We start from the raw sequence: 55,299 nt of genomic DNA on the forward strand, positions 1-55,299 counted from the left end.
TGCGCACCTGCGCGCCGAGCCGCTCGGCCGCCGTGACGTAGCCCTCGACCACCGCCGCGGGGCGCGCGAAGCCGTCCTCGGGCGAGTACGCCGCTGCCACGTAGCGCGTGGGGTCGACGTACGGGCACAGCCGCTGCACCTCGTCGGGCCCGATGATCCGGCTGGGCACGCCGAGCACGTTCTGCATCGCGACGCTCGCCGTGAAGAGCTCGACCTCGGCGTCGGTGCGCAGCAGGAACAGGTAGCCGACCTGCTCGAGCCCGATGTCGGCGCCCGGCCGCACCCCGAAGTCCTGGTAGGCCCGCAGGCTGTGCGCGCCGAGCGCGACGTTGAGCGGGTCGGAGAACTGCGCGCGGACACCGCCGAGGGGCTTGCCCGAGGAGCCCGAGGCGAGCTCGTCGCGCTCGACGAGCAGCACGTCGACACCTGCCTCGGCCAGGTGGAACGCGACGGCGGCCCCCATCACTCCCCCGCCGACCACGACGACCTCGGCTGCGCGGGGGACGGGGCCGCGGTGGTGCTCGGACAGGCTCATGCCACCTCCACCGGGGGGACGGTCACGGATCCCCTCAGTCTCGGGACCCGGATCTTTCACGTCTATCGACAGATACTCGTGCGAACCGTTTAGATCTGGTGCATGGACCTTCCCTGGACGGGCCTTCGGGCGCTGCAGGCGCTGGCCGAGCGCGGCACCATGTCGGCCGCGGCGCAGGCGCTCGGCTACAGCACCGGGGCGATCTCCCAGCAGCTCTCGACGCTCGAGGCCACCGTCGGGGTGCCGTTGCTGCGCCGGGTGGGCCGCACCGTGCGCCTGACCGACGCGGGGCAGGTGCTCGCCGAGCGCGCGACCCTGCTCCTCGCCGCGCAGGACGAGGCACGCGACGCGGTGCGCACCACCACGCGTGAGGCCGTCGGCACGGTGCGGCTCGCCATCTTCGCGACCGTCGCGGCCTCGCTGCTGGCTCCCGTCGTCGCGGCGCTGGCCGCCCGCCACCCGCTCGTGCAGCTGCGCAGCCGTGAGCTCGCGGTCGACGACGTGGCGGTCGCCGTGCGCCGCGGCGACGTCGACCTCGGGCTCGGGCTCGACTACCCGGATGCCCCCATCCCGCGTGAGGACGGCGCGACCCACCGCACCCTGCTGCGCGAGGACCTGGCCCTGATGTCGGCTCCCGGGTGGGACCTGCCGCCCACCCTGACCCTCGGGGACGCGGCCGACCTCGACTGGGTGCTCCCGCCCGCGTCGACCCACTTCGGCGTCGCGGTGCGCACCGCGTGCCGTACCGCCGGCTTCGAGCCGCGCGCTGTGCACGAGGTCAACGACACCGCCACGTCCCTGGCCCTCGCCGCGCACGGCCTGGGGGCCACGCTGGCGACGCCCTTGATGCTGCGCTTCGCCGCCCCCGGGACGCTGCGCACCAGCACGCTCACCGTCCCGGTGCACCGCCAGGTCGTGCTCGTGGGGACGCGCGCGGGCGTCGAGAGGCCCGCGGTGCAGGCCGTGGTCGAGGTGATCGAGGACGTCGTGGGGCACGCGCACGACAACCTTTCAGGAACGCTGCATGGTCGACCGCACGAATCGTGACTTGTGCGGCGCCGTGCCCCGACGCTGAGATTCCACCTCACGGCAGTGCGTACCCCGACCCGATGTGACGTCGACCAGCGAGAGGTCGTGAGGACCGTGGCCACCCTGCTCGTCCTGTCCGCCGCCGACATCCGGGCGGCGCTGCCGCTCGCCGCGTCGGTCGCCGCCCAGAAGTCCGCGTTCGCCTCCCTCGCCACGGGTGGCCACGCACTCGGCGGCAGCGTCTACCACCCGGGCCCCGCACCGGACCAGCTCGTGTTCGCGCTGACGGGCGCCGTGCCCGGGCGAACGGGGGTCGTGGTCAAGTTCGGCATGCAGGTGCCCGGGAACACAGCGCGCGGCCTGCCGACCGTCCAGGGCCTCGTGACGATCCTCGACCCGGACGACGGCACGCCGCTGGCCGTGCTCGACGGCGCGACGATCACCACGATGCGCACCGCGCACGGCCTCGCCGCGGCGGCGGACGTGCTCGCGGTGCCCGACGCCCGCGTGGTCGGCGTGCTGGGCTCCGGGGTGCAGGCACGCGAGGTCGCCCTGGCGCTGGCCTCGCTGCGCGCCCTCGCGGACGTCCGCGTCTGGAGCCCCACCCGCGCCCATGCCCAGGCGATGGCCGACGACCTGGTCGCCGCCGGGCTCCCCGCGCGGGCGGTGGGCGAAGCGCAGGACGCGGTGCGCGGGGCCGACGTCGTGGCGACCTGCACGCTCAGCCGCACGCCGATCGTGCACGCCGCCTGGATCGCCCCGGGGGCGACGGTGCTGACCCTCGGCTCGTACGCGCCCGACCGGCGCGAGCTCGCGCTCGACGTGACCGCGCGGGCCGACCTCCTGGTGCTCGACGACGCCGCGAAGGCCCTGACCCACGGCGGCTGCGTGGTCGAGGCCGACGAGGCCGGGGTGCTCGACCCGGCACGCACCACCACGCTCGGCGACGTGCTGGTCGGCACGCACCCCGGCCGCACCGACGACGCGCAGGTCCTCGTGTTCCACAGCATGGGGGTCGGGGTGCAGGACGCCGAGGCGGCGTGGGCCGCCTGGACGGCCGCCGTCGAGCAGGGCCTGGGCCGACGCGTCCCGCTGTGAGCGCCGACCACCGCACAGGGACGCCGGGCCCACCGCCGGGTACGCTCGCACTGCCTGCCTCACCGGAGTGGTCGTCTCGTGGTGAGCCGTTCGCTCAGGCCGCGGTGTCCCGCATCCCCCCTTCGACCATCGGACCTGCTATCTCCTCTTCCCCCGCCCCGCGCGACGTCTACCTCGCACCCCCCGAGACCGATCTCGAGCCCGCGCTGCCCGCCACCGCGGCCTCCCGGGCACGCCTGCGCGACCGCGCCGACGTGCTGCTGGTCAAGGGCCGCTACTGCCTGGTCAACGAGAGCCTGACCCCGCAGGACGCGATGGTCGAGGACCTGCTGTTCGTGCGGGCCGCGCTCGACGATGCGGGCGTGGGCTACCTCCTGGTGCGGGGCAACGACGAGCGCCCGGTGATCGCAGTAGACCGGGCCGAGCGCAAGGCGCTGCGCGCCGCACTCGCGCGTGCCTGTGCGGACGAGCCGTTCTACGTCAAGTCGCTCGACGCGAAGGCCCCGACCCTGCTGGTCGCCGACGGCGCGCTGTCCACCACGACCAAGGCGCGCGCGTTCCGGCTCTACCGGCCCCGCGTGTGCCCGGTCGGCGGGCTGCGGTACGGCGCGGCGACCGGCGTGCAGATCGAGCTGTGGGCGTTCAGCGAGGACGAGATCGTGCTGCCGGTCGAGAACTCGCTCACCCGCCGCGTGATCCACCGCGACGAGGCGGTGCGCGGCACGGTCGAGCGGTACGGGCGCAGCTGGCCCACGATCGAGAACATGTTCGCCGAGCACGCGGCGGACATCGCGTTCGACATCGACCTGGTGTTCTCCTGGGTCGACGGCACCGACAGCGCCTGGCAGAAGGCCCGGGCCGCGCGCATGCAGAGCTACGTGGTGGGCGAGGGCGACGACTCCGAGGCCCGGTTCCGGCAGATCGACGAGCTGCGGTACGCGCTGCGCTCGGTGCACATGTTCGCCCCGTGGGTGCGGCGGATCTTCGTGGCGAGCGACTCCCCGAAGCCGGCCTGGCTCGCCGACCACCCGTCGGTGACGTTCGTGCGCAGCGAGGAGTTCTTCACCGACCCGTCGGTGCTGCCCACGCACAACTCGCAGGCCGTCGAGTCCCAGCTGCACCACATCCCCGGGCTCGCCGAGCACTTCCTGTACTCGAACGACGACATGTTCTTCGGCCGTGCCGTCAGCCCGGCGATGTTCTTCTCCCCGGGCGGCATCACCAAGTTCATCGAGGCCAGCACCCGCATCGGGCTCGGGGAGAACAACGAGGTCCGCAGCGGCTTCGAGAACGCCGCCCGCGTCAACCGGCGGCTGCTGAACGAGCGGTTCGGCCGCGTCACGACCCGCCACCTCGAGCACGCCGCGACCCCGCTGCGCCGCAGCGTGATGGCCGAGCTCGAGGCCGAGTTCCCGGACGAGTTCGCCGCCACCGCGGCCAGCCCCTTCCGGGCGAGCTCGAACATCTCGGTGACGAACTCGCTCTACCACTACTACGCGCTGCTCTCGGGGCGTGCCGTCGCGCAGGAGAACGCGCGCGTGAAGTACGTCGACACCACCTCACGGGCCGGCCTCGCGGACATGACGTCGCTGCTGGCCTCGCGGGCGATGGACTTCTTCTGCCTCAACGACGGCAGCTTCCCCGAGATCGACGCGGACCTGCGCACGCGCGCCGTGACCGAGTTCCTCGAGCAGTACTACCCGATCCCCGCACCGTGGGAGAAGCCGACGGAGAGCGGACCGGGCGTCAGCCTCGCCTGACGGCCGCCCCTGCGCGGGGGCGGTCACCCGCTCCCGCCAGGGGCCGCTCGGTGAGCGACTCGGGGATCACCACACCGGCGGCGGCCAGACGCAGGGTCGCCTCCGCGGGCGTCACGGGCTCCCCCACCGTCAGGCCCGCGCCGAGCGGGACGACCGAGTGCACGATCGTGTCGTCGTACACGTGGACCAGGTTGAAGCCCTGCGCGCCGTCGCGCCCCCGCAGACCGCCCGCCGCGACGTTGAGGTCCTGCGTGTAGCAGGTGGCCGAGGCGACCGAGACGGGGATGCCCGCGAACATCGCGGTCGTCGAGTAGTGCAGGTGCCCCGCGAGCACCGTGCGCACGTCGGTGCCGCGCAGCACGTCGGCCAGGCGGTGCTGGTCGCGCAGCTCGACGAGCACGGCGAGGTCCAGCACGCTCGGCACCGGCGGATGGTGCAGCGCGAGGACGGTGCCGTGCGGGGCAGGCTCGGCCAGCACCCCAGCGAGCCAGCGCAGCTGCGCCTCGCTCACCTCGCCGTGGTGATGGCCCGGCACGCTGGTGTCGAGGGTGACGATGCGCAGCCCGTCCACGTCGTCCACCCGGTCGACAGGTTCGTCCGAGGCCGGCTCCCCCAGCAGCTCGCGGCGGAGACTAGCACGGTCGTCGTGGTTGCCCATGGCCCACACGACGAGGGCACCCAGCCGCTCGGCGACGGGTTCCATGACGGCCCGCAGCAGCGCGTACGCGTCGGGCTCGCCCTTGTCCGCCAGGTCACCCGTGACGACGATCGCGTCCGGGCGCGCCCCCGACGCCTCGGCCTCGGCCAGCACCTGCCGCAGCCGCGCGGTCGCGTCGACGGCGCCGTACAGCGGGCCGTCACCGACCAGGTGGGTGTCGCTCAGGTGCCAGAGCACATGGTGCGGACGAGGGTGCTCGGCTACGCGGTGGTTCATCGTTCCCCGTCCTGGGTTCGCCGTCCTGCGTCGATCTCACCACCCCCAACCCAACACCCGGCGACCTCCAGGCGTCGGTGAGGCGTCGAACCGGGAGCGTCCGGACACAGCGGTGCCCGCGCGACCGCGGGGAACGGCTCTCAGGCCTCGCCGGAGTCGGACGCCTCGGGGGCCGGCGGCTCGGGGGCCGCCTTCTTCTCGGCACCCTTGCTGCCCCGGTCGCCGTAGCGCTGCCGGAACTTCTCCACGCGCCCGGCGGTGTCGACCACACGCGACTGCCCTGTATAGAACGGGTGCGTCGCACTCGAGATCTCGATGTCGACCACCGGGTAGGTGTTGCCGTCCTCCCAGACGACGGTCTTCGACGGGGTGGCCGTGGACCGCGTGAGGAAGGCGAACTCGCCTGACACGTCGCGGAAGACGACCGGGTGGTAGTCGGGGTGGATGTCCTTCTTCATGCCTCCAGCATGTGCCGGGACGCTGAGAGGCGCAGCCGGTGCGCGCGTCACCTCTCCCGCCCCGGCCGAGGACGTGCTTCCCCTCCGCGACGGCCTGGCGCCTCCAGCCGCTGGTGGGGCGCGGGCCGGCGTCGTCGTGTCAGAGCAGAGCGGGTTCCGCCACGCGCTCGGCGCCGTGGTGCGGGCCGACCGCCGCGGTGCCGGGAGCCGCGGAGGACCGTGCCCGCCTGCGCAGCAGTCGCATGGCGTTGAGGATGACGACCAGCACCGACACCTCGTGCACGAGCATCCCCACGGACATGGTCACCCCGCCGAGCAGCACGCCGAGCAGGAGCAGCGCCACCGTGACAAGCGCGACGGCGATGTTCTGCCGCATGGTCGCGACGGTGCGGCGCGCCAGCCGGATGGCCTGGGGCAGCTTCCGCAGGTCGTCGGCCATCAGCGCGATGTCGGCCGTCTCGAGGGCGACGGCCGATCCAGCCGCGCCCATCGCCACCCCGAGGTCCGCGACGGCCAGCGCGGGGGCGTCGTTGACGCCGTCGCCCACCATGGCCACGACGTACCCCTCGCGCTGCAGCTCCCGGACGGCGTCGTGCTTGTCCTGCGGCAGCAGCCCGGCCCGCACCTCGTCGACGCCGGTCGCCTCGCCCACGGCGAGGGCGACCGGGAGGGCGTCCCCCGTGAGCATGACGACGGTGCGCACGCCCGCACGGTGCAGCTCGGCGACCATCTCCGCGGCGTCGGGCCGCACCTCGTCGGCGACGGCGAGCACGCCGAGGACGACGCCATCGACCGCCACGATCATCGGTGTGCGCCCCGCAGCAGCGAGCTCGTCAGCGACCCGATCGCTCCCCAGGGCATCGGCGATGCCGAACTGGGACAGCAGGGCGACGTTGCCGACGAGGACGCGATGCCCCCCGCTCGTCGCGGTGATGCCCTTCCCAGGAATGGACTCAGCGACCTCCGGGAGCTGACCGACGGGCAGCCCTTCGGCGCGGGCGGCGTCCAGCACCGGGCGTGCCAAGGGGTGCTCGGAGCCGGCCTCGGCCAGCGCAGCCCAGCGTAGGACGGCGGCGCGGTCCGCCCCCGTGGCGAGCACGACGACGTCGGTCAGGAGCGGGCGACCACGCGTCAGCGTGCCGGTCTTGTCGACGGCGACCGCCGTGATCTTCGCCGCCCGCTCCAGGTGCTCCCCGCCCTTGATCAAGATGCCGTCCTTGGCCGCGCGGCCGATGCCGGCCACGATCGAGACCGGGATGGAGATGACCATCGCCCCCGGGCAACCGATCACCAACAGGGTCAGCGCGAGGACGACATCGCCGGTGACCGCCCCCGCGGCGACCGCGAGGACGACGATGCCGGGCGTGTACCAACGGGAGAACCGGTCCATGAACCGCTGGGTGCGGGCCTTGGCGTCCTGCGCCTCCTCGACGCGGTGGATGATCCGGGCCAGCGTCGTGTCGGCCCCGACCCCGGTCGCCCGCACCTGCAGCACACCACCACGGGAGACGGTGCCGGCGAAGACCTGGTCCCCGACGGCCTTCTCCACCGGGATCGACTCCCCCGTGATGGAGGCCTGGTCGACAGCCCCGGCCCCGGCGACGACCTCGCCGTCGACCGGGACCTTCGCGCCGTTCTTGACCACGACCGTCTCCCCCATGGCGACGTCGGCGGCTGCCACCTCGATCTGGCCGCCCTCCCGCAGCACGACGGCGACGTCCGGGGCGACGGCGACCAGCTCGGCCAACGCCGACCGGGTCCGGTTCAGGGTCGCCTGCTCCAAGGCGTGGCCGACCGCGAACAGGAACGTCACCGCGGCGGCCTCCCAGTACTGGCCGATCACCACCGCCCCGACGGACGCGACGGTGACGAGCAGGTCGATGCCGACCACTCGCGCCGCCAGTGCGCGGACGGCGTGGACCGCGATCGGTGAGCCGGCAGCGACGGCTGCCGCGACCATGACGGCGTTGCTCGCGAACCCCGCCCCGAACACCGTGGCGATCGCGGCGGATCCCGCGATGAGCAGTCCGCTCACTGCGGGAACTCCCCAGCGACCGCGCAACTTCTGGGCGACGGTCATCAGAACGCTGCGGCAGTGGAGGCGTAGCCGGCCTTGGCGACCGCGGCGATCAGCGCCTCGACCCCGACGACCTGCGGGTCGTGGTCGATCTCGATGCGACTCGAGGCGAACTGCACAGTGACGGCGCTGACGCCGGCCAGCCGTCCGACCTGCTTCTCGATCTTCGCCACGCACGACGGGCACGAGAAGCCCTCGGCCCGCAGGATCGTGCGGGTCACAGCAGTGGAGGGGGTGGTGGAGCTCATGATCGGACCTCTTCTGGTGGAGCCTCGGCCGCCCCGTCCGAGGCGACTGACGCCGACGTTAGGAGGCGCACCGCCACGCGAACATGACGCGGATCAGTTACCCGCAGCACCGCACGGAATCGACGCCCGCGTCACCAGCGACGGGGCCTTGGGCAGGAGAGATACGCTCACGCCGAGCCCAGGAGACGATGTGAGCACCCCGCACACGCACCACCAGCACGACGGTTCGAGGCCACCATCGGATCGACGGCGGATCCCGCTACGGACGCCCTGCGCCGAACCCCACCAGTGCCCGGCACCGGTCCGGATGCGCGTGCTGAGCCACGTCCCGCTGTTCTCCGGCCTCTCGGTCCCGCAGCTCGAGGCCATCGACGCCCGGATGGTCTCGTTCGCCTGGGCGGCCGGGAGCCGTGTGTTCACCGCCGGCGCCCCCGCAGACCACCTCTACGTCCTGGCCTCCGGCCGGGTGAAGGTCTCCCGGCCGACCGGCGGCGGGCGCGAGATCGTCGTCGACCTCCTCACCCCGGGCGATCTCTTCGGGACCCTGACCACCCTCGGGGATCCGACCTACCCGGAGTCGGCGGAGGCCCTCACGACCACCTGCGCCCTGCGGATCGACCCCGCCGCGTTCCGGGCCGTGCTCACCGAGCACCCGCCGGTCGCCCTGCGCGTCCTCGACGACGTCGCGGCTCGCCTCGCCCAGGCCCGCTCCGACCTGGGCCACCACTCCACGGACACCGTGGCCCAGCGCGTCGCCGCGACCCTGCTCCGACTGGCCGACAAGCTCGGCCAGGAACGCGCCGACGACGGCGGCACCCTGCTCCAGATCCCGCTCTCCCGCACAGACCTCGCCGGGATGACCGGCTCGACGCCCGAGTCCGTGTCCCGGGTGATGAGCCAGCTGCGCAAGGACCAGGTCATCGACTCGGGACGCCGCTGGACCGCTGTCCTCGACCGGCAGCGCCTGGCCGACGTCGCTGCGGGCCCCTCGGACTGAACGCAGCGCGGAACACGCGCCTACCGCGCCCTGGTGGGCTCCGTGGCTGGCTCCACGCCGGTCACCGTCGTCAGCAGGAAGACCGAGTCCTCCTCCGCCAGCACCGCGTGCCGGAGGTGCGTGAGCAGCGCAATCTCGCCTGCGACCAACGCATCGACCTCGACGCCGGTGACTTTCACGCGACCCACGAGGACCTGCAGGCTGGCCGCGCTGGGCGAGTTGTGCTCGGCGAGCTCGGTGCCGGCCGCGAGTGCGATGACGGTCTGTCGCAGCGGGCCGTCGTGCAGCAGGAGCTCGGCGCTGCGGCCGTGGTCAGACGCGCGGGCGGCGTCGAGGTGCGACTGGGCGAGAAGGCTCAGGTTGGCCACGTTTCCTCCAGGGATCGCGCCGAGCGTACGGGGCTCGGCGCGAGGCCGACGTGGAGCTCGGCGTGTCGGGCGCGGCGCGCGCTCACACCTCGAACACGTACCCCATGCCCGGCTGGGTCAGCAGGTGGCGCGGGTTGGACGGGTCGACCTCGAGCTTGCGGCGGAGCTGCGCGGTGTAGACGCGCAGGTACCCGGTTTCGGACGTGTAGGCCGGGCCCCAGACCTCGCGCAGCAGCTGCTCGCGGGACACGAGGCGGCCGCGGTTGCGCACGAGCACCTCGACGATCGCCCACTCGGTGGGGCTGAGCCGCACCTCGGTGCCTGCACGCAGCACGCGCCGTCGGGCCAGGTCGATCTCGAGGTCGCCCGCGACGACGACAGCCTCGGTGGCGTCGCCGGGTGCGGCGCGGCGCACCGCGGCCCGCAGCCGGGCGAGCAGCTCGTTCATGGCGAACGGCTTGGTGACGTAGTCGTCGGCGCCGGCGTCGAGGGCATCGACCTTGTCCTCGCCGTGCTGCCGGGCCGAGAGCACCACGATCGGCACCCGGCTCCAGCCGCGGATGCCCGCGATGACGTCGAGCCCGGGGATGTCGGGCAGCCCGAGGTCGAGCAGCACCACGTCGGGATGCCAGGACGCCGCGAGGTCGAGGGCCTGTGCGCCGTCGGCGCCGGTCGCGACCTCCCAGCCGTGCGCACGCAGGTTGATGGCGAGCGCGCGCACCAGGCCCGGCTCGTCGTCCACCACGAGCACCCTCGACCCGCTCATGAGCCCTCCTCGGCACGCGGCACCGTCAGCACCATGGTCAGGCCACCGCCCGGGGTGTCCTCGGCCGTGAGCTCGGCGCCCACCGCCTCGGCCAGGCCCTGCGCGACGGCCAGCCCCAGACCCAGCCCGCCCGGCGAGCTGTCTCCCAGCCGCTGGAACGGTTCGAACATCTGGTCCTTGAGCTCGTCCGAGAGCCCGGCCCCGGTGTCGATCACCCGCAGCTCGACCGTGCGGCGCGTCGCCGAGCCGGCCAGCCGCACCCGGGTGCCGGGCGGCGCGTGCCGGGCCGCGTTGCCCACGACGTTCGCGACGACCCGTTCGAGCAGGCCCGGGTCGGTGCTCACGAGCGGCAGGTCCTCGGGCACGTCGAGCTCGACGTGCCCCGGGTCGAGACCTTCGAGCGCGAGCGGCACCACCTCGTCGAGGCTCGTGGGGCGCAGCGCGGGTCGCACGCTGCCCGTCTGCAGCCGCGACAGGTCGAGCAGGTTGTCGATGAGCCGTTCGAGCCGGGCCGTCGAGGTGCCCAGGGCCCCCACCAGCGCGGCCGTGTCCTCCGCGTCGAGCCGCACGTCGGGCGACGTGAGGCCGTCGACGGCGGTGCGGATCGTCGCGAGGGGGGTGCGCAGGTCGTGCGACACCGCACCCAGCAGGGCCGAGCGGGCGGCGTCGGCCTGCTGCAGCGCGTGCACCCGGTCGGCCTCCTGGCGCAGGCGCCGGTGCTCGAGCACGGCGCCTGCCTGCGAGGCGAACGCGTCGAGCACGCGCCGGTCGCTCGCGGGCAGCACCCGGCCCCGTAGCGCGAGCACGCGCGTGTCGTCGATCGCGACCACGGTCTGCGCGTCGTCGGGCGCCAGGGCCGGGGCCGGACCGTCGGTCGCGAGCGCCCGCCACTCCTTGCGGCCCCGCTCACCGCCGGGCACCCGCTCGAGCAGGGCCACGGACTCGAGCAGGAAGGTCTCCCGCAGCCGCTCGACGAGCGCCTGGGCCGAGTCCTGCCCCGAGAGCACCGACCGGGACACCGCCGCGAGCGCCGACGCCTCCGCGCGGGCCCGGAACGCCTGCCCGGTGCGCCGTGCCGCGAGGTCGACGACCGAGGCGACGGCCGCCGCGACGAGCACGAAGACGACGAGCGCGAGCGCGTTCTCGGGCGACGAGACCGTGAACCGGCCGGTGGGCGGGGTGAAGTAGAAGTTGAGCGCGAAGAACCCGATCAGGGCGCTCGACACCGCGGGCCACAGACCGCCGACGAGCGCGACCGCGACCGTCAGGGCGAGGAACAGCACGAGCTCGGTCGACAGGTCGACGCCACCACCGACCGTGTGGAGCAGCAGGGTCAGGGCGACGGGTCCGAGCGCGGCGAGCACCCAGCCGCCGATCGTGCGCCGCCGCGACAGCAGCGCGCTGCGGTGCTCGGGGCCCCGCCCGGCACGGGCCTTCTCGTGGGTCATGAGGTGCACGTCGATGTTCTCGGCGAGGCGGGCGATCTCGACGCCGTTGCTCTCCGAGAGCGCCTCACGCCAGCGGCTGCGGCGCGAGACCCCGACCACGATCATCGTGGCGTTGACGCCGCGCGCGAAGTCGACCACGGCCGTGGCCACGTCCTCGCCGACCACGGTGTGGAACGCGCCGCCGAGCTGTTCGACGAGCTCGCGCTGGGCCGCGATCGCGCCGGGTGCTGCACCGGGCAGGCCGTCGGTGGGCAGCACGTGCACAGCGAGCAGCTCGGAGCCCGCCGAGCGTTGCGTGATGCGGGCTCCGCGGCGGATGAGCGTCTCCCCCTCGGGCCCCCCCGTGACCGCCACGACGACCCGTTCACGCGCCGGCCACGGCTCCTCGATGCTGTGGTCGCGGCGGTAGGTGGTGAGCGCGTCGTCGACCCGGTCGGCGAGCCAGAGCAGCGCGACCTCGCGCAGCGCGGTGAGGTTGCCGACCCGGAAGTAGGACGACAGCGATGCGTCGATCTGCTCGGCCCGGTACACGTTGCCGTGCGCGAGCCGGCGGCGCAGCGCCTGCGGCGAGAGGTCCACGAGCTGCACCTGGTCGGCGTCGCGCACCACGTGATCGGGCACGGTCTCGCGCTGCCGGACCCCGGTGATGGCCTCGACCACGTCGTTGAGCGACTCGAGGTGCTGCACGTTCACGGTGGTGACCACGTCGATCCCCGCGTCGAGCAGGTCGTGCACGTCCTGCCAGCGCTTGGCGTGCTCGACGCCGGGCACGTTGGTGTGCGCGAGCTCGTCGACGAGCACGACCTGCGGCGCGCGCTTCAGCACGGCGTCCACGTCGAGCTCGCCGAACTCCTGGTCGCGGTAGGTGACGGTCTGCCGCGGCACGACCTCGAGCCCGTCGAGCAGCGCGGCCGTGGCCGCCCGCCCATGCGTCTCGACGAGCCCGACCACCACGTCCGTGCCGCGCGACGCACGCCGGTGCGCCTCGTCGAGCATCGCGTACGTCTTGCCGACGCCCGGGGCCGCACCGAGGTAGACAGTCAGACGTCCACCACGGCCGGGGTTGCCCGCGTGCGCGGCAGGACCGGCCGACGACGCGAGGTCGCCTGCCGGTCCTGCCGCGCCGGGCGCGAAAGTGCTCACGACCCCATTGTGGTCAGCGCGACGTTCAGCTCGAGCACGTCGACCCGCGGCTCGCCGAGAACACCCAGGTCACGGCCCTGCGTGGTGCGGTCCACGAGCGCGGCGACCTCCGCGGCGGACAGCCCGCGGGCCTGCGCGACGCGCTCGACCTGCTGGCGGGCGTAGGCCGGCGAGATGTCGGGGTCGAGCCCCGAGCCCGAGGCGGTGAGCGCGTCCGGCGGCACCGACGCGGGGTCGACGCCGTCCTGCGCGGCCACCTCGGCACGGCGCTCGCTCACCGTGGCGAGCAGGCCCGGGTCGGTGGGCCCGAGGTTCGAGCCGCCCGAGGCGAGGGTGTCGTACCCGCCGGCCGACGGGCGCGGGTGGAACCACTCGTCCCCCTCGAACGTCTGGCCGATCAGCAGCGAGCCGATCGCCTGGTCGGGTTCGTTCACGTGGGTCCCCTCGGCGTCCACGAGCGACCCGTTGGCCTGCCAGGGGAACGCGAGCTGGGCGACCCCCGTCACGGCGAGCGGGTAGGCGAAGCCGAGCACGAGCGTGAGCAGGAGCAGGACGCGCAGCCCGGCCCAGGTCTGCCGGGTCAGGGCCACGAGCGTGGCCCCGGCCGAGCGGGGGGTGTGGGGGCGGGGGTGCGGTGCGACGGGGGTCGCGGTGCGGGGCGTGGTCATGTCAGCTGATCCCGGGGATGAGGGAGACGATCAGGTCGATGAGCTTGATGCCGACGAACGGGGCGATCAGGCCGCCGACGCCGTAGACGAGCAGGTTGCGGCGCAGCATCACGGCCGCGCTCGCCGGCCGGTACCGCACGCCGCGCAGCGCGAGCGGGATGAGCGCGACGATCACGAGCGCGTTGAAGATGACGGCCGAGAGGATCGCCGACTCGGGGCTCGACAGGTGCATCACGTTGAGCACCTCGAGCTGCGGGAAGACCACCAAGAACATCGCGGGCAGGATCGCGAAGTACTTCGCGACGTCGTTGGCGATCGAGAACGTGGTCAGCGCGCCCCGGGTGATGAGCAGCTGCTTGCCGATCTGCACGATCTCGATGAGCTTGGTCGGGTTGGAGTCGAGGTCGACCATGTTCCCGGCTTCCTTCGCCGCGCTCGTGCCGGTGTTCATCGCGACCCCGACATCGGCCTGCGCGAGCGCGGGGGCGTCGTTCGTGCCGTCCCCCGCCATCGCCACCAGGCGGCCACCGGCCTGCTCGCGGCGGATGAGCGCGAGCTTGTCCTCGGGGGTGGCCTCGGCGAGCACGTCGTCGACGCCGGCCTCGAGCGCGATCGCGCGGGCCGTCACGGCGTTGTCGCCCGTGACCATCACGGTGCGGATGCCCATCGCGCGCAGCTCGTCGAACCGCTCGCGCAGGCCGTGCTTGACCACGTCCTTGAGGTGGATGACCCCGAGCACGCGGGCCGGTCCGTCACCGATCTGCTCGGCCACCACGAGCGGCGTGCCGCCCGAGGAGCTGATCGCGTCGACGAGCTGCGCGGTCTGCGCGCCCGTGCCGCCGCCGGTCGAGCGCACCCAGCCGCTCACGGCTCCGGCGGCGCCCTTGCGGATGCGACGCACTCCGTCCGGACCCGGCAGGTCGAGCCCGCTCATCCGGGTGCGGGCCGTGAACGGCACGAGCTCGGCGCCCACGAGCTCGCCGTCCTCCCGTGCCCGCATGCCCAGCTGGTCCTTGACGAGCACCAGGACGCTGCGGCCCTCGGGCGTCTCGTCGGCCATCGAGGACAGCTGCGCGGCGTCGGCCAGCTCGGCCAGGTCGACGCCGTCGACGGGCACCAGCTCGGAGGCCTGGCGGTTGCCGAGCGTGATGGTGCCCGTCTTGTCGAGCAGCAGCACGTCCACGTCACCCGCGGCCTCGACCGCGCGGCCCGACATCGCGAGCACGTTGCGCTGCACGAGCCGGTCCATGCCGGCGATGCCGATGGCCGAGAGCAGCGCGCCGATCGTGGTCGGGATCAGGCAGACGAGCAGCGCCACCAGCACGATGAGCGACTGCCGGGCCCCCGAGTACACGGCGAACGGCTGGAGCGTGGCCACGGCCAGCACGAAGATGATGGTCAGGGACGTGAGCAGCACGTTGAGGGCGACCTCGTTGGGGGTGCGCTGACGCTCGCTGCCCTCGACGAGCGCGATCATCCGGTCCACGAACGTGTGCCCGGCGGGCGCGGTGATCCGCACGACGATGCGGTCGGAGAGCACCACGGTGCCACCCGTGACGGCCGACCGGTCACCGCCCGACTCGCGGATCACCGGGGCCGACTCGCCCGTGATCGCCGACTCGTCGACGCTCGCGATGCCCTCGACCACGTCGCCGTCGCCCGGGATGGTCTCCCCCGCGACGACCACGACCACGTCCCCGACGGCCAGCGTCGAGGACGCCACCGGGGCGGTGGGCAGGTCGGACAGCACCCGGCCACCCACCGCGTCCTGCGGCGAGATCACCCGTCGGGCCGTGGTCTGCGCCTGGGTCGCCCGCAGGCTCGCCGCCTGCGCCTTGCCGCGGCTCTCCGCGACGGCCTCGGCCAGGGTCGCGAACACGACCGTGAACCACAGCCACAACGTCACCGAGACCGCGAACAGGGTCGGGTCGAGCACAGTGAGCACGGTCGACGCGACCGCCCCGATCTCGACGACGAACAGCACCGGCGAGTGGTACAGCTCGCGGGGGTCGAGCTTGCGCAGCGCCGAGGGCAGCGCCTCGAGCAGCTGGCGACCGCTCAGCGCGCGCCGGGTGCCTGCCGGGCGAGGCGCGCCGAGGGGCTTCATGGGTTCAGGGTCGACCGACGGGCCCACGGGGTCCACCAGGGTCGGGTGCATGACTGTGTCCTTCATGAGAGGGACTCGGCGATCGGGCCGAGGGCGAGGACGGGGATGAAGGTCAGGCCGACGACGACGAGCGTCACCGCGACCAGGAGACCGACGAACAGCGGCCGGTGCGTCGGGAGCGTGCCCGAGCCGGCGGGAACGGTCTGCTGGCCCGCGAACCGGCCGGCGAGGGCCAGCACGAGAGCGATCGGCACGAAGCGACCGAGGAGCATCGCCAGGCCGAGCAGCGTGTTGTAGAAGGGCGTCGAGACGGTCAGGCCCGCGAACGCGCTGCCGTTGTTGTTCCCGGCCGACGTGAACGCGTACAGCACCTCGGAGAGCCCGTGCGAACCCGCCTCCTGCATCCCGGCCTGCCCCGCGGTCGTCGCGATGGCCACCGCCGTGCCGAGCAGCACGATCGCAGGGACGGCGAGCACGTAGAGCGCGACGAGGGTGATCTCCTGGCGGCCGATCTTCTTGCCCAGGTACTCGGGAGTGCGCCCGACCATGAGCCCCGCGACGAAGACAGCGACGATCGCGAGCACGAGCATCCCGTAGAGCCCGGAGCCGACGCCGCCCGGGGCGACCTCGCCGAGCATCATGTTGAAGATCGTGACGCCGCCGCCCGGCGCGGTCAGCGAGTCGTGCATCGCGTTGACGGCGCCGGTGGACGTCCCGGTCGTGGCCGCGGCGAACAGCGCGCTGCCCGCGGCACCGAAGCGGGTCTCCTTGCCCTCCGACGCGGCACCCACGAGCTGCGGCACGGCGCCCGGCGCGGCCATCTCGGCCCACGTCAGCAGCCCCACGGCGGCGACCCACAGCGTGGCCATCGCCCCGAGGATCGCGTGGCCCTGGCGCTTGTCGCCGACCATGATCCCGAAGGTGCGCGGCAGCGCGGAAGGGATCAGCAGGATCAGGAAGATCTGGAACAGGTTGCTGATCGGGGTCGGGTTCTCGAACGGGTGGGCGGAGTTCGCGTTGAAGAACCCGCCGCCGTTGGTGCCCAGGAGCTTGATGGACTCCTGCGAGGCCACCGGCCCCCCGAGCACGCTCTGCGTGCCGCCCGCGAGCGTGGTGACCTCGGTCGGGCCCGCCAGGTTCTGGATCACGCCCGTCACGACGAGCAGCACCGCCCCGATCACGGCGATCGGCAGCAGGATGCGCACGGTCGAGCGCATCAGGTCGGACCAGAAGTTGCCGACGCGACCATCGGCGCCCGAGCGAGCGAACCCGCGGATCAGGGCGACGACCACGGCGATGCCCACCGCGGCCGAGACGAAGTTCTGCACCACGAGGCCCGCCATCTGCAGCAGGTGCCCCGCGGCCTGCTCACCCGAGTACCACTGCCAGTTCGTGTTCGTCACGAACGAGACGGCGGTGTTCCAGGCCCCGGCGGGGTCCATGGGCGACATCCCGAGCGACAGCGGCAGGTGGTTCTGCAGCCGCGCGAGGCCGAACAGGAGCAGCACCGACGCGAGCGAGAAGCCGAGCAGCGAGAGCAGGTACGTGCTCCATCGCTGGTCGGCGTCGGGGTCGACCCGCGCGAGGCGGTACCCGGCCCGCTCGACCCGCAGGTGCCGGGGGGAGGTGAAGACGCGCGCCATGTACGCACCGAGCGGCACGTGCACGGCGGCGAGCAGCGCCACCAGCAGCGCGATCTGGCCGAGGGCGGCCCACGTCGCGCTCATCGGGTCGTGTCCGGGCGGACCAGGGCGACGAACAGGTAGACGAGCAGGGCGGCCGTGACCACGAGGGCGACCCAGTCGGCCCCGGTCACGGGTGGTCCAGCGTGCGTGCGACAAGCGCGACGGCGGCGAAGAACGCCACCGTGAGCGCGAGGAAGGCCAGATCGGCCATGACGGAGCACCTTCGGGAGTCGGGCGGTCCGCGTGACGCGACGGACCGGTGCGCACCTGCGCACAGGACCGTCCTATGCCCGGGTGAGGCCCCCGCAGCCCGACGTTGACGACTCCTTAGCGGTCTCCCCCACCGCCTTGACGCAACCCTGACGGGAAGCTGCTCAGTCGTCCCGGGTGGATGCCGGCGAACCGGCCACCGGCTCGCTGCTCGCCCCGGACAGCCGACGCGCCTCGCTCGCGGCCGACGTCCGCACCCGGCCGAGCATCCGGCGGAACTGCTCGGAGTCCTGCTCGTCGAGGCCGAGGGCCGCTGTCACGACCTGGGCGAAACCCGCGGCCTCGTGCTGGAGCGCGCGGCCCGCGTCGGTCAGCGTCACGTCGACCGAACGCTCGTCCTCGGGCCGGCGGCGACGCTCGACCAGGCCCCGGGCCTCGAGCCGCTTGAGCAGCGGCGACACCGTGCCGTAGTCGAGCTGGAGCGCCTCGATGACCTCGCGGACCGTCGCGCTCTCGCGCTGCCACAGCACCACCAGCACGAGGTACTGGGGATAGGTGAGCCCGAGCGGGTCGAGCAGGTGCCGGTACACCCCGGTGATGGCCCGGGATGCGGCGTAGAGGTCGAAGCAGAGGAACCGCGCGAGGGCGTCGGCGTCCGGGGTGGGAGGGCTGTCGACCGTCTCGTTCATGCCTCCGAGTCTACGCCTTGCAGGCCGATGCCACGATGACATCGTGCACGATGTCATCGCCCGGGGTTGACGTTCCCACTTACATCGTGCACGATGTAGTTGTTCGCAAGGAAAACGTCGGTGCATCCGCCCCGGCCCCTCTCGAAGGAGAACGTCCATGGCACACCTCACCGTCGGCACCGAGAACTCCACCGCCATCGAGCTCTACTACGAGGACCACGGGACCGGGCAGCCGGTCGTCCTGATCCACGGCTACCCGCTCGACGGCGCCTCGTGGGAGAAGCAGACCACCGCGCTCCTGGACGCCGGCCACCGCGTCATCACGTACGACCGTCGCGGGTTCGGCCGCTCGAGCAAGGTCCGGACCGGCTACGACTACGACACGTTCGCGGCCGACCTGAACACCCTCCTGGAGGCGCTCGACCTGCACGACGCGGTCCTCGTCGGCTTCTCGATGGGATCGGGCGAGGTCGCCCGCTACCTCGGCACCTACGGCTCGGAGCGCATCGCCAAGGCCGCGTTCCTGGCCTCGCTCCAGCCGTACCTGCTGCAGGCCGACGACAACCCCACCGGCGTCCCGCAGGAGGTCTTCGACGGCATCAGCGCCGCCGCGACGGCCGACCGGTACGCCTGGTTCGAGAACTTCTTCGCCGACTTCTTCAACACCGACGAGACGCTCGGCAACCGGCTCAGCGAGGCCGCGCTGCGCGCCGCCTGGACCACGGCCATCGGCTCCGAGCCCTCCGCCGCGTACGCGGTGGTCCCGACGTGGCTCACCGACTTCCGCGCCGACGTCGACGCCATCGACGTGCCCGCGCTCATCCTGCACGGCACCGCCGACCGGATCCTGCCGATCGACGCCACCGCGCGACCGTTCCACGCCCGGGTGCCGCAGGCCGAGTACGTCGAGATCGAGGGCGCACCGCACGGCCTGCTGCTCACGCACGCCGACGAGGTCAACGAGGCGCTCCTGAGCTTCCTCAAGGCCTGACGACAGCCGCACAGCGTGGGGTCGGGACACGGTCCCGGCCCCACGCTGCGCGTGCCGTCAGCTGATGCCGCAGCTCGACGAGCCCGACGCGCCGACCCCGCCCGCGGCGTCGAGCAGCGCGTGCTCGGTCGGCGCCCCGCGCGGCACCCGGATCTCGATCGCCGCCTCCCCGCACCGGATCGTGACGACCCGCACGTCGGCCTCCCGGGCGTCGTCGCCCGCAGCGATCGACTCGATCTGCCCGAGGGGCACCACTGTCGTCGCGAGCGAGTGCTCGGGATGGCTCGTGCGAGCCACGGCGTGACGGCGGTGCACCACGAGCAGCTCGCGCTCGGTGGCGCACACGGCCGCGGCGTGCAGCACCATCGGGCGGACCAGTCGCACCAGGCGGGCCGGTGCGCTCAGCGGCGCGACCGGCACGCGCCCGTGGGTCGCCAGCAGACGGGTGCCGTACTCGGACTCGAGCAACGTCAGCACGGCGCCGACCAGCGCGATGTCGGCCTCGCCGAGGTCACGCAGCCCGGGGGTCGCCAGGCCGTCGGGGACGTCGGCCCATCTGACGGCGTCGGGACGGGCAGCGAGGTGCCGCGCGCGCACGAGCTGGACGAGATCCTCGACGGTCTCGCGCGAGGACCCGTTGTAGGCGACGCGCAGCGGCACCGGGCTGGTCGCGTCGTGGAGCGTGAGCCACCCCTCGAGCAGGTCGGTGCCGTGCTCGATCGCGCACACGTCACGGTGGGCCACGACACGGCGGGTCGTGCCGCCCGGGGTCCTGCTGAGCACCGTCAGGTCGTCCGGGGTGACCACGAGGAGGTGGTCGTACAGGTCCATGCCGGGGACCACGTCGCGACGGTCGATCACGCGCGGGACCTTGAGCACCCGGAGCGCGCTGGTGAGGTCGACCGGGTGGCCACGGAAGAGGGCGGGCACCTCGTCAGGCGTGGTCACCTCACTGATCCACGGGCCAAAAGCGTCGATCTCGGCAGTGCGCACGATGGGTCCTCCGATGACGTCCCGGGCGGGCGACGGTGCCCGCGGCCAAGCCTGCGGGTCAGCGACTCCGTCGCGGGAGGACGTTGGTCCGGCGAAGGCGGTCGTGACACCGGATCCGCACCCTACCCAAAGCGTCCTCACAGGGGCTCCACAGAGGCCCGTCGCTCAATGGAGCATCGCCGAAAGAGACCCTCGGAGGGCCCCACATGTCGCAGTACGTCCTGTACGCGGTCGACCTGATCGCCATCAGCATCCTCGCCTTCGGGCTGTACTTCCCGCGCCACCGCCGCCGTGACCTCGTGGTCGCCTACCTGGGCGTCAACGTGGGTGTCCTGGCGGTCGCCGGGGCGCTGGCCCAGAGCGCGGTGGGTGCGGGGCTCGGGCTCGGCCTGTTCGGCGTGCTGTCGATCATCCGGCTCCGATCGACAGAGCTGAGCCAGCACGAGGTCGCGTACTACTTCTCGGCGCTCGCGCTCGGTCTCATCGGAGGGCTCTCGGGCGCCTCGATCCCGCTGGGGGTCGCGCTCACGGCGCTCATCGTGCTCGTGATCGCCGTGGCCGACAGCCCCCGGGTGCTGCGCCGCTACCGCCACCAGCTCGTGGTGCTCGACGCGGCGTTCACCGACGAGGCCGCGCTGGTCGCGCACCTCGAGCAGCTGCTGGGCGCCCGCGTGCACGGCGTGAGCGTGCAGCGCGTCGACCTCGTCAACGACACCACGACCGTCGACGTGCGGTTCGAGCTGCCCGCCGGGCAGGCCACCACACCGGCCCTCGTCGGCACCCCCGGCTGGGGCGAGGTGGCCCGATGACCACCGTCGCGAGCGCCACCCTCGACCTGCTGCGCCCGGTGGGCCTCGCCGAGCTCGACACCCTCGCGTCGCTGCAGACCCGGGTCGACCGTAAGTACGTGGTGCCGCTCGACGCGCTCGAGCGGCTGCTGCCGGGCCTCGAGCCGGGTGCCCGCGTGCTCGAGATCGGCGGCGAGCGGGACTTCGCGTACGAGTCGGTGTACTTCGACACCCCGGAGCTCACGAGTTACCTCGGCGCGGCGCGGCGCCGGCGGCGCCGGTTCAAGGTCCGCACCCGCACGTACGTCGACTCGGCGCAGTGCTGGGTCGAGGTCAAGACGCGCGGCCCGCGGGGCACGACGGTCAAGAACCGGCACCCGCACGAGCCGCGTGACCGCGACCGGCTCACGGCCGACTCCCGCCAGTTCACCGAGGACGTGCTCGACGACGCCGAGGTGGCGTACCCGAGCGAGTCCGACCTCGCCCCCACGCTCGTCAGCCGCTACCGCCGCACCACGATCCACCTGCCGTGCACGAACAGCCGCACCACGATCGACACCGACCTGGTGTGGACCGACGTCGCGACGGGCGACGAGCTCCCGCTGAGCGGGTTCGCGGTGATCGAGACCAAGACGGGCTCGACCCCGTCCTCGACCGACCGCCTGCTGTGGAGCCACGGGTTCCGCCCGGTGCGGATCTCGAAGTACGGCACCGGGATGGCAGCCCTGCACCCCGAGCTGCCGTCGACGCCCTGGCGCCGGGTCCTCGACCGGTACGTCGCCCCCGCCGCCTGATCCCCGACCCCCTGGAGCACATGATGCGACGCTCGACCCTGACCTACCTGGCACCCGCTGCGGTCCTCGCCGCCGTCCTCGCGGGCTGCTCGTCCGCCGACGACTCGGGCACGTCCACGACCGGCGAGGGCACGTCCAGCGCCGTCGCCGCGGCCGACGCCGACATCACCGTCGAGGAGGCCCTCGCCGCCAACACCCAGCCCCACGCGACCGAGGCCGGGTGGGACGAGTCCGACGAGGTCGCGATCACCCTCACGGGATCCGGCGCGAGCCTCGACGGCGACGGGGTGGAGGTCGACGGGTCGACGGTGACGATCACCGCCCCCGGCACCTACCGCGTGACGGGCACGCTCGGCGACGGCCAGGTCGTGGTCGACAGCGCGGCCGACGGCGTGGTGCGCGTCGTGCTCGACGGCGCGGACATCTCGTCGTCGACCACCTCGCCCCTGCAGATCATGGACGCCGACGAGGCCGTGGTGGTGCTCGCCGACGGGTCCACGAACCACCTGTCCGACGCGGCGACGTACGTCTACCCGGACGCCGAGACCGACGAGCCCAACGCGGCCCTGTACAGCACGGCCGACCTGACGATCACGGGCACCGGTTCGCTCGACGTCGAGGGCAACGCGAACGACGGCATCACCGGCAAGGACGGCCTGGTCATCGACTCCGGGACGATCACAGTCACGGCCGTCGACGACGGCATCCGCGGCAAGGACTACCTCGTCGTGACGGGCGGGACGATCGACGTCGACGCGGGCGGCGACGCCCTGAAGTCCGACAACGCCGACGACGCGGCGCTCGGCTACGTCTACCTCGCCGACGGCGACGTCGACGTGACCTCGGGCGACGACGGCGTGGCCGCCGCGACCGACGTGCTCGTCGCCGACGGCACCCTCACAGTCGTCGCGGGTGGCGGCAGCACCGCGACCCTCGCCGCCGACGCGTCCCCCAAGGGGCTCGTGGGTGACGTGAGCGTGGTGATCGGCGGCGGCCAGGTGATGGTCGACTCCCCCGACGACACTGTGCACTCGAACGGGGTCGTCTCGGTGCACGGCGGTGACCTGACGCTCGCCGCGGGCGACGACGGCATCCACGCCGACAACGCCCTGCAGATCAGCGACGGCACGGTCGAGGTGACCCGCTCGTACGAAGGGCTCGAGGCCGCTGCGATCACGCTCGCCGGCGGTGACGTCTCCGTCGTGGCGAGCGACGACGGCATCAACGCCGCCGAGTCGACCGACGACGCGGCCGAGGACCAGGGGGGCGACGGCCCGGCGCCGGGTGGCGACCCGGGCCAGGGTGGCGGCGAGGTCGGCACCGCCACCCTGACCATCACGGGCGGCACGATCGTGGTCGACGCGGACGGCGACGGCCTCGACGTGAACGGCTCGCTCACGATGAGCGGCGGCACGGTGGTGGTCAGCGGCCCCACCAACAACGGCAACGCGTCCCTCGACTACGACGGGACGTTCGACATCTCGGGCGGCGAGCTCGTCGCCGTCGGGGCCTCGGGCATGGCGCAGACGCCCTCCGCGTCGTCCTCGCAGTCCTTCGTCGGGCTCACGTTCAACCAGACGCAGCCCGCCGGGACTGTCGTGCACGTGCTGGACGCCGACGGCGACGCGATCGCGACGTTCGAGTCGACCAAGGCGTTCTCCTCGGTCGTCTACTCCTCGGCCGACGTCGTCGCGGGCGACACCTACCGGGCGGCCGTCGGCGGCTCGGTCACCGAGCCGGGCACGGGCCCGCTCGCGGCGTCGGGCGACCCGAGCGGCGCCACCGTCGCGGCCACCGGGACCGCCGGCGAGGTCACGCCGGGCATGGGCGGTGGCGGCCCGATGGGCGGCGGCGGACGTCCCGGTCGCTGAGCCACCGCCGTCCTGGGGCGGGCGACGCCGCCCTCACCTGTCGGCGGAGGACGGGACGGGCGCGTCGCCGGAGGGCGTCCCCGGGGTGTCGTCGGCGGGCGGATCGACCACACGGTCGGTCAGCACGACCGGCGTCGCCCCGGAGACGTCCACGACCAGCTCGTGCTCGTCGGTCCAGACGCCGCTGGGTGAGCCGTCGGACCCGGCGGTGCCGTAGGCGAAGACCGTGCTGATCTCAGCACGGACGGTCAGGGCCCGGTCCCCGCGTGGGGTCACGACGATGACGTCGGCCGTGGACGTCGCCGACACGACAGGGGCTCCCACGTCGGCCATCGCGTCCCGGACCCGGCTGTTGAGGGAGTGCCACTCGGTCCACCCGGCCCCCGATCCCGCACCCTCTTGCGACGCATCGGGTGGACCCGTCCACACCTCGTCGCTCACCAGGAGGTACGAGCGCAGCGCGTCATCTACTGCGGCGATCTGAGCCGTGGAGGCGACGACGACATCCCCTTCGGCGGCAACTGGAGCACCTGCACACACGAGCGCGAACGGGACGAGGAGGGCGGTCTTGATGACGCGGGCGCGCCTCGCCACCATGGGACTCACGCCTGCCTCACGTCGTCGAGCTGCGGCAGGCGTGGGCGCCTGCGCTGGATCCGCACGACGCTGCTCCGGGGCAGCGCTCGGCGGGCCTGGCCTGGGCGTCGGCCGACCTCTAGGTTCGAGGGTCATGCGCCGAGGTCGAGCGTCCCGTCGGCGACGCCCCGGGTGACCACGCGCCGGATGGACAGGACGGCGACGGCCATCCAGAGCGCGCCCACGAGCACCTCCAGGGCGACGTCGACGAGCACGGTGCCGACGGGTGCGCCCGCCACGACACCCCGCACGCCACGCAGGCCGTGCGTCAGAGGGAGCACCTCGGAGATCGCTCGGACGACGGGCGGCCAGAAGGTCGAGGGCACGTTCACGCCGCAGAACGCCATGATCGGCAGGTACCCCAGGTTGAGGATGACCCAGGTCATGCCGACGTGCCGCAGGGCGACGCTCGCCAGGACGCACCCGAAGGAGTAGCTGGCCACGCAGACGACGGCGATGATCGGGAGCGCCGCCGCGGCACGCGGCCACGGGAGCGGGACGCCTGCCAGGGGCGGGAGCAGGACGAAGGCGAGCGTCGACGAGACCATGCCGCTGGCCAGCCACTGCACGCCACGTCCGAGGTACACCGGCACGTGACTGGTCGGTGCGATCGCGAGGAGGGGCAGCGTCCCCGACATGCGTTCCTGCACCATCATCGTCACGATGATCATGCCTTCGAGCGTGCCCAGGGCCACGGCGTTGCCGACCAGCGAGTACTGGAGGGCCGACTCCCGGCCAGCGAAGCCGGCGGCCAGGGCGAAGAAGACCACCTGGAGCAGCAGACGGGTCAGCCAGCCGAACGTGTAGGTCTTCCACGTGTGGATGGCACGCATGTCCGCCCACGCGAAGGCGATGGTCTCGCGCACCAGCTCGCGGGCCGCGCCTCGGGACGCGATGGGCGGCGCGCTCATCCGAAGGCCGCCGTCGCCGTGCGGCGCAGGCGGTCCTGGACCGCGCGCATGAGGAGGGTCGCCGCACCGAGAGCCGCGCCGCCGAGCCCGAGGATGGCGAGCAGCCGCCACCCCACGTCGCCAGCGACGCCGTCCACGGCGTCGCGCAGCAGGTCAGCGCTCCAGGACAGGAAGATCACGTCGCTCACCGGTCCGAGCCATCCGGGGAGCGCAGAGACCGGGACGACGACCCCGCCCAGGATGTAGACCGGGTAGCTCATCGAGTTCTGGAACACGTGCACCGTGCGCGAGACCATGAACAGCGCCGCGAGCATCGTCGCGGTGCACGCGGTCGCGACCGTCGTGGCGACCAGCGCGGCCACCGCGACGCCGGGCTGCGCGATGTGGATCCGGAGCCCGAAGCCCCACGTGGCGACGAGCCAGGACTCCAGGAAGGCCAGGCTCCCCGCGAGCGCGACCGCGACGATGCGGCCCGCGACGACCAGCTCGAGCGACCCCGGGGCGCCCACGAGCAGCTCGAGGCGGCCGTACCAGCGGTCTTCGGCGAGGATCGAGGACGCGACGTCGAGCGAGATGGCCCAGAGGCCGATCAGCCCGGGGCCGATCACGGCGTTGGTCACCTGATCCGGGTTGTCGTAGTGCACGGCGAGGGACAGGAAGATGACCGTGAACAGCGGGGCGGTGACCAGGACCAGGAACTGGGCCGGGCTGCGCCGGCTGATCGCGAGCTGGAGCCGCAGACCAGCCCCGACCTGGCGCAGGGCGCTCACAGGACCATCCCACGCGGGCCGACGACACGCAGGTAGACCGACTCGAGGGACGGTGTCGCCTGGCGCGCGGAGAGCACGTCGCGGTCGATGAGCCACCGCATGGTGCTCGCCGTGGCGTCCTCGTGCGGGAACGCCTGCCATCCGTCGGCCGCGTCGGGGGCCGGCTCCACCGAGGCGACGAACGGCTGCTCCCGCAGCGCTGCCACGACCGCCGGGTCCGCGCAGGTGAACTCCACGCACTCTGTCGTCCCGAGCGCACGCGCGACGTCCTGCCGGTCGCCGTCGAGGATCACCTCGCCCTTGTCGATCAGCGTGACCCGCGAGCAGAGGGCCTCGGCCTCGGCCATGTCGTGCGTGGTGATCAGGACGGACCTGCCCTCGCCCTGCAGGGCGCGCACCAGATCACGGAACTCGTGTGCGGCGACCGGGTCCATGCCCGTCGTCGGCTCGTCAAGGAAGAGCACCTTCGGCTCGTGGATCAGTCCCCGCGCGAGGTGCAGCCGCTGCTTCATGCCCCGTGAGAACGTCTCGACCGGCTGGTCCGCGCGCGCGGTCAAGCCCACCATGTCCAGCAGCCGTTCGGTCCGTTCGCGGGTGGTCCGGTTGCCGAGCCCGTAGAGGGCGCCCCAGAAGTGCATGTTCCGTCGTGCGGTGACGCGGGTGTACAGGCCGCGCTCACCGCCGAGGACGACGCCCACGTGCCGCCGCACCTCGCGCACGTCCTCGACGACGTCCATGCCCAGCACGCGGGCGGTGCCGCTGGTGGGCAGCAGGACCGTCGACAGGATCTTGACGAGGGTGGTCTTCCCGGCGCCGTTGGGTCCGAGGAGCCCGTGGACGGACCCCTGCTCGACGGACAGGTCGACGCCGCCCAGCGCCCGGACCGTCGAGCGGTCACGCCGCCCCTCAAATGTCCGTGCGATCCCGCGAACGTCGACAGCCAGCATGTTTCGGTCGCTCCCCGGTGCAGTCTGGACGCACGTCCGCGCACCGGCCGACGAGCGCTGGCTTTCCTGCCGACAAACTAGCGGGAACAGGGCGCTGCGGCTGGCCGTTTGGCCACGACGGACCGTGCCAGACCGGGCCGATCTCCGCTGCCGATCAGGCGGGACCCGTGCCTGTCGTGCCGGTCTCGTCGTCGGCGAACCGGGCCAGCGCCTCCCACGGTGGCTCCTCGTCGAACTGGAACAGGAGCTCCCACACCGTGACCGGGAACTCGGGCTCCCAGAGGGGGACGGGACGCATGAGCAGCTCTCGCGGGAGGACCAGGAACCCTTCCGCCGCGAGTGTCCCGGCGATCTCCGGGTCGTCGACCGCTCGCCCGCCGTAGTCGTTCACGTAGGCGTAGGACCCGACGATCGACAGCCGTACCGCTAGGCGCCGAGGGTGTCCCGGGAGGTTGACGACGCTGGCCACGTCGCTGTTGTGGTCCGTGAAGTCGTAGGCACCCCAGTCCGCGTTGAATCGCTCTCGCACGCGCCGGTAGGGGTCTCTCTCGATGATCTCGAACGCCTTGCCGTACGAGGGCTGAGGCCCGCGACCGAAGAACTGAACGATCATCTCGACCATGGCGGCCGGCAGGTCGGTCATGGCGCGAGCGACCCCCACGGCGTCCCGTTGACCTGTTTTCTCGTGTTGCACGACACCCTCCGCACCCCTCCGGCAAGTCCGACTTCTACCCAGCCTCTCGTGTCGATGCTGAGCCGCGGGCGGAAACCGACGTCCTCGTAGCGGTCAACGGCTCCTCACGATGAGCGGCGGCACCGTCCTGGTGAGCGGCGTCACGACGAAGGTCTGGCTGGGTCAAGGGCTGGCGACTCAGGTCAGGAGGTCGAGGATCGCACCCGCTCGCGCCCTGATCTCATGGGCCAAAGGGGCGACGTCGATCCCGTCGGCGTCGCAGCCCTCCACGATGTCGCGAACACGGGAGGCGACGGTCTCGATCACGTCGGTCACGATCATGTCCGGCACTCCCCAGGTGCTCGCCTCACGGAGCAGGTGCCCGCCGGTGAGGTACCGCAGGCGCGCCTGCTCGTCGAGGTGGTGCCCGAAGCCCTGGAAGACCGAGTTGAGCAGGTACACCGGCGCGACGTCGTACAGAGGCGCCATGGAGAACGTCGCGGTCTCGTCGATCATCATCGAGTAGTTCTTGGAGTGCGCGTCCCCGTTGCCGACGATGAGGTTGAACGTCACCTGTGCGAGCTCGTCAGCGACGAACCCGGCGGGGGTCAGGGACTCCGCTCCGGCCTCTCGCGCGATCCGCCGTAGCCGCCTGTCGTCTGGGGAGGACTCGTACTTGTCCCGCGCGGAGACACCGAGCGCCTGGGTGAGGTCCTCCTGGTGGAGGCGCGCGCCGTCGGCACGGTCGTACCGCTCGACGACGAGGGCGAGGCGCCCGTCGAAGTCCGCGAGCTCGGCGTTCGCAGCTGGCAGGCCCGCGCCGCGAGCCAGGCGCAGCGCCCACTCTTCCCAGCGGACGAGGTCGCGCACGGCGACGTCGGTGACTGGTTCCGGCTTGATGATGTGGGTAGACATCGCACCATCTCCCGGCCACGCCCACCCGTGAGCGGTCTTGGTGAGCAGCACCTTCGCCTGAACACCACCGAGCGACGCTGACACGACCTGCCCCTCGGGCGGTTCCAGCGTCGGGAGCTGGGCCACGACCCGGTCCACCTCGGCGGAGGACAGGTCGAAGAGCGTTCCGTCGCCAGGTGGTTCCGCCTCGGTGGTGAGCTGGATGGCGCCCGCGCACTCGTGGCCGATCTGGCTCAGCAGCGCGAACGCGTCCCCCGGTCGGATGGCGTGCTGCCGCTCCAGGGCCCCGCGCACCGCGCCTTCAGGCAAGAGGTTGTCGAGGAACCGTTCGAGGTGGTCTCCCTGGACGCGCCTGTCCGTCAGGGGCAGCGACAGCGACAGCGGCTTGGCGCCGATGCCGTAGGTGTCCAGCGCGCTGTCGTCGTACCGCATGCGCAGGCGCCCGTTGCGGAGCTGTTCGAGCTCCGCGAGGTGCCGACCTCGCAGCCACACGTGCAGGACGCGGGTCATGAGGTCACCGTGATGCGAGCCCCGCGGGGGACGACGACGAGCTCGTACCCGCACGCCGCGAGGGCGTCCAGGAGGGTATCGGTCGAAGTGGCGGCGGCCCCTCGTTCGAGTCGGGAGATGGTGGGGCGGGACGAGTCGATCATGCTGGCGAGCTCGTCCTGGGTGTAGCGGCGGGCGGTCCGCGCGCCCTGAACTGCGCGTCCGAGGCTGGTGGTATCCCGCGCTCGGTAGAACCGCTGCGTCACAGATGATTCATCTACGCGGTTGTCCATTGATGAATCATATCTGAGCCACCGGCACAGCGGAGGGCGAATGAGTCGCCCATGATTCATCGCCGGCCTTGTTCTTCATCCAAGACCAGCCCACCCTAAGTACGGGGCAGCCAGACGCGCATGGTCGAGGCGCCGCGCTCGGCCCAGCGGTGGTACGGCACCAGGGTGATCTCGACGTCCTCGTTCCGTGCCGGGTGCCCGGGGGCCGTGGCGTAGGGCAGCGACCCGGTGGCGGGCGCCGGGTCGACGAGCCGTCCGCTCACGACCGCGCCGTCGCCGTGGGCCCGCGGCGCGACCGAGGGGTCGATCCGCAGGGTGTCGAGGTCGACGCCCGGCAGGTCGGTCGACTCGACGCACAGCACGAGGGGTCCGCGCTCGACGGCCACGCAGCCGCGCACCGCGTCGATCCGCTCGTCGGGCCAGGTCAGCCGCGCGGCCATGGGCAGCTCGAGCCGCAGCTCCTCGCCGACCACCAGGCGGCGTGCGACCTCGGCGAAGCCCGGCTCGATGGGCCGTTCGTGACCGCCCTCTTCGAGGACGGCGCCGTCGGCCCAGTCGGGCACGCGCAGCCGCAGCCGCACCGCCCGCTCAGGGGCCGCGGTCACCCGAACGGTCACGGTGCCCGCGTCGGGGTAGGTCGTGGTGACGTCGAGCCCGAGCACCTCTCCCCCGCACGGACCTGCCCCAGGCAGCTCGACGTGCACGGTGCCCGACGCGTACTGCAGCAGCGTGAGCCCGTCGGGCTCGGCGACCGCCGCGTACGACTGCCAGGTCGCGAGCGTGCGGGCCACGTTCGTGGGGCAGCACGAGACGTCGAACCAGGGGGCGCGCTGGCCACCCTCGGCGCGCGGGTTGACCTCGCCGTCCACCGCGTCGTGCGCGGCGGTGCGCTGGTGGAGTGGGTTGGCGTAGAAGAAGGCCTGGCCGTCGGCGCGCGGTGACGTGGCCACCACGTTGTAGAACGTGCGCTCCATGAGGTCGGCGTACCGCACGTCGCCGGTGGCCAGGAACAGCCGCCACGAGACCATGTTCGACGCGATCCCGGCGCAGGTCTCGCAGTAGGCGCGGTCGGGCGGCAGCACCCAGTCCTCGCCGAAGCCCTCGTCCTGGTGGTGCGAGCCCATGCCGCCCGTGAGGTAGGTGCGGCGCGCGACGGTGGTGGTCCACTGCCGTTCGACCGCCGCGAGCAGCTCGGCGTCGTCGGTGTCGACGGCCACGTCGACCGCGGCGGCCGCCAGGTACAGCGCCCGCACGGCGTGACCACGCCACACGGTGGCCTCGCGCACGGGCACGTCGTCCTGGAAGTACGCCGGCCCGAACGCCACGGGACCCAGCAGCCCCCGACCGCGCCGCTCGACGAACAGCGCGGCCTGCGCGAGGTAGCGCGGCTCGTCGAGCGCCCGGCCGAGCTCGGTGAGCCCGACCTCGATCTCGGGGTGCCCGCAGATCGCCTCGCGCCCCCCGGGCCCGAACTCGCGGCACACGTGGTCGGCGGCGCGGCGCGCGACCTCGACGAACGCGTCGACCCCGACGGTGCGCACCCGGGCGACCGCGGCCTGCAGCAGGTGCCCGGTGTTGTAGAGCTCGTGGCCCATCTCCAGGTCGGAGTAGCGCGCGGCCTGCGCCCCGTGCCCGAAGCACGTGTTGAGGTACCCGTCCGGGTCCTGCGCGGCGGCCACCCGCGCGCCGAGCCGGACGAACGCGTCCTCCTCCACGGTCGAGCCCGTGCGGCCGTGCTCCCACGCGAGGGCCTCGAGCAGCTTGTAGACCTCCGAGTCCGCGAACGCCCAGCCGGGACGGTCGGGGCCGATCGTCCCGTCCGCGACGCGGTCGAAGCTCGCGACCCAGCCGAGCTGCTCCATCCACTGCTCGCAGTGGGCGAGCGTCGCAGCCGCGTTCGTCTGCTGCCGGGTCGACCAGAAGCCGTCCGTCAGGGCGATCTCGGCGAGCCCGAGCGGACGCCGGGTGCCGTGGGCGGGCACCACGGGACGACCCCCGGTCGGGTCGGTGCCGACGGTCCCGGGGCGGGCGTCGGTGGAGCTGGGGAGCACGGCGGTCAACTTCCTGGTCTGGGGGTCACGGGAGCGCGGGGCGCGGGGTCGAGGCGGCGCGGACGGGCAGGCTCAGGCGTGCAGCGGCACGTCCGACCCCTCGCGGGTGAACACGGGGATGCGCTCGATGGGCGCGTCGGCCTCGATCGTCTGGCCGCCCTCGTGCACCTCGCCGGTCGCGGCGTCGACCCAGCGGGCGCCGCGCGGCAGGTACACCGGACGGCTGCGCTGGCCGGGGCGCGAGACGGGCGCGACGAGGATGTCGGGGCCGAACAGGAACTCGTCCTCGACCTCCCACGCGCCCGGGTCGTCCGGGTGGTCGACGAACAGCGGACGCATGGGCGGCAGCCCGTCCGTCGCGGCCAGGTGCATCTGCTCGTGGATGTACGGGCGCAGGCGCTCCCGCAGGTGCAGCAGGTCCGCGATGATCTCGTAGGCCTCGTCGCCGAACGACCACACCTCGTTGGGCCCGCCCGTCTGGGCGTACGACGTGGGCGTGCGGGGCTCACGGTCGCCGTGCAGCCGGAACAGCGGGCAGAACACGCCGAACTGGAACCAGCGGATCATCAGCTCGCGGTACGCCGGGTCGCGCGAGTCGCCGCCATGGAAGCCGCCGATGTCGGTGGTCCACCACGGGATGCCCGAGATCGCGATGTTGAGCCCCGCCCGGATCTGCTGCTCGAGCGAGAGCCACGTCGCGGGGATGTCCCCCGACCACACGGCCGCCCCGTGCTTCTGCGCGCCCGCCCACGCCGAGCGGCACAGCAGCACCGTGGGCTCCTGGCCCGCGGTTGCCATGCCCTCGGCGAAGAGCTGCGCGTTGTCGCGCGGGTAGATGTTGGCGACCTCGGCGCCCGGGCCCGCGTACAGCGCGAGGTTGCCGGGGTGGGCCGGGTTGAGCTCGGGCTCGGACGCGTCGAGCCAGAACACCTTGATGCCGTACGACAGGTAGTTGCGCTCGATCAGGTCCCACACGTACTCGCGGGTGCGCGGGTTCGTGGGGTCGTAGAACGCGAGCGGCATGGGCGTGGACATGCCCTTGTCCTGGATCGTCTGGTGGAACTCGACGCCCTGGTCGGATCCGACGAGCAGGCCCTGGTCGCGGTAGTCCGCGAAGTTCTCCGACAGCGGGGAGATCGTGGGCCAGATCGACACCATGAGCTCGATGCCCAGCTCGTGCAGCTCGTCGATCATGGCCTGCGGGTCGGGCCACTCGGCCTCGTCGAAGCGGAAGTCGCCCATGGCCGACCAGTGGAAGTAGTCGGTCACGATGACCGACATCGGCAGCCCGCGGCGCTTGTGCTCGCGCGCGACGCCCAGCAGCTCGTCCTGGTCGAGGTAGCGCAGCTTGCACTGCCAGAACCCCGACGCCCACTGCGGCAGCTCGGGCACGTGGCCCGTCGCGTCGGCGTACCGGGCCATGACCGCGGCCGGGGTCGGCGCGGCCGTGAACCAGTAGTCGATCCCGCGGGCCTGGCCCACGCTCCACCGGGTCGCGTTCTGCGCGAACTCGACGCGGCCCACCGCGGGCATGTTCCACAGCAGGCCGTAGCCGCGGCTGGACAGCACGAACGGGATGTTGACCTCGGCGTTGCGCTGCACCAGGTCGAGCGACAGGCCCTTGATGTCGAGCCGGCCGTGCGTGCGCTGGCCCAGGCCGTACAGCTTCTCGTCGTCGTACGCCGCGAACTGCTGGTGGATCTCGTAGGCGCCCGAGCGGTTGCCCTGGTACGAGCGCGCCCCCGGCATCCAGAAGTGCTCGCGGCTCTCCGCGAGCAGCTCCTCGCCGGTGCTGGTGCGTCGGAACGTCAGCAGCGGCTCGGGGTACGCGGCGCCCAGGTCGAAGTCGACCTCGACCGTGAGGTCGCCGTGCCGGAACGTCGCGTGCGCGTCCCCCACCTCGATCGACGGGGCCGGTGCGGCGGGGGCCTCGTCGAGCGCGCCGTGGCTCTCGGTCGGGATGCGGTGCTGGGCCGCGCGGACGCGGACGCTGTCGACGCCCCATGCCTCGAGGCGCAGCACCTCGTGACGGTGGCGGACCTCGAGGGACGTGGCAGACGGGTGGAAGGTCACCATGGCTGTGATGCTCCGGTTGTGCGGGGAGGGACGAGATGGGGAAGGACGGGTGGTCAGTCCTTGACGGCGCCCGCGGTGACGCCGGCGGCGACGTACTTCTGGGCGACGACGAGCAGCACGGCGGCGGGGATCGAGGCGACCACGGCGGTCGCCATGATCGAGTTCCACTGCGTCGTGTTGTTGCCGATGTACTTGTAGATCCCGAGCGTGATGGGGATCAGGTCGCCGTTGCGGTTCAGGGTCGAGGCGAAGATGAAGTCCGACCACGACCACAGGAAAGCGAACAGCGACGCCGTGATCATCGAGTTGCGGCTCACGGGCAGCACCACCGACCGGAACGTGCGCCACGTGCCCGCGCCGTCGACCGTCGCGGCCTGCATCAGCTCGCGTGGGATGCCCTGCATGAACGTCGTCAGCAGCAGCACCGCGAACGGCACCGCGACGGTCGAGTCCGCGACGATGAGCCCCCACACCGTGTTGAGCAGGCCGAGCTTGATGTAGATGGCGTAGAAGCCCATGGCCATGATCACGCCCGGGATCATCTGCGCCACGAGCAGCACGAAGTTCAGCGTCTTGCCGCCGCGCAGGTTGAGCTGGGCGAGCGAGTAGGCGGCCGGGGCTGCGACGACGAGCGTCAGGACGACGGTCCCGATCCCGATCAGCATGCTCGTTCCCAGGTGGGGCAGCTGCTGGTCGATGACGTCGCTGTAGCCCTCGAGCGTGGGGTTCCACGGGAACCAGTGCGGCGGGTCGGCCCGCATGTCGCTCGTCTTCGTCAGCGAGACGTTGAGCATCCAGTAGACCGGGAACAGCATCAGGGCGGTGAAGAAGACGCCGAGCGCGGTCTTCCACCAGGGGCGGTGGCCGTTCATGACTGCTCCTGTCGGCGCTGGAGGTGCAGGTAGACGAACCCGAAGGCGAGCGCGATGAGGATCAGCAGGTTGCCGACGGCCGCCGCAGGCGAGAAGTCGGGCTGGCCCGTGCCGAACGCCTCCCGGTAGGACCACACAGCGAGCGTGGTCGACGAGCTGCCGGGGCCGCCGGTCGTCATGATCCAGATGATGTCGACGACCTTGAGCGTGTAGATCAGCCCGAGCAGCAGCGTGATGACCGAGACGGGACGCAGCAGCGGGAACGTGATCTTGCGGAACTGCTGCCAGCCGGTCGCACCGTCGAGGCTCGCAGCCTCGTACAGGTCGCCCGGGATGTTCTGCAGGCCCGAGTAGAGGATCACCAGGTTGAACGGGATGCCGAGCCAGATGTTGGCGACGATCACCGAGACCAGCGCCCATTCGGGAGACGTCAGCCAGTTGACCTGACCGACCCCGAACGCCCCCAGCACCGAGTTCACGATGCCGCTGTCGCTGTTGAGCATCCACGACCAGGTGGACGCCGAGACGATGAGCGGCAGCAGCCACGGGATCAGGAACATCCCGCGCAGGATCCCGGAGAGCCGGAAGTTCTGCCGGAAGAAGACGGCCAGTGCGAGGCCGAGCACGTACTGGAAAGCGATCGACACCACCACGAAGATCGCGGTGTTGCGCACCGCGGGCCAGAAGGTGCGCGAAGCCAGCACGTCGGCGTAGTTGTCGAGCCCCACGAACTCGGCATTCCCTTGGACGAACGCGCGTGGCGTGTAGTCGTGCAGGCTCAGCTCGATGTTCCGCCAGAGCGGGAACGCGTAGAACGCCAGCAGGTAGACCACGAGCGGAGCGGCGAAGCCGACCGCCGCCCATCGGGTCGATCGCGACCGGTTGCTCGCCCGCCCGGACGGGGCGGCGACGGCTCGCGCCGCCACCCCGTCCGGCGTCGCTGCGCCGGCCCCGACCTGTGCGGTCTGGGTCATCTTCATCAGCTCATGTCCTCGCGCTCGGTGCAGCAGTTACCAGGTCAGCCGATCGCGGCTTCGGCGGCCTCCTGGGCCTGGGTCAGCGCGGCCTGCGGCGTCTCGACGCCCGAGAGCGCCTCCTGCACCGCGGTCCACAGCTGCTCCGAGACCTTCGGGTAGTCCGTGCCGAGGTCGTCGCTCGTGCGACCCTTCGCGGCGTTGACGGCAGCGACCCACGGCTCCAGGTCGGGGTTGGCCGCGAGGATCGCCTCCTGGCCCTCGGCCGTCGGCGGGATGTAGTACGCGAACGTCGTGCCGGTCTCGACGAACCCGTCCGTCGTCGTCATGCACTCGACGATCTTGCGGGTCGTCTCGTAGCGCGCCTCGTCCTTCTGCACGGGCATGGTGATGAACTCGCCGCCGGTCGGGGCCGCAGCCGCGCCGCCGTCCTTGGCGGGGATCGGGATGACACCCGTGGCGAAGCCGGCCTCGGCTGCGCTGTTGATCTGCCACGTGCCGTTCACGACGAACCCGAAGTCACCTGTGAGGAACTCCTCCCAGGTCGTGTTCTGCGAGTTGCTGATGACCGAGTTCGGCGCGTAGCCGTCGGTGAGCCAGCCGGTCCACAGCTCGAGCGCGGCAACGGCCGCGGGCGAGTCGAGCTCGCGCAGGTCGGCGCCCGCGCCCCAGAACCACGGCAGGAACTGGAACGAGCCCTCCTCGGTGCCGATGCCCGCGAACGTGATGCCCTTCTTGCCCGACGCGGTGACCTTCGCAAGGGCGTCGGTGAGCGACGCCCAGTCGGTGATCGACGCCGCGTCGACGCCAGCGGCGTCCAGCACGTCCTGGTTGTAGTAGATGGCCAGGGTGTTGGCCCCGACGGGGATGCCGAACGTGTCGCCGTCGATCTGGCCCGCGGCGATGAGGTTCGCGTCGATCGCGGAGGTGTCGAAGCCGAACTCCTCCATCGTGTTGAGCATGCCGGTGTCGGCGAGCGTCGAGACGGCCGGGTTGTCGAGCAGGATCACGTCGGGCGACGTGCCCTCCTGAGCCGAGAGCAGCGCCTGGTTGGTCAGCGCCGTCGTGTCGTACGCGGTGCGCTCGACCGTGACACCGGCCTCGGTGCCGCACGCCTCGACGCGCTTGCCCCAGTCGGAGGCTGCGTCGTGCTGGGGGTACGGGTCCCACCAGGTGTAGGTGCCGCCGGCGTCGTCGGACGCCGCGTCGGACGAGCACGCCGTCAGGCTCATCGCCGCGAGCGTGACCGCCCCCAGCACGCCCCAGCTGCGGATGGTTGTCTTGCGCATCACGTCATTCCTCCTTGAACACGGTGATCTCGGGGCGGCGTTGCCCCAGGGAGCGGACTTGCTAGCGCTGGTCGGCGCGGGACGGCGCGGGCGAACCCGTGCTGCCCCGTTCGACCAGCTCGGGTGACACGAACCGCACGACGTGCGGCTCGGTCGGGTCCTGCTGCTCGATGCGCCGGACGAGCTGACGCACCGCCATCCGGCCGAGCCGGTCGGGGGCGCTCTCGATCGACGAGAACGGCAGGGAGAAGGTGCGGGCGAACTCGTCCGAGTACTGCCCGACCACGGACAGGTCGCGCGGGGCCTGGAGCCCGCGGGCGTGCAGCACCGACGGCAGGGCGGCCGCGGCAGCCTCGTTGTGGACCAGCAGGCCCGTGGCCTGCGGGTGGCGGTCGAGCAGGTCGTCGAGGAAGCGCCCGACCGCTGGCTGCTGCGACTCACCGAACTCGGCGTGCAGCGTGATGCCCCGCGAGCGCGCCTGGGCCAGTGCGGCGTCGCGCAGACGCCACACGTACGCACCGCCGCGCTCGACCACGTGCTCTGGCTGAGACACGAGCACGAGCTCGCGGTGGCCCAGGTCGGCGAGGTGGTCGACCATCGTGCGGCCGGCCTCCTCGAAGTCGAGGTCGAAGACGTCCATGCCGGTGCAGTCACCGGGGAGCCCGACGAGCGCGCCGGGGACGGTCGCGGCACGCATCACGGGCAGCCGCACGTCGTCGTGGGCGACGTTCATGAGGATCACGCCGTCGACCATGCGCGAGTCGGTGATCCGCCGCAGGGCCTGGGCGCCGTCGCCGTCGGTGACCATGAGGATGTCGTAGCCGAGCTCACGTGCGACGTTCGAGACGCCGAGCATGTACTGGAGCATCGCGGGGGCGAACTCGTCCTCGAGGAACTGCACGAGCAGCCCGAGCACCATCGTCTGGGAGGTGGCCAGGGCCCGGGCGCCGGCGTTCGGCGTGTAGCCGAGCTCGCGCACCGCGTCGTCGACACGACGCCGCACCTCGAGCGAGATCGCTCGCTTGCCCGACAGCGCGTAGGACGCCGTGCTGCGCGAGACCCCCGCGGCCTTCGCCACGTCGCCGATCGTCGCCATCTGTGCCTCCGGATCATCGATGAACCAGTTCGCTGTCGAACCGGTTCGCACACTATGCGCGTCGATTCGCGTCCCGCAAGCCGTAAACACGCACCGACTGTCGAACCGGTTCGCCGCGCTTGAGCTTCATCACCGCGCTCATGCGGCGGCGACACGGACAGACCTGGACAGACAGGAGGAGTCGCCCCGATCACGGGGCGACTCCTCCTGCGTGGTGCCGATCAGCCTTCCGGGTGAGAGCCGCTCACGAGCGGGTCACCAGCACCGGGCTGTGCGCACCCCGGACCACACCCCGGCTGACGGAGCCGAGCAGCAGCCCCGCGAGACCACCGAGCCCCCGCGCGCCGACCACCGTCAGGTCGGCGTCGGACGACGCCCGCACCAGGACGTGCGACGCGGGGCCCTCCGCGACGTCCCACGACACCTCGAGGTCCGGGTAGTCCTGGGCGAAGCCCTCACGGGCTGTCTCCTGCACCCGTTCGGCCGCGGCCATCGCGACCTCGTCGGGAGTCACGTCCGGGTAGGCCTCGACCCAGTACGACATGGACGAGGTGACGGGCGTCGAGGTCCACGTCGTGACGACCCGCAGGTCGGCTCCGCGCAGCACCGCTTGCTCGGCGGCCGTGACCAGCGCACCGTCGCCGCCCGCCGATCCGTCGGTGCCGACCACGACGAGCCCCCGCGGGTCGCGACCCACGGCCTCCTGGGGCACGACAGCGACCGGGCACGTGGCGTGCTGGACGGCCGCGACGGCGACCGAACCGAGCACCATCTCCTGGAACCAGCCCGTGCCGTGCCTGCCGAGCACGAGCATCCGCGCCTCGGTGGAACGGTCCACGAGCGCCTGCGCGGGCGAGCCGTGCCCCACGACGGCGGTCACCACCACGCCCGGCGCGGCCTCGGCCGCCAGGAACGCGCCCTCGTCGGCCACGGCCTGCACCCCCGCGAGCACCTGCTCGCGGAGCCACGTGCGGCTCGCCGCGCTCTCCGGCTGGTGCGCGAAGCCCCAGACGTGCACCACGACGAGCTCGCTCCGCGAGCGGAGCGCCTCCTGGGCAGCCCACCGCACCGCGGCGACGGACTGCTCGGACGTGTCGTACCCGACGACGACAGGGGCACTCATCGTGAAACTCCTCACCTGGCACCGTGGCCCGGGCCTGCTTCCAGGCTGCACCCGCTACGGCCCGCGCGCAGGGCCTGTCAGCCCAGCGGGCTCCACGTCCTGCCGAACCACCGCGCGACCCGCGTCGCACCGAACGTGCTCTTCTCCGCCGCCAGGTCCACCGACGGCCCCACGAGCGCACCCGACGGCCGCTCCCCCGGGCGGAACAAGACGTCGACCTTGCCGACCTCGCCGCCACCGACCTCGAGGTAGCAGACCCCGTGGCCGTCGTACTCGGCGCGCGGTCGGGCCCCCCGCAACGACGAGACGATCCGGTCGGCGGCGACCGCGCCCTGCCCCTCGGCGAACACCCCCGCCTTGGGCGTCCCGACGCTCGTCACGTCACCGACCGCGTACACGCCGGGAAAGCGCGTCTCGAGCGTGAACGGGTCGACGGGGACCCACCCGTCCACCGTCATGCCGGACGCGGCGACCACCTCGGGCACCCGGTGCACCGGCACTCCGAGGAACAGGTCGTAGGGCAGCGTCGAACCGTCGCTCAGGTGCGCGACCCGAGCCGCGGGGTCGAGGGACTGCACGAACGCCTCGGGGTGCCAGACGATCTTCCGTTCACCGAACGCCGCCAGGAGCGCCGTGGACGCGGCGGGCGAAGGCGGGATCGGCATCCCGAACGGCATGACGAGCGTGATCTCGGAAGTCTCGCGCACACCGCGCCGGGTGAGCAGCTCGTCGAGCAGCAGCGCCGTCTCGCTCGGGGCCGGCGGGCACTTGAACGGCGTGGACGTCACGCCCACCACCACGCGCCCGCCGTCGAAGTCCGCGAGCGCGTCCCGCAGCGCGAACGCACCCGCCACGGTGTAGAACTCGTGGCCACCCTCGACCAGGCCCGGCGTCGCCTCGGGGTGCACGTCGGCACCGAGAGCCACGACCAGGACGTCGGCGTCGAACGTGCCCGCGTCGGTCTCGACCCGCCGCGCGACCGGGTCGATCGCCAGCACCGAGGCGGTGACGAGGCGCACCCCGGGCTTCACGATGTCGGTGTACCTGTGCCGGACGTGCTCGGCCGGCACCCGGCCGAACATGACGTCGAGCTTGGAGAACCCGAAGACGAACGACTCGGCCCGGTCGACGAGCACGACCTCGACCGCATCGCCCAACGACTCGGAGAGCCGTGCGGAAACCTCGAGCCCGCCGAAACCTGCACCCAGCACCACGACACGCGTCATCGCCAGAGCCCTCCGTCGGTGGAACGTGCAGGCCTCACAGCTTCCGGCGTCACCGGCGGCCCTGAGCGTCTCCGACGATACTCAGCGCCCGGTCATGCGCATCATGGCCTCGTTGTACCGTGCGCCGGCCACGCCGATCCGGTCGGCCGCGGCGGTGAGCAGCTCGACGTCGTCGCCGAGGTCGAGCCGGGCAGCGCCGATGTTCTCCTCGAGCCGGCCGAGGCGCCGCGTGCCCGGGATCGGCACGATCCACGGCTCCTGCGCGAGCAGCCACGCGAGGGCGACCTGCGCAGGAGTGGCCCCGTGACGTGCGGCGACGGTGCCGAGCAGGTCCACGAGCGCCTGGTTCGCCTGCCGGTTCTCCTCGGTGAACCGCGGGATCCTGGTGCGGATGTCGCCGTCCGTGAACGCCGTCGAGGCGTCGACGGTGCCGGTGAGGAACCCCTTGCCGAGCGGGCTGAACGGCACCAGGCCGATGCCGAGCTCCTGGAGCACCGGCAGGACCTCGGCCTCGGGGTCGCGGGTCCACAACGAGTACTCGCTCTGCAGCGCGGCCACGGGCTGCACGGCGTGCGCGCGGCGGATCGTCGCGGCACCAGCCTCGGAGAGGCCGAAGTGGCGGACCTTGCCCTCCGCGACGAGCTCCTTGACGGTCCCCGCGACGTCCTCGATGGGGACGTCCGGGTCGACGCGGTGCTGGTAGAACAGGTCGATCACGTCGGTGCGGAGCCGGCGCAGCGACGCCTCCGCGACGGCCCTGATGTGCTCGGGACGGCTGTCGAGCCCGGAGGCTCGGGCGTCGTCGCCGATCGCGAAGCCGAACTTGGTGGCGATGACGACCTGGTCGCGCAGCGGTGCGAGGGCCTCGCCGACGAGCTCCTCGTTGACGAACGGGCCGTACACCTCCGCGGTGTCGAAGAACGTGACGCCGAGGTCGACGGCCCCCCGCAGCACGGCGATCATCTCGTCGCGCGGGCCGGGGTTGGGGCCGTAGCTCTGGCTCATGCCCATGCAGCCCAGGCCGATCGCCGAGACCTCCAGGCCCTGTCCGAGCGTGCGTGCCTGCATGGCTGCTCCTCCTGTCGTCGTGGTGCTCAGGCGCTCGTGCCGCGCGGGCCGCTGCCCGGTGGGGTCTGCTCGGCCACCTCGAGCTCGCGCGTGGCGGCCCACGACGCGAGGAGCTGCAGGGCGTCGGCCGTCGACGTGCCCGCCTCGGCCGTGTAGACGAGCAGGGTCAGACCGGGGGCCTGCGCGACCGGCAGCACGTCGTACATCAGGTCGAGCCGCCCGACGACGGGGTGCTGGATCTTCTTCGCCCCGCCCCGGTGCAGGTGCACGTCGTGGGCCGCCCAGCGCGTGCGGAACTCCTCGCTGCGGGTCGACAGCTCGCCGACGAGCGAGGTCAGCGCCGTGTCGTACGGGTCCCGCCCGGCCTCGGCCCGCAGGATGCCCACCGTGTCGTCGGCGGCGCCTTCCCAGTCGACCCAGAAGTCGCGCGCGCGGGGGTCCGGGAACGCGAACCGGGCGTGGTTCGCCGGGCCCGTCGGATCGGCGTAGAGCGGCGCGTACAGCGCCCGCCCGAGGACGTTCGCCCCGAGGATGTCGAGCCTGTCGTTGCGCACCACGGCCGGTGCCCCGGTCATCGCGTCCAGGATCGTCTGGATGCTCGCGGGTACCGTCGGGGTCGACGCGCGGCGGCGGGGGCGCGGCGTCCGGCGCTGGGCGGCGCGGGCCAGGTCGTGCAGGTGGATCCGTTCTGCCTCGTCGAGCTGCAGGGCGTTCGCGAGCGACTCGAGCACGCCCTCCGAGACGCCCGCGAGGTTCCCGCGCTCGAGACGCACGTAGTAGTCGCCGCTGACGCCCGCCAGCATCGCGACCTCCTCGCGCCGCAGCCCGGGCACCCGCCGGTTCGAGCCGTACACCGGCAGGCCGGCCTGCTGCGGGGTGATCCTCGCCCGGCGCGAGGCGAGGAAGTCGCGGATCTCCGCTCGCTGGTCCATGCCGTCGACCCTACGGGCACCCCGCGGGACGAGGGAGGCCCTGCCGGTACCTGTGACACCAGGGACTCGCTCACGCCGTCGCCATGGGGTTTCCTGAGGGGAGCGCGGCGATCGACGGCCGCGCTGATCCCCGCACCCAGACTTCCGGAGGCTCTCCGATGCGAGCAACGTTCCTGTACGGCGCCGGCGACGTGCGCGTCGAGGACGCACCCGACCCGACCATCCAGCACCCGACCGACGCTGTCGTCCGCGTCGTGCGGGCCTGCGTCTGCGGATCCGACCTGCACCCCTACCGCTCGATGCAGGCCACCGTGGTCGGGGCGCCCATGGGCCACGAGTTCCTCGGCGTCGTCGAGGACGTCGGTGCGGACGTCGTGACCGTGCGCCCGGGCGACCTCGTGATCTCCCCGTTCGCGTTCCAGGACAACACGTGCGTGTACTGCCGCGAGGGGGTCCAGACCTCGTGCGTCCACGGCGGCTTCTTCGCGTCCGGCGACGTCGGCGGGGCGCAGGCCGAGGCGATCCGGGTGCCGCAGGCCGACGGGACGCTGGTGAAGCCCGGCGTCGCGCTGGCCGACACCGACGACGCGATGCTCGCGTCGCTGCTGACCCTCTCGGACGTGTTCCTCACCGGGCACCACGCCGCCCACATGGGTCGGGTCGGGCCCGGCAGGACCGTCACCGTGATCGGCGACGGTGCCGTGGGACTGTCCGCCGTGCTGGCCTCGAAGCGTCTGGGCGCCGACCGGATCGTGCTGATGGGCCGGCACCGCAGCCGCACCGATCTGGGCGTGGAGTTCGGCGCGACCGACGTGGTGGCGGAGCGCGGGGAGGAGGGCGTGGCGAAGGTCCTCGAGCTCACCGGCGGCGAGGGCTCCCACGTCGTCATCGAGGCCGTCGGGCTGCTGCCCGCGTACGAGCAGGCCTACGGCCTGGTCCGGCCCGGTGGCACGATCTCGCGCGTCGGCGTCCCGCAGTACGAGGAGGCACCCGTCGGGTTCAGGTCGCTGTTCGGCAACAACGTGACCCTGAACGGCGGCCCGGCTCCCGTGCGCGCGTACATCGAGGACGCGCTGCCGGACGTGCTGTCGGGCCGGATCGACCCGGGCCGGGTGTTCGACCGCACCCTGGCGCTCGACGACGTGAGCGACGCCTACCGGGCCATGGACACCCGCGAGGCGCTCAAGGTCATGCTCGTCCCCTGAACCGCTCACCGTGCGCCGCACACCTGGCGGCGTCACGCTCGCACAACCCCACCGAGGAGGCGCACCACCGATGGAGATCGTCCCGCAGCAGCCCACCCAGAAGGGCCCGGACGCGTGGTTCACGGGCGACGTGTGGTTCGACGTCCTCGCCGCCCCACCCCTGCCCGCACGTCTGCGCGTCAACGCCGTGCACTTCGCGCCCGGCGCACGCACCGCGTGGCACCGGCACGCGAACGGCCAGAGCCTGCACGTGACCGAGGGTGTGGCCCGCGTCGGCACCCGTGACGGCCTGGTCGTCGAGGTCCAGCCCGGTCAGACGCTGTGGACACCACCGGGCGAGTGGCACTGGCACGGCGCCGTGCCCGACCGGTTGATGACGCACCTGGCGATGTGGGAGGCGGGCGCCGCCGCCGGCACGCCCGAGACGGAGTGGGCCGAGCAGGTCACCGACGAGCAGTACCGCGTCTGAGCCGCCGCGCCACGACCCGCTGCGCGTGCGCCACGACGGGGACGATCCGGGCGGCGTGCGCCCCGCGCCAGTAGACCTGACGGCACTCCACGCACCGCGCGAAGTCTCGGTAGGTGCGCGCGGTCCCTGCGCGCACGTCGTCGGCGGCGTCCTCGGCGGTCGTCGCGGCGAGCGACCCGCCGCAGGCGGTGCACCGGGTCCACGGGGCGAGGGGCGGCGCGAACCGGTCCAGCACGTCGTCGAGCTCGTCGTCGGTCGACGTGCCGCGCACCAGGGCCCCGTGCGGCAGGCTCCGGCGGCGCAGCAGGCCACGGTCCTGGGTGAGCAGCACCCGACCCTCCCCCGCGGCCATCCGCACCAGCTCGGCGTCGTCCGCCTCGGGCCGGTAGGCCGCGTCGAGGCCGAGCAGCCGCAACCTGCGCACCAGCCCACCCAGGTGCACGTCGAGCAGGAAGCGCGGCGGTGACTCCCCGGTGGCCTGCGGACGCGCGACGGGCGCCACGCGCAGCACGCCGTCGACCACCCGCCCGCTCGCCGCGACCACGGCGCCGTCCACCACGAGCTCACCCACCTCGGTGAGCGGGACACCCGCGGACTGGACCACGTGCCCCCAGGTGTCGGTGTCCTGCGCGCGCATCGTGAACGGCCCGCCCCGGCGCCGCGGCGCGAGCAGGAACCACAGGTCCGGGTCGACGTCCAGGGTCACGACGCGCACCCGTCCAGCATGCGCGCGCCGCGGCGCGCCGGCCGGGACGAGCAGCGTCCCTCGTCGGGACCGGTGCTCGAGTCACTCAGGCGCGGCGACGAATCCGGTCATCCGGATCAGCTTCGCGGGTACTCCAGCGACGATCGCGTTGGCTGGCACGTCTGTGGTCACGACAGCGCCGGCTCCGACGATCGCACCATCACCGATGGTCACGCCCGGGACGACAGTGACCGCGGCACCGAGCCACACGTTGCGGCCGATCACGATCCGAGCCGGCGTCATGTCTGCCCGCCGGTCCGGGTTCACAGCATGGTTCAACGTGGTCAGGGTGGTGCCGTGCCCCACGAGCGTCCCCTCCCCGATGGTGATGCCACCGGTGTCCTGGAAGCGGCAGCCCATGTTGACGAAGACGCCCTTCCCGAAGGTCAGGTTCTTGCCGAACTCGCAGTAGAACGGTGGAAAGACGGTCACTGACTCGTCAACGGTCGTCCCGGTCAACGTCGACAAGAGGAGGCGCACCTCATCCGGAGTGCGGTACTCGCCGTTGAGCTCGGCCATGATCCGCAGAGCTTCTTGGCTCGCCTGATGCATGAAGGCATGCATCTCCGACCCGCCGACGATCAGCGCTCCGCGGTTCACGTGGTCCAGGAAGTCCTTCAGCTCCATCGACTGATCCTGTCACTCGGCCCCGCAGTGACGCCCCTGACGATGTCGGACCCGGTGAGAGCGTTCCGGCGGACGCAACCTGCCCACATCGACGAAAGAGGCCCTCTCGCTCTATCGAGCGAAAGAGCCTCTGAACTGCTACTTCACTGGTAGCGGGGGGATCACCGGGGCGGTGGAACAGCCTGGTGGCCTACGTGCGTTTCCGCTGGTCGACGTCACGTGCCTGTGCATCTGCACACCCCTCGTCATGGTCACGAGAACATCGCAGCAGGCAGTCGTGTGCCGTCCCGCAGGACGACAGCCGAGAAGCCCGAGCTGGCGGCCACCGATGCGATCGCGCCGACGTCGGTGATCCTGACCGGCGTGAAGCGCTGCGTCGTCGTGCCACATGTGGGCTGCTCAGAGACAGAGATGTGGCATCGTGACGGCGTGACCCTTCGGTACCGCCTGGTCATCGGCGCAACGGCCCTGATCCTGCTCAGTGCCGGATGCCAGGCGGGCGAGCCGCAGCAACAGGTCGGCTATCTGTCGGGGTGCAACTACGCCTCGACCGAGGGGGACCCGGGGCTCGGCGCGGGTTTCTCCTACGACGAGACGCACCACCCCTTCGACACCGCCGTGCCCGTGAAGCTGTGCTGGAACCAGGGCCGCGGTTACGTCCTCCTCACCGGGACGTCACCCGAGATCGTCGTCGATCCGGAGAAGTTGGTCGGGGAGGGACCGGTCTTCGAGTTCACCGTGACCGTCTCGCCCGGAGCCACGGGCGGACTCACCGCGCAGCTCATGAACGAGAGGGATCAGGACTCCGGGTCGTTCGATGGGCCGTCCATCGTGGTGGACGAGACCGGCTGGTCGTTCCAGCCGTGGGGCGACGACGCCTGACCGTGCCGCCCGCCGGAGGCACCAACCCGTTCTTCGTCTCCGTCCGGGGCGCCGACGAACTCCCCGACCCGCTCCCAGTCCGCCGCCGAGAGCCCTGTCTCTTCCGCGAGCTCCCGCTCGGCCGCCGCCCGTGAGCTCTCGCCCTCTTCGACCATCCCGCCGGGGACGGAGAGCATCTCCCCGTGCAGCGGGGCCGTGTGACGGATCAGCGCGACGCGGTGCTCGTCGTCCACCGCCACCACGACGACGCCGTCACGCAGGACGACGTGCTCGACCGGGCTCGTGCGGTACGACAGACGCGTCACGCACCGAGCCTCGCAGATCGAGCCGTCCGGAGGGCCCGAGTTCGCGGCCACTCCCCGACGACGTCGGTCAGGGCACGCGGGCGCAGCGAAACCGCCCCGCGGGGCGCTACACGGGGCACGGATTGTGAGCCCCATCGGCTTGCGCCGTGCTCACGCTGAGCCGGCCGGGCGCCGGGGGCGTCATGCCCGTGCGACGGCGTCTCTCATCGATTCGGCGGCGGTGACGGCGCTGCCCCGTGCGGACTCAGTAGCGCTTGCCGGAGTCGTTGGCCTGGGCTTGGGCCAGGGTCCGCTCGCGGTTGCCCGGCACGGCGTGGCCGCCGACGGCCTCGACGACGAGGGCCCAGCCGTCGGGTGCGTAGAAGTCCTCGTCGGCCATCCGGATCCCGTAGTGCGCGGCGACCTGATGGAGGCGTGCCTGGCTGAACTTGTCCGCGACGCGGCGCGCCGAGTAGTCGATCGGGTCCGGCAGCGGCCAGTCGGGGGTCGGTGGCTGCAGCTCCCAGCGTCGCCCGGACTCGCCGACCTGCACGCCGACCGACCCGCCGCGGTAGCCGAAGCGTGACCCGGGATCCGGCTCGGTGATCACCGCCCTGCGCACGCCGAAGTCTCCGGCGTTGGTGGTTCTGTCGTAGGTCTGGGGGCAGTCCAGCAGCGCCACCGCACGGACGCCGTGCGGTTGGGCGGCGAACCCTGTCGCGTAGGGACCGGCCTCCGTACCCCCCCAGTTGTTGTCCAGGAACGCGGTCCAGGGTTCCGGGTGCCGGGTGGGCAGGAACAGACACCGGGTCTTCACGGTCAACACCAACGGCAGCAGGGCGGACAGCAGCTCGGGAAGTGTCCCCTCGACTCGCCGGATCTGCAGGGACGCGCCCGTGAGCTGGGCGGTCGCGGCCCCGCGCCAGTCGACCATCAGCTGGGCGCACCGCGGCGCGTCCGCGTTCAGGAACGTGAACCCCCGCGTGACGGGGAGCCACGCGCCGTCCAGCAGGTAGCGGTCCGCACGCGCAGGCTGCTTCATCGTCGCCATGATGGCACCAGCAGGCACCGAGGACGACGAGAATCACGATCGCTGCACAGCGGTTGTCCCCCACGACAGCGAAGGACTTCATGACGAAAGCCCCCAGGGAGTCCCTGAGGGCTTTCGGCCGGACCTGACGTCACAGGTCTGATGCGTAGCGGGGACAGGATTTGAACCTGCGACCTCTGGGTTATGAGCCCAGCGAGCTACCGAGCTGCTCCACCCCGCGTCGGTAGGACCAACTCTACGGCACGCTGGGACCGGTCCCCGCCACACCCCCGCGTCAGACGCGGACGGCGCCCTGCCACACGGTCTCGAACGGCGCACGGCCCGAGACGCGTGCCTCGATGCCGGCGGTGACGAGCTCCTTGGCGATCGCCACGGCCGCGCCCACGTCGGTGCCCTTCGCGAGCTCGGCGGTGATGGCGGCGGCGAGCGTGCAGCCCGCGCCGGAGACCCGCTCCTGGCCGATCTTGGGCGTGGACAGCACGGTGACCTCGTCGCCGTCGAGCAGCACGTCCACGGCGTCGTCGCCGGGCAGGTCGACCCCGCCCTTCGCGACGACGTAGCGCGGGCCGAGCTGCTGGATGCGGCGGGCGGCCTCGGTGAGCTCGGCGACCGTCTCGATGCGGTCCATGCCAGAGAGGGTGCGTGCCTCGAACAGGTTCGGGGTGACGACGGTCGCGAGCGGCAGCACCTGCTCGCGCAGCGCGTTGTCGGTGTCGAGCGCGGCGCCGGCCTCCTGACCCTTGCAGATCAGCACCGGGTCGAGCACGACGTGCCGCCACGGCTGACGGCGCAGGCCCTCGGCGACGACCTCGATGGTCGCGGGCGTGCCCAGCATGCCGATCTTGACCACGTCGAGCGCGTAGGCGGCGGTCGCGGCCTCCATCTGCGCGGCGATGACCTCGGCGGGGACAGGGAAGAACCGGTGACCCCACCCGTTCTCGGGGTCGAACGAGACGATGCACGTCACCGTCCCCAGGCCGAAGACCCCCAGCTGCTGGAAGGTCTTCAGGTCCACCTGGAGGCCGGCGCCGCCGGTCGCCTCCGATCCGGCGATGACGTACGCAAGGTCGACCACGTCGGTGCTCCTCTCGATGTCCACGTGCAGTGCACAGAGCCTTGCACGCCGACATGGGCACGCCGCGCACTGCTCCGCCCAGCGGACGCGGGTTCAGGTCGACCTCACCTTCCACGCCCGACGCCCAGGGGTCAGGTCGCCGGCGGCGCGCTCCCGGCCTGCACCGCGGCAGCCTCGATCCGTGCCCGGTAGGCCGCCCACTCCCCAGCGCTGCGCGACGTGATGTTCGGGTCGCCCGGCCGCCCGCCTGCGACGCCGTCCAGGTGCTCGCGGAGGATGTCGGCGTGCCCGGCGTGCCGTGCGGTGTCCACGCACAGGTGGACCAGGATCTGGTGGAGCGTGACCGCGCGGCGCTCGGGAGACCACCACGGGACCAGTCCCGGGGCGTCGAGCGCCAGCGCCTCGACCGTCGCGTCGGCGTGCGCGGCCGAGTAGTGGTGCAGGTCGATGATCTGCTGGCGGGTCTGGTCGGCGGTGACCCACATGTCGGCGTCGGGCTCTGCGTCCTCCCAGGGCAACGAACGCTCCGACGGCCGCCCGAAGACCTCCCCCAGGTAACCGAGCTGGACGGTCGCGACGTGCTTGACGAGCCCCAGCAGGTTCGTCCCCGTGCCGGTGAGCGGCCGACGCACGTCGTAGTCGCTCAGGCCGTCGAGCTTGCCGAGCAGATCGGCCCGCTGGCCGCGCAGGTACCGGTGCAACGTCTCCTTGTCATCCATGCCGCCACCCTCTCGCCCGGCACCCACACGCGCCAGGGGCGTGAACCCGCTTCCGTAGGGTGGTCGCATGACCGACACCACCGACGCCAGGTCGATGCGCGAGCGGATGCTCGCGGGCGACCTCTACATCGCCGACGACCCCGAGCTGGGCGAGCAGAGCGCCGCCGCGCTCGACCTCATGGACGCCTACAACGCGACGACCGCGCGCCAGGGACCGCTGCGCCGCCGGCTCCTCGAGGAGCTCCTGGGCAGCATCGGCGAGGGCACCGAGATCCGCCCACCCTTCTACGTCGACTACGGCACGCAGATCACGATCGGTGCCCGATGCTTCGCCAACTTCGGTCTGACGGCGCTCGACGTCGCGCCGATCACGATCGGCGACGACGTGCAGATGGGTCCGAACGTCCAGCTGCTCACCCCGACCCACCCCGTCGAGCCGGGGCCGCGGCGCGACAAGTGGGAGGCCGCGAAGCCCATCGTCATCGGCGACAACGTGTGGCTCGGCGGCGGCGTGATCGTGCTGCCCGGCGTCACGATCGGCGCCGACACCGTGGTGGGCGCCGGCTCGGTCGTCACGAAGGACCTGCCCGCGGGCGTGGTCGCGGTCGGCAACCCGGCCCGGGTGGTCCGCACCCTCTGAGCACTGCCGACCGCCGCACCGCCGGGCCGTGCACGGGGCTCGCCGATCGCCGCTGGTGTCAGGGCGCGGCGAGCTCCGCATCGGGCACCACCTGCGTCACCGGGCGCCCGGTCCGCGGCATGGCGAGCGCCGCCACCGTCGTCGCGAGCGCGACGGCGGCCACCGCGACGAACACTGCGGTCGCCGCCACGCCGAACGCCTGCGGGTCGGCCTGCGCGTCGGCTCCGTGCATGCGCGCGTTGACGAGCGCACCCAGCGCCGCGACGCCGACGGCGCTGCCCATCGAACGGGCGAACATGTTGGCGCCGGTCACCACCCCGCGCTCCCCCCACCCGACGCTCGACTGCGCGGCGATCAGGCTCGGCGCGGCGACGAGGCCCAGGCCCAGCCCCATCACGAAGCAGGAGAGCCCGACGGCGAGGACGGACGGGGTCGTCGACGTCACCGCGAGCGCGGCCGAGCTGAGCACGACGATCGCGGCGCCGATCAGCACCGTGGTGCGGAACCCCCAGCGCAGGTACAGGCGTCCCGCCTGGGAGGCCGAGATGGGCCAGCCGATGGTCAGGGTCGCGAGCGTCAGCCCCGAGACCAGGGGCGACGAGCCGAGGAGCGCCTCGAGGAACGTCGGCACGTACGTGGTCACGCCCATGAGGATCGCGCCGACGCCCACCGCGATCAGCGCCGTGGTGCCCAAGAGCCGGCGGGAGAACACCCACGGTGCCAGCACGGGTTCGGCGGCGCGACGCTCGACCACCACGAACACGGCGAGCACGGCGAGCCCGATCCCGAAAGCCCCGATGCTCTGCGGCGCGTCCCACGCCCAGGCGTTCCCGCCCTCGAGCAGCGCCAGGATGAGCAGGCTGGTCGAGACGGTCAGGAGCGCACCGCCCGCCCAGTCGATGCGGTGCTCACGACTGGGCACCGTCTCGTGGAAGTGCTTCACCAGCAGCCAGCCCGCCGCGATGCTCAGCGGGATGTTGACGAAGAAGATCCAGTTCCAGGTGAGGAACTCGGAGAAGAGGCCACCGAGGGTCGGCCCGACGACGGACGAGACAGCCCACACGCTCGCGATGTAGCCCTGGACCTTCGCCCGCTCGGCGAGGGTGTAGAGGTCACCGACGATCGTGATGGCCATCGGCTGCACGGCCCCGGCGCCGAGGCCCTGGACTGCCCGGAACACGATGAGCGCGGGCATCGACCAGGCCAGCCCGCAGAGCACCGACCCCAGCAGGAAGAGGCCGACCCCGATCAGGATGATCGGCTTGCGGCCCACGGTGTCCGAGAGCTTCGAGTAGATCGGGACGCTCACCGCCTGGGTGAGCAGGTAGATCGAGAACAGCCACGGGAAGCTCGAGAACCCCCCGAGGTCGGCGACGATCGTCGGAACCGCTGTCGCGAGGATCGTGGAGTCGATCGCGATGAGGCCAGTGGTGACCATGACCGCGATGAGGACCGGTCCGCGCGCTGACCGGAACCCGATCCCCGTCTCGGTCTCGGTCGCGGGGTGTCGTGTGGTGGTCAGGGCAGTGCCTCTCTCGCATCGGGACGTCCGCAGGTGCCAACCTCGCAGGTGCCACCGACATTCCTGGGCGCGGTCCGGACGCGCGCACGGGATCAGAACCGGTGCGCTGGACTGCCGAGACCGACCCGGCGCTGGTCATCCGCCACTTCGGCACCGACGAGGTGCTGCTCCTCACCGGACGCGCGGCGCCTGCTCCCGCGCGACGGCTCCCTCGTACCAGAGCACGATCGCAGGCCCGTGGTTGCTGACCCGTCGCCGGAGCGCCGAGCGCCGCAGGGTGGTCGGCCGCAGCCGGACCCAGCTCGCCTTCGCCAGCCCGGTCACGCCGTCCGGGACCCGTGCGTGGTCACGGCGCGCGCTGCGGTCCTGCGAGGTGAACGCCGCGACCGAGCACGTGCGGCCTGTCACGGCGAGCACGAGCACGGGCCGGTCCTTGCTCCCCGGCCGGTCCTCGAACGGCACCTCGGCGAACCACACCTCGCCGGGGACCGGCCGTGGGCCACGCCGCAGCCGACCGGCGAGCGCTGCCAGGACCGCGACGACGGCCACGACCGCCACCGCGGCACCCCAGGGCGTGCCGACCAGCGTCTCGATCATGCCGACCACGTCGTCCATCGATCTCCGTCCGCCCACCAGGGCGCCCGCCTGCGCGGCGGGGCCTGGTGGAGGGACGACACGCGGGCCGCGCTACGCCCGGGGGTCGATCCGGACGACCATCTTGCCGGTGCTGGCCCCGCGCATGAGGTCGAGGAACGCGTCGACGGCGTGGTCGATGCCGTCCACGACCGTCTCGTCGTGGTCGATCTGGCCGGCGGCGAACCACTCGCCCATGTCGCGCGCGAAGTCGGCGTAGTGCTGCATGTGGTCGCCGAGCGTGAACCCGCGCAGCGTCAGGCCCTGCGTGATGACCTTCGCCATGTTGTCGGGGCCGGGGGCGCGGTCGGTCGAGTTGTACCCGGCGATCGCGCCGCACAGCGCGATGCGCCCGCCGCGGTTCATCACGTCGAGGGCGGCCTCGAGGTGGTCGCCGCCCACGTTGTCGAAGTAGACGTCGACGCCGTCGGGCGCGAGGGCCGGCAGCTGCTCACGCACGGGGGCGTCCTTGTAGCAGAGGGCCGCGTCGTACCCGAAGCGCTCGGTGACCAGGGCGACCTTCTCGGCGGAGCCGGCCGATCCGATGACCCGCCCGGCGCCCTTGAGCCGGGCGATCTGCCCGGCGGCCGTGCCGACGGCGCCTGCGGCGCCCGAGATGAGCACCGTGTCGCCGGGCTGCATGCGGGCGATCTCGAGCAGGCCCACGTAGGCGGTGAAGCCCGTCATGCCGAGGATGCCGAGGTGCGCCGAGAACGGCACGCCCGGGAGCTCCGGCACGACGCGGAACGCGGCGGCCGGCCCCTGGGCGACGTCACGCCAGCCGAACTGGTGCACCACCACGTCACCGACCGCGACGCGCTCGTCGGTCGAGGCGACGACGCGGCCGACGGCGCCGCCGACCATGGTCTCGCCGAGGGGGTACGGCGGGGTGTAGCTCTTCACGTCGTTCATGCGTCCGCGCATGTACGGGTCCACGGAGATGAACTCGTTCTGGACGCGCACCTCGCCCGGGCCGAGCGGCGGGAGGTCGACGACGACGGTGCGGAAGTCGTCGTGGGTGGGCCAGCCGTGCGGGCGGGCGACGAGCTGGACCTGGGTGCTGCGCGTGGGCGTGGTGGGTGTGGTCATGAGGGGATCTCCGAATCAGGGGTGGTGCGGGGCAGGCGGGCCGGGGCCTAGACGACGAGCGCGACCACGGTCGCCACGACGGCGAGCGCCGGTGGGACGAGCTGGACGAGGGCGGCGCGCGCCTTGTCGGGCGAGGACGCCAGCAGGACGAGGCCGGCCAGGACCATGGACCCCGCGCCGGTCAGGACGAGCGTCAGGCCGACGGTCGTGGTGCCGGCGGCGGTCACGACGATGCCGACGATCACGGCCACCGCCAGGAACAGGTTGTAGAAGCCCTGGTTGAAGGCCAGCTCCTGCGTGGCGGCGGCCTCCTGGGGCGACGTCCCGAAGGTCCGCCGCGTGCGCGGGGACGTCCAGGTGAGCGACTCCATCGTGAAGATGTAGACGTGGATGAGGGCGGCGACCGCCGCCAGCACGAGCCCTGTCGCCGTCATGGCACTGCCCCTCGCTCAGGCCCAGGCTTTCTGGACCAACCGTTCCACTATAAGGTGGAAGCCTCGGTACACAAGTTCGGTACACACGATGGGCGGACGCGACATGGGACGGCACCCGGGCTTCGACACCACGCAGGTGGTCCAGGCCGCCCGCGACGTCTTCTGGGACAAGGGCTACGACAGCACCTCGGTGCCCGATCTCGAGCTGGCGACAGGCCTCGCGCGCTCGAGCCTCTACCACGCGTTCGAGAACAAGCGCGGGGTGTTCGACGCGGCGGTGCGCGACTACCTCGACACCGTCGTCCGCCCACGCCTGCGGGTCCTCACCGCCGAGCCCCGCGATCCCGACGCCGTGCTCGTCTACCTGCAGAGGCTCGTCAGGGCGCTCACGCAGCGCCCCGAGGACGCCGGCCGGCGCGGTTGCCTGCTGATCGACAGCACCGCAGGCCTCGCGTCGCGCGACGACGCACAACGAGCCGTGGTCGACGCCTACCGCGCCGAGCTCGTCGACGCGTTCCGGCACGCGCTCCGCACGCGCTACCCCGCACTCGACGACGCCGGGGCCCTGCGCCGCGCACGGGTCCTCACGTCCCTGAGCATCAGCGCGCTCGTCGTGGCGCGCACCAGCACGTCCGACGCCGTCACCACGCTCGAAGCCGCGCTCGGCCAGGTCGCCGAGTGGGACGGCCCCGCGCCGGACGCCGACTAGTGTGGACGCGTGACGACGTGCGAGCCTGAGGACGACGCCGCCACACGCCCTCGACGCCGAGGGCGCCCCCGCGACCCGGAGCTCGCCGACCGCGCGCTGCGCGCCGCCCTCGAGGTGTACGGCGAGAAGGGCTGGTCAGGCCTCACGATCGACGAGGTGGCCGGCCGCGCCCGGGTGGGCAAGTCGTCGGTGTACCTGCGGTGGCCCGACAAGGAGAAGCTCCTCGCCTCGGCGCTGCGTCGCATCCAGGGCGGCGACGAGGGGCAGTCCCCCGACGCACCGACCGCGCCGACGACCGCCCCGGACGAGCAGGCCCCTGCCGAGCCGGTCCCTCCCCAGTCGCTGCGCGACTACCTCATCACCCACGCCAACGACCGCGCCGAGCTCTACCTCGGCCCGTACGGGTTGGCCATGCTCCGCCTGTACGTCGAGTCGCGGGCGTACCCCGAGGTGTTCTCCGACATCCGACGGGAGGCGATCACCGACTTCGTGCTCTCGCAGCGTCGGCGCGTCGAGGCAGCGGTGCACACCGGGGAGCTCCCCCCGGGGGCGTCGGCCATCCATCTCCTGGACGCGGTCGAGGGCTCGATGCTCATGCACGTGCTGGTCACGCCCCCGCACCTGGTGGACCGGGTGCGCCAGACCGTGCCCCGGTACATCGAGGAGATGGTCGACCGCCAGCTCGCGGCCGTGGGCTACACCCCCCGGGCGCCTGAGGCGCCCGGGGGGCCGCTGCTCAGCCCTCCCGGAAGCTGACGCCGAACCCGCCCCGCGGGTAGTGCCACGTCAGGGATCCGGGTGCGGCGACCGCCAGGCACGTGCCGCACTCCAGGCACGCGGCGTAGTCGGCGACGACCTCGCCGTCCTGCTCGCGGTAGACCCCGGCGGGGCACACCGCGACGAGCGCCTTGCCGGTGCCGGTCGCGCGGCAGATCTCCTGGTCGATGACGATGTGCGACTCCTCCTCGTCGAGGACGAACCGGTTGCGGGCCAGCCGCTCGGGGACCGTGGTGCTCACAGTGCTCTCACTCCCGCCCATCCATCACTGACCAGCTGGCGGATGCCCACCGGGGACTTCTTCAGCGCGGCCCGGGCCGTCGAGACCAGGTGCCGTCGAGGGGTGCCGTCCAGGGCGAAGACGTCGTGGAAGATGCTCGCTGCGAGCTCTCCGTACGCCCCGTACATGCCCGTCCGCTCCAGGAACTTCGGCGCGCGGG

General features: G+C 72.3%; 57 protein-coding genes and 1 tRNA gene (2 of these 58 only partly in view). 14 read left to right on the plus strand and 44 right to left on the minus strand.

Features of this window, described 5'->3' with window-relative positions; all coding sequences use genetic code 11:
- Positions 1-535 carry the beginning of an NAD(P)/FAD-dependent oxidoreductase gene (locus ACGIF2_RS14760; protein ID WP_396047640.1) on the minus strand. Its footprint begins 641 nt before the window's first position, so only the first 535 of its 1,176 coding nucleotides appear in the window; its start codon is at positions 533-535; the stop codon falls past the left edge of the window.
- A 102-nt stretch (positions 536-637) separates the two neighbouring features.
- Here ACGIF2_RS14760 and ACGIF2_RS14765 point away from each other — a divergent pair, with 102 nt between their 5' ends.
- From ACGIF2_RS14765 to ACGIF2_RS14775, 3 genes are all read left to right on the plus strand, one after another.
- Positions 638-1,582, plus strand: a complete 945-nt coding sequence (locus tag ACGIF2_RS14765) for a LysR family transcriptional regulator (protein WP_396047638.1) — start codon at positions 638-640, stop codon at positions 1,580-1,582.
- An 87-nt stretch (positions 1,583-1,669) separates the two neighbouring features.
- Positions 1,670-2,662, plus strand: a complete 993-nt coding sequence (locus tag ACGIF2_RS14770) for an ornithine cyclodeaminase family protein (protein WP_396047636.1) — start codon at positions 1,670-1,672, stop codon at positions 2,660-2,662.
- Positions 2,663-2,766: 104 nt separating this feature from the next.
- Complete coding sequence (locus tag ACGIF2_RS14775; RefSeq protein WP_396047634.1) at positions 2,767-4,422, plus strand: stealth family protein; 1,656 nt, start codon at positions 2,767-2,769, stop codon at positions 4,420-4,422.
- Here the strand turns inward: ACGIF2_RS14775 and ACGIF2_RS14780 are convergent.
- The 4 genes from ACGIF2_RS14780 to ACGIF2_RS14795 all read right to left on the minus strand — a co-directional run bounded on the left by ACGIF2_RS14780 (position 4,409) and on the right by ACGIF2_RS14795 (position 8,139).
- On the minus strand, positions 4,409-5,356 hold the full coding sequence (locus ACGIF2_RS14780; protein ID WP_396047632.1) for a phosphodiesterase: 948 nt from the start codon (positions 5,354-5,356) through the stop codon (positions 4,409-4,411). The genes ACGIF2_RS14775 and ACGIF2_RS14780 overlap by 14 nt on opposite strands.
- Positions 5,357-5,496: 140 nt before the next feature.
- Positions 5,497-5,814 (minus strand): type B 50S ribosomal protein L31, encoded by a 318-nt coding sequence (locus tag ACGIF2_RS14785; RefSeq protein WP_396047630.1) that lies wholly within the window; start codon positions 5,812-5,814, stop codon positions 5,497-5,499.
- Between the two features lie 139 nt (positions 5,815-5,953).
- Entirely contained in the window at positions 5,954-7,894 is a 1,941-nt protein-coding gene (locus tag ACGIF2_RS14790; RefSeq protein WP_396047628.1) for a heavy metal translocating P-type ATPase, read from the minus strand.
- On the minus strand, positions 7,894-8,139 hold the full coding sequence (locus ACGIF2_RS14795; protein ID WP_396047625.1) for a heavy-metal-associated domain-containing protein: 246 nt from the start codon (positions 8,137-8,139) through the stop codon (positions 7,894-7,896). The genes ACGIF2_RS14790 and ACGIF2_RS14795 overlap by 1 nt, the downstream gene beginning before the upstream one ends.
- Positions 8,140-8,446: 307 nt before the next feature.
- On the opposite strand from ACGIF2_RS14795, the gene ACGIF2_RS14800 reads away from it, so the two are divergent.
- The gene (locus ACGIF2_RS14800) at positions 8,447-9,136 is read left to right on the plus strand and encodes a Crp/Fnr family transcriptional regulator (protein WP_396047623.1); all 690 of its coding nucleotides are present in this window, start codon (positions 8,447-8,449) and stop codon (positions 9,134-9,136) included.
- A 20-nt stretch (positions 9,137-9,156) separates the two neighbouring features.
- Here ACGIF2_RS14800 and ACGIF2_RS14805 read toward each other — a convergent pair whose 3' ends face one another.
- The 8 genes from ACGIF2_RS14805 to ACGIF2_RS14840 all read right to left on the minus strand — a co-directional run bounded on the left by ACGIF2_RS14805 (position 9,157) and on the right by ACGIF2_RS14840 (position 18,220).
- On the minus strand, positions 9,157-9,504 hold the full coding sequence (locus tag ACGIF2_RS14805) for a cupin (protein ID WP_396047621.1): 348 nt from the start codon (positions 9,502-9,504) through the stop codon (positions 9,157-9,159).
- Between the two features lie 82 nt (positions 9,505-9,586).
- Positions 9,587-10,270, minus strand: coding sequence for a response regulator (locus tag ACGIF2_RS14810; protein ID WP_396047619.1), 684 nt, complete (start codon positions 10,268-10,270; stop codon positions 9,587-9,589).
- Positions 10,267-12,762, minus strand: a complete 2,496-nt coding sequence (locus tag ACGIF2_RS14815; RefSeq protein ID WP_396047753.1) for a DUF4118 domain-containing protein — start codon at positions 12,760-12,762, stop codon at positions 10,267-10,269. The genes ACGIF2_RS14810 and ACGIF2_RS14815 overlap by 4 nt, the downstream gene beginning before the upstream one ends.
- 95 nt (positions 12,763-12,857) lie before the next feature.
- Positions 12,858-13,529 carry a potassium-transporting ATPase subunit KdpC gene (gene kdpC, locus ACGIF2_RS14820; RefSeq protein WP_396047617.1) on the minus strand — a complete coding sequence of 224 codons (672 nt, stop codon included), beginning with the start codon at positions 13,527-13,529 and terminating at the stop codon, positions 12,858-12,860.
- Position 13,530: 1 nt separating this feature from the next.
- The gene (gene kdpB, locus ACGIF2_RS14825) at positions 13,531-15,636 is read right to left on the minus strand and encodes a potassium-transporting ATPase subunit KdpB (protein ID WP_396047751.1); all 2,106 of its coding nucleotides are present in this window, start codon (positions 15,634-15,636) and stop codon (positions 13,531-13,533) included.
- 62 nt (positions 15,637-15,698) lie between these two features.
- The gene (gene kdpA / locus ACGIF2_RS14830; protein WP_396047615.1) at positions 15,699-17,363 is read right to left on the minus strand and encodes a potassium-transporting ATPase subunit KdpA; all 1,665 of its coding nucleotides are present in this window, start codon (positions 17,361-17,363) and stop codon (positions 15,699-15,701) included.
- Positions 17,360-17,452 (minus strand): K(+)-transporting ATPase subunit F, encoded by a 93-nt coding sequence (kdpF, locus tag ACGIF2_RS14835; RefSeq protein WP_396047613.1) that lies wholly within the window; start codon positions 17,450-17,452, stop codon positions 17,360-17,362. The genes kdpA and kdpF overlap by 4 nt, the downstream gene beginning before the upstream one ends.
- Positions 17,453-17,695: 243 nt before the next feature.
- Positions 17,696-18,220, minus strand: a complete 525-nt coding sequence (locus tag ACGIF2_RS14840) for a MarR family winged helix-turn-helix transcriptional regulator (protein ID WP_396047610.1) — start codon at positions 18,218-18,220, stop codon at positions 17,696-17,698.
- 157 nt (positions 18,221-18,377) lie between these two features.
- On the opposite strand from ACGIF2_RS14840, the gene ACGIF2_RS14845 reads away from it, so the two are divergent.
- Positions 18,378-19,211, plus strand: a complete 834-nt coding sequence (locus tag ACGIF2_RS14845) for an alpha/beta fold hydrolase (RefSeq protein WP_396047608.1) — start codon at positions 18,378-18,380, stop codon at positions 19,209-19,211.
- 57 nt (positions 19,212-19,268) lie between these two features.
- Here the strand turns inward: ACGIF2_RS14845 and ACGIF2_RS14850 are convergent, their stop codons facing one another.
- Positions 19,269-20,159: a hypothetical protein gene (locus ACGIF2_RS14850; protein WP_396047606.1), complete on the minus strand. Its 891-nt coding sequence runs from the start codon at positions 20,157-20,159 to the stop codon at positions 19,269-19,271.
- 251 nt (positions 20,160-20,410) lie between these two features.
- On the opposite strand from ACGIF2_RS14850, the gene ACGIF2_RS14855 reads away from it, so the two are divergent.
- Genes ACGIF2_RS14855 through ACGIF2_RS14865 form a run of 3 tightly spaced genes read left to right on the plus strand, consistent with a single transcriptional unit; the run spans position 20,411 to position 23,657 of the window.
- Positions 20,411-21,013 (plus strand): DUF4956 domain-containing protein, encoded by a 603-nt coding sequence (locus tag ACGIF2_RS14855; RefSeq protein ID WP_396047604.1) that lies wholly within the window; start codon positions 20,411-20,413, stop codon positions 21,011-21,013.
- Entirely contained in the window at positions 21,010-21,786 is a 777-nt protein-coding gene (locus ACGIF2_RS14860) for a polyphosphate polymerase domain-containing protein (protein ID WP_396047602.1), read from the plus strand. The genes ACGIF2_RS14855 and ACGIF2_RS14860 overlap by 4 nt, the downstream gene beginning before the upstream one ends.
- Before the next feature lie 23 nt (positions 21,787-21,809).
- The gene (locus ACGIF2_RS14865; RefSeq protein WP_396047599.1) at positions 21,810-23,657 is read left to right on the plus strand and encodes a carbohydrate-binding domain-containing protein; all 1,848 of its coding nucleotides are present in this window, start codon (positions 21,810-21,812) and stop codon (positions 23,655-23,657) included.
- Positions 23,658-23,690: 33 nt separating this feature from the next.
- Here ACGIF2_RS14865 and ACGIF2_RS14870 read toward each other — a convergent pair whose 3' ends face one another.
- The 17 genes from ACGIF2_RS14870 to ACGIF2_RS14950 form a co-directional block, all read right to left on the minus strand.
- Positions 23,691-24,254 carry a hypothetical protein gene (locus ACGIF2_RS14870; RefSeq protein ID WP_396047597.1) on the minus strand — a complete coding sequence of 188 codons (564 nt, stop codon included), beginning with the start codon at positions 24,252-24,254 and terminating at the stop codon, positions 23,691-23,693.
- Positions 24,255-24,385: 131 nt separating this feature from the next.
- Positions 24,386-25,204, minus strand: coding sequence for an ABC transporter permease (locus tag ACGIF2_RS14875; RefSeq protein ID WP_396047595.1), 819 nt, complete (start codon positions 25,202-25,204; stop codon positions 24,386-24,388).
- Positions 25,201-25,974, minus strand: coding sequence for an ABC transporter permease (locus ACGIF2_RS14880; protein WP_396047593.1), 774 nt, complete (start codon positions 25,972-25,974; stop codon positions 25,201-25,203). The genes ACGIF2_RS14875 and ACGIF2_RS14880 overlap by 4 nt, the downstream gene beginning before the upstream one ends.
- Positions 25,971-26,921: an ABC transporter ATP-binding protein gene (locus tag ACGIF2_RS14885; protein WP_396047591.1), complete on the minus strand. Its 951-nt coding sequence runs from the start codon at positions 26,919-26,921 to the stop codon at positions 25,971-25,973. The genes ACGIF2_RS14880 and ACGIF2_RS14885 overlap by 4 nt, the downstream gene beginning before the upstream one ends.
- 154 nt (positions 26,922-27,075) lie before the next feature.
- Positions 27,076-27,564: a hypothetical protein gene (locus ACGIF2_RS14890; RefSeq protein ID WP_396047589.1), complete on the minus strand. Its 489-nt coding sequence runs from the start codon at positions 27,562-27,564 to the stop codon at positions 27,076-27,078.
- A 228-nt stretch (positions 27,565-27,792) separates the two neighbouring features.
- Entirely contained in the window at positions 27,793-29,019 is a 1,227-nt protein-coding gene (locus ACGIF2_RS14895) for a type II toxin-antitoxin system HipA family toxin (RefSeq protein WP_396047587.1), read from the minus strand.
- Positions 29,016-29,351 (minus strand): helix-turn-helix domain-containing protein, encoded by a 336-nt coding sequence (locus ACGIF2_RS14900; protein WP_396047834.1) that lies wholly within the window; start codon positions 29,349-29,351, stop codon positions 29,016-29,018. The genes ACGIF2_RS14895 and ACGIF2_RS14900 overlap by 4 nt, the downstream gene beginning before the upstream one ends.
- A 35-nt stretch (positions 29,352-29,386) precedes the next feature.
- Entirely contained in the window at positions 29,387-31,342 is a 1,956-nt protein-coding gene (locus ACGIF2_RS14905; RefSeq protein ID WP_396047583.1) for a glycoside hydrolase family 127 protein, read from the minus strand.
- A 72-nt stretch (positions 31,343-31,414) separates the two neighbouring features.
- Complete coding sequence (locus tag ACGIF2_RS14910; RefSeq protein ID WP_396047581.1) at positions 31,415-33,418, minus strand: TIM-barrel domain-containing protein; 2,004 nt, start codon at positions 33,416-33,418, stop codon at positions 31,415-31,417.
- 53 nt (positions 33,419-33,471) lie between these two features.
- On the minus strand, positions 33,472-34,290 hold the full coding sequence (locus tag ACGIF2_RS14915; RefSeq protein ID WP_396047579.1) for a carbohydrate ABC transporter permease: 819 nt from the start codon (positions 34,288-34,290) through the stop codon (positions 33,472-33,474).
- Entirely contained in the window at positions 34,287-35,264 is a 978-nt protein-coding gene (locus tag ACGIF2_RS14920; protein ID WP_396047577.1) for a carbohydrate ABC transporter permease, read from the minus strand. The genes ACGIF2_RS14915 and ACGIF2_RS14920 overlap by 4 nt, the downstream gene beginning before the upstream one ends.
- Before the next feature lie 44 nt (positions 35,265-35,308).
- Positions 35,309-36,553, minus strand: a complete 1,245-nt coding sequence (locus ACGIF2_RS14925) for an extracellular solute-binding protein (RefSeq protein ID WP_396047748.1) — start codon at positions 36,551-36,553, stop codon at positions 35,309-35,311.
- Positions 36,554-36,614: 61 nt separating this feature from the next.
- Positions 36,615-37,649: a LacI family DNA-binding transcriptional regulator gene (locus tag ACGIF2_RS14930; protein ID WP_396047575.1), complete on the minus strand. Its 1,035-nt coding sequence runs from the start codon at positions 37,647-37,649 to the stop codon at positions 36,615-36,617.
- A 244-nt stretch (positions 37,650-37,893) separates the two neighbouring features.
- On the minus strand, positions 37,894-38,772 hold the full coding sequence (locus tag ACGIF2_RS14935) for a universal stress protein (RefSeq protein WP_396047573.1): 879 nt from the start codon (positions 38,770-38,772) through the stop codon (positions 37,894-37,896).
- 77 nt (positions 38,773-38,849) lie between these two features.
- Positions 38,850-39,998: an NAD(P)/FAD-dependent oxidoreductase gene (locus ACGIF2_RS14940; RefSeq protein WP_396047571.1), complete on the minus strand. Its 1,149-nt coding sequence runs from the start codon at positions 39,996-39,998 to the stop codon at positions 38,850-38,852.
- 81 nt (positions 39,999-40,079) lie between these two features.
- A complete protein-coding gene (locus ACGIF2_RS14945) occupies positions 40,080-41,066 on the minus strand; it encodes an aldo/keto reductase (RefSeq protein WP_396047569.1) in 987 nt (328 codons plus the stop codon).
- A 26-nt stretch (positions 41,067-41,092) separates the two neighbouring features.
- A complete protein-coding gene (locus tag ACGIF2_RS14950) occupies positions 41,093-41,998 on the minus strand; it encodes a helix-turn-helix transcriptional regulator (protein WP_396047567.1) in 906 nt (301 codons plus the stop codon).
- 158 nt (positions 41,999-42,156) lie between these two features.
- On the opposite strand from ACGIF2_RS14950, the gene ACGIF2_RS14955 reads away from it, so the two are divergent.
- Both ACGIF2_RS14955 and ACGIF2_RS14960 read left to right on the plus strand, forming a co-directional pair.
- Positions 42,157-43,203 carry a zinc-binding dehydrogenase gene (locus tag ACGIF2_RS14955; RefSeq protein ID WP_396047565.1) on the plus strand — a complete coding sequence of 349 codons (1,047 nt, stop codon included), beginning with the start codon at positions 42,157-42,159 and terminating at the stop codon, positions 43,201-43,203.
- A 70-nt stretch (positions 43,204-43,273) separates the two neighbouring features.
- Positions 43,274-43,672: a cupin domain-containing protein gene (locus tag ACGIF2_RS14960; RefSeq protein ID WP_396047563.1), complete on the plus strand. Its 399-nt coding sequence runs from the start codon at positions 43,274-43,276 to the stop codon at positions 43,670-43,672.
- Here ACGIF2_RS14960 and ACGIF2_RS14965 read toward each other — a convergent pair.
- Positions 43,647-44,387: a Mut7-C RNAse domain-containing protein gene (locus ACGIF2_RS14965; RefSeq protein ID WP_396047561.1), complete on the minus strand. Its 741-nt coding sequence runs from the start codon at positions 44,385-44,387 to the stop codon at positions 43,647-43,649. The two genes, ACGIF2_RS14960 and ACGIF2_RS14965, sit on opposite strands and share 26 nt — an antisense overlap.
- 72 nt (positions 44,388-44,459) lie before the next feature.
- The gene (locus ACGIF2_RS14970; protein WP_396047559.1) at positions 44,460-45,044 is read right to left on the minus strand and encodes a DapH/DapD/GlmU-related protein; all 585 of its coding nucleotides are present in this window, start codon (positions 45,042-45,044) and stop codon (positions 44,460-44,462) included.
- Positions 45,045-45,269: 225 nt separating this feature from the next.
- Here ACGIF2_RS14970 and ACGIF2_RS14975 point away from each other — a divergent pair, with 225 nt between their 5' ends.
- The gene (locus ACGIF2_RS14975) at positions 45,270-45,926 is read left to right on the plus strand and encodes a hypothetical protein (protein WP_396047557.1); all 657 of its coding nucleotides are present in this window, start codon (positions 45,270-45,272) and stop codon (positions 45,924-45,926) included.
- On the opposite strand, the gene ACGIF2_RS14980 is transcribed toward ACGIF2_RS14975, so the two are convergent.
- The 5 genes from ACGIF2_RS14980 to ACGIF2_RS15000 form a co-directional block, all read right to left on the minus strand.
- Positions 45,842-46,231 (minus strand): NUDIX domain-containing protein, encoded by a 390-nt coding sequence (locus ACGIF2_RS14980; RefSeq protein WP_396047555.1) that lies wholly within the window; start codon positions 46,229-46,231, stop codon positions 45,842-45,844. The two genes, ACGIF2_RS14975 and ACGIF2_RS14980, sit on opposite strands and share 85 nt — an antisense overlap.
- 244 nt (positions 46,232-46,475) lie before the next feature.
- On the minus strand, positions 46,476-47,252 hold the full coding sequence (locus ACGIF2_RS14985) for a hypothetical protein (RefSeq protein ID WP_396047553.1): 777 nt from the start codon (positions 47,250-47,252) through the stop codon (positions 46,476-46,478).
- 155 nt (positions 47,253-47,407) lie between these two features.
- Positions 47,408-47,481, minus strand: a tRNA-Met gene (locus ACGIF2_RS14990).
- 54 nt (positions 47,482-47,535) lie between these two features.
- The gene (thiD, locus tag ACGIF2_RS14995) at positions 47,536-48,336 is read right to left on the minus strand and encodes a bifunctional hydroxymethylpyrimidine kinase/phosphomethylpyrimidine kinase (RefSeq protein WP_396047746.1); all 801 of its coding nucleotides are present in this window, start codon (positions 48,334-48,336) and stop codon (positions 47,536-47,538) included.
- A 131-nt stretch (positions 48,337-48,467) separates the two neighbouring features.
- On the minus strand, positions 48,468-49,055 hold the full coding sequence (locus tag ACGIF2_RS15000; RefSeq protein ID WP_396047551.1) for a DinB family protein: 588 nt from the start codon (positions 49,053-49,055) through the stop codon (positions 48,468-48,470).
- Positions 49,056-49,122: 67 nt separating this feature from the next.
- On the opposite strand from ACGIF2_RS15000, the gene ACGIF2_RS15005 reads away from it, so the two are divergent.
- Positions 49,123-49,695 carry a sugar O-acetyltransferase gene (locus ACGIF2_RS15005; protein WP_396047549.1) on the plus strand — a complete coding sequence of 191 codons (573 nt, stop codon included), beginning with the start codon at positions 49,123-49,125 and terminating at the stop codon, positions 49,693-49,695.
- Between the two features lie 58 nt (positions 49,696-49,753).
- Here the strand turns inward: ACGIF2_RS15005 and ACGIF2_RS15010 are convergent, their stop codons facing one another.
- From ACGIF2_RS15010 to ACGIF2_RS15025, 4 genes are all read right to left on the minus strand, one after another.
- The gene (locus tag ACGIF2_RS15010) at positions 49,754-51,133 is read right to left on the minus strand and encodes an MDR family MFS transporter (protein ID WP_396047547.1); all 1,380 of its coding nucleotides are present in this window, start codon (positions 51,131-51,133) and stop codon (positions 49,754-49,756) included.
- Positions 51,134-51,388: 255 nt separating this feature from the next.
- Positions 51,389-51,832: a type II toxin-antitoxin system PemK/MazF family toxin gene (locus ACGIF2_RS15015; RefSeq protein WP_396047545.1), complete on the minus strand. Its 444-nt coding sequence runs from the start codon at positions 51,830-51,832 to the stop codon at positions 51,389-51,391.
- A gap of 72 nt (positions 51,833-51,904) precedes the next feature.
- Positions 51,905-52,939, minus strand: coding sequence for an NADP-dependent oxidoreductase (locus ACGIF2_RS15020; RefSeq protein ID WP_396047543.1), 1,035 nt, complete (start codon positions 52,937-52,939; stop codon positions 51,905-51,907).
- 47 nt (positions 52,940-52,986) lie between these two features.
- Entirely contained in the window at positions 52,987-53,373 is a 387-nt protein-coding gene (locus tag ACGIF2_RS15025) for a DUF1304 domain-containing protein (RefSeq protein ID WP_396047541.1), read from the minus strand.
- 88 nt (positions 53,374-53,461) lie between these two features.
- Between ACGIF2_RS15025 and ACGIF2_RS15030 the strand changes: the two genes are divergently transcribed.
- Both ACGIF2_RS15030 and ACGIF2_RS15035 read left to right on the plus strand, forming a co-directional pair.
- Positions 53,462-54,082 (plus strand): TetR/AcrR family transcriptional regulator, encoded by a 621-nt coding sequence (locus tag ACGIF2_RS15030; RefSeq protein ID WP_396047539.1) that lies wholly within the window; start codon positions 53,462-53,464, stop codon positions 54,080-54,082.
- Positions 54,083-54,091: 9 nt separating this feature from the next.
- Entirely contained in the window at positions 54,092-54,838 is a 747-nt protein-coding gene (locus ACGIF2_RS15035) for a TetR/AcrR family transcriptional regulator (RefSeq protein WP_396047537.1), read from the plus strand.
- Here the strand turns inward: ACGIF2_RS15035 and ACGIF2_RS15040 are convergent.
- Together ACGIF2_RS15040 and ACGIF2_RS15045 are read right to left on the minus strand one after the other, a co-directional pair.
- A complete protein-coding gene (locus tag ACGIF2_RS15040) occupies positions 54,819-55,100 on the minus strand; it encodes a ferredoxin family protein (RefSeq protein WP_396047535.1) in 282 nt (93 codons plus the stop codon). The two genes, ACGIF2_RS15035 and ACGIF2_RS15040, sit on opposite strands and share 20 nt — an antisense overlap.
- Positions 55,097-55,299, minus strand: partial view of an FAD-dependent oxidoreductase gene (locus ACGIF2_RS15045; RefSeq protein WP_396047532.1) — the 3' end only. Its footprint extends 1,117 nt past the window's final position; the window shows 203 of its 1,320 coding nt (coding positions 1,118-1,320); the start codon falls outside the window, past its right edge — the gene reads right to left on this strand; its stop codon occupies positions 55,097-55,099. Before ACGIF2_RS15045 ends, ACGIF2_RS15040 begins: the two co-directional genes overlap by 4 nt.

Source organism: Cellulomonas sp. P22 (assembly GCF_044392165.1).

Bases quoted from the DNA above. Each gene is read 5' to 3' on its own strand.
- ACGIF2_RS14765 (WP_396047638.1), top strand. From the start codon at position 638: ATGGACCTTCCCTGGACGGGCCTTCGGGCGCTGCAGGCGCTGGCCGAG.
- ACGIF2_RS14780 (WP_396047632.1), bottom strand. From the start codon at position 5,356: ATGAACCACCGCGTAGCCGAGCACCCTCGTCCGCACCATGTGCTCTGG.
- ACGIF2_RS14785 (WP_396047630.1), bottom strand. From the start codon at position 5,814: ATGAAGAAGGACATCCACCCCGACTACCACCCGGTCGTCTTCCGCGAC.
- ACGIF2_RS14790 (WP_396047628.1), bottom strand. From the start codon at position 7,894: ATGACCGTCGCCCAGAAGTTGCGCGGTCGCTGGGGAGTTCCCGCAGTG.
- ACGIF2_RS14795 (WP_396047625.1), bottom strand. From the start codon at position 8,139: ATGAGCTCCACCACCCCCTCCACTGCTGTGACCCGCACGATCCTGCGG.
- ACGIF2_RS14800 (WP_396047623.1), top strand. From the start codon at position 8,447: ATGCGCGTGCTGAGCCACGTCCCGCTGTTCTCCGGCCTCTCGGTCCCG.
- ACGIF2_RS14810 (WP_396047619.1), bottom strand. From the start codon at position 10,270: ATGAGCGGGTCGAGGGTGCTCGTGGTGGACGACGAGCCGGGCCTGGTG.
- kdpC (WP_396047617.1), bottom strand. From the start codon at position 13,529: ATGACCACGCCCCGCACCGCGACCCCCGTCGCACCGCACCCCCGCCCC.
- kdpB (WP_396047751.1), bottom strand. From the start codon at position 15,636: ATGAAGCCCCTCGGCGCGCCTCGCCCGGCAGGCACCCGGCGCGCGCTG.
- kdpA (WP_396047615.1), bottom strand. From the start codon at position 17,363: ATGAGCGCGACGTGGGCCGCCCTCGGCCAGATCGCGCTGCTGGTGGCG.
- ACGIF2_RS14840 (WP_396047610.1), bottom strand. From the start codon at position 18,220: ATGAACGAGACGGTCGACAGCCCTCCCACCCCGGACGCCGACGCCCTC.
- ACGIF2_RS14845 (WP_396047608.1), top strand. From the start codon at position 18,378: ATGGCACACCTCACCGTCGGCACCGAGAACTCCACCGCCATCGAGCTC.
- ACGIF2_RS14855 (WP_396047604.1), top strand. From the start codon at position 20,411: ATGTCGCAGTACGTCCTGTACGCGGTCGACCTGATCGCCATCAGCATC.
- ACGIF2_RS14860 (WP_396047602.1), top strand. From the start codon at position 21,010: ATGACCACCGTCGCGAGCGCCACCCTCGACCTGCTGCGCCCGGTGGGC.
- ACGIF2_RS14865 (WP_396047599.1), top strand. From the start codon at position 21,810: ATGCGACGCTCGACCCTGACCTACCTGGCACCCGCTGCGGTCCTCGCC.
- ACGIF2_RS14870 (WP_396047597.1), bottom strand. From the start codon at position 24,254: ATGGTGGCGAGGCGCGCCCGCGTCATCAAGACCGCCCTCCTCGTCCCG.
- ACGIF2_RS14875 (WP_396047595.1), bottom strand. From the start codon at position 25,204: ATGAGCGCGCCGCCCATCGCGTCCCGAGGCGCGGCCCGCGAGCTGGTG.
- ACGIF2_RS14885 (WP_396047591.1), bottom strand. From the start codon at position 26,921: ATGCTGGCTGTCGACGTTCGCGGGATCGCACGGACATTTGAGGGGCGG.
- ACGIF2_RS14890 (WP_396047589.1), bottom strand. From the start codon at position 27,564: ATGACCGACCTGCCGGCCGCCATGGTCGAGATGATCGTTCAGTTCTTC.
- ACGIF2_RS14895 (WP_396047587.1), bottom strand. From the start codon at position 29,019: ATGACCCGCGTCCTGCACGTGTGGCTGCGAGGTCGGCACCTCGCGGAG.
- ACGIF2_RS14900 (WP_396047834.1), bottom strand. From the start codon at position 29,351: ATGAATCATGGGCGACTCATTCGCCCTCCGCTGTGCCGGTGGCTCAGA.
- ACGIF2_RS14910 (WP_396047581.1), bottom strand. From the start codon at position 33,418: ATGGTGACCTTCCACCCGTCTGCCACGTCCCTCGAGGTCCGCCACCGT.
- ACGIF2_RS14915 (WP_396047579.1), bottom strand. From the start codon at position 34,290: ATGAACGGCCACCGCCCCTGGTGGAAGACCGCGCTCGGCGTCTTCTTC.
- ACGIF2_RS14920 (WP_396047577.1), bottom strand. From the start codon at position 35,264: ATGACCCAGACCGCACAGGTCGGGGCCGGCGCAGCGACGCCGGACGGG.
- ACGIF2_RS14925 (WP_396047748.1), bottom strand. From the start codon at position 36,553: ATGCGCAAGACAACCATCCGCAGCTGGGGCGTGCTGGGGGCGGTCACG.
- ACGIF2_RS14930 (WP_396047575.1), bottom strand. From the start codon at position 37,649: ATGGCGACGATCGGCGACGTGGCGAAGGCCGCGGGGGTCTCGCGCAGC.
- ACGIF2_RS14935 (WP_396047573.1), bottom strand. From the start codon at position 38,772: ATGAGTGCCCCTGTCGTCGTCGGGTACGACACGTCCGAGCAGTCCGTC.
- ACGIF2_RS14940 (WP_396047571.1), bottom strand. From the start codon at position 39,998: ATGACGCGTGTCGTGGTGCTGGGTGCAGGTTTCGGCGGGCTCGAGGTT.
- ACGIF2_RS14945 (WP_396047569.1), bottom strand. From the start codon at position 41,066: ATGCAGGCACGCACGCTCGGACAGGGCCTGGAGGTCTCGGCGATCGGC.
- ACGIF2_RS14950 (WP_396047567.1), bottom strand. From the start codon at position 41,998: ATGGACCAGCGAGCGGAGATCCGCGACTTCCTCGCCTCGCGCCGGGCG.
- ACGIF2_RS14955 (WP_396047565.1), top strand. From the start codon at position 42,157: ATGCGAGCAACGTTCCTGTACGGCGCCGGCGACGTGCGCGTCGAGGAC.
- ACGIF2_RS14960 (WP_396047563.1), top strand. From the start codon at position 43,274: ATGGAGATCGTCCCGCAGCAGCCCACCCAGAAGGGCCCGGACGCGTGG.
- ACGIF2_RS14970 (WP_396047559.1), bottom strand. From the start codon at position 45,044: ATGGAGCTGAAGGACTTCCTGGACCACGTGAACCGCGGAGCGCTGATC.
- ACGIF2_RS14985 (WP_396047553.1), bottom strand. From the start codon at position 47,252: ATGAAGCAGCCTGCGCGTGCGGACCGCTACCTGCTGGACGGCGCGTGG.
- ACGIF2_RS15000 (WP_396047551.1), bottom strand. From the start codon at position 49,055: ATGGATGACAAGGAGACGTTGCACCGGTACCTGCGCGGCCAGCGGGCC.
- ACGIF2_RS15005 (WP_396047549.1), top strand. From the start codon at position 49,123: ATGACCGACACCACCGACGCCAGGTCGATGCGCGAGCGGATGCTCGCG.
- ACGIF2_RS15010 (WP_396047547.1), bottom strand. From the start codon at position 51,133: ATGGTCACCACTGGCCTCATCGCGATCGACTCCACGATCCTCGCGACA.
- ACGIF2_RS15015 (WP_396047545.1), bottom strand. From the start codon at position 51,832: ATGGACGACGTGGTCGGCATGATCGAGACGCTGGTCGGCACGCCCTGG.
- ACGIF2_RS15020 (WP_396047543.1), bottom strand. From the start codon at position 52,939: ATGACCACACCCACCACGCCCACGCGCAGCACCCAGGTCCAGCTCGTC.
- ACGIF2_RS15025 (WP_396047541.1), bottom strand. From the start codon at position 53,373: ATGACGGCGACAGGGCTCGTGCTGGCGGCGGTCGCCGCCCTCATCCAC.
- ACGIF2_RS15030 (WP_396047539.1), top strand. From the start codon at position 53,462: ATGGGCGGACGCGACATGGGACGGCACCCGGGCTTCGACACCACGCAG.